Annotated in this window: 51 protein-coding genes, 2 tRNA genes and 7 pseudogenes (1 of these 60 only partly in view); 44 read left to right on the forward strand and 16 right to left on the reverse strand. The window is 59.8% G+C overall.

What is annotated here, in order from left to right; genetic code table 11:
• The first annotated feature begins 56 nt into the window (after nt 1-56).
• A tRNA-Met gene (locus tag AC0TNJ_RS04520) sits at nt 57-133 on the forward strand.
• A gap of 535 nt (nt 134-668) precedes the next feature.
• Here AC0TNJ_RS04520 and AC0TNJ_RS04525 read toward each other — a convergent pair.
• The 3 genes and pseudogenes from AC0TNJ_RS04525 to AC0TNJ_RS04535 form a co-directional block, all read right to left on the reverse strand.
• Nucleotides 669-1,784, reverse strand: a pseudogene (locus AC0TNJ_RS04525) (recombinase family protein).
• Between the two features lie 38 nt (nt 1,785-1,822).
• Nucleotides 1,823-2,023: a type II toxin-antitoxin system prevent-host-death family antitoxin gene (locus tag AC0TNJ_RS04530; RefSeq protein ID WP_473770387.1), complete on the reverse strand. Its 201-nt coding sequence runs from the start codon at nt 2,021-2,023 to the stop codon at nt 1,823-1,825.
• Between the two features lie 70 nt (nt 2,024-2,093).
• Nucleotides 2,094-2,288, reverse strand: coding sequence for a hypothetical protein (locus AC0TNJ_RS04535; protein ID WP_473770388.1), 195 nt, complete (start codon nt 2,286-2,288; stop codon nt 2,094-2,096).
• A 344-nt stretch (nt 2,289-2,632) separates the two neighbouring features.
• Between AC0TNJ_RS04535 and AC0TNJ_RS04540 the strand changes: the two genes are divergently transcribed.
• From AC0TNJ_RS04540 to AC0TNJ_RS04645, 22 genes and pseudogenes are all read left to right on the forward strand, one after another.
• Nucleotides 2,633-3,574, forward strand: a complete 942-nt coding sequence (locus tag AC0TNJ_RS04540; RefSeq protein ID WP_473770389.1) for a DUF2971 domain-containing protein — start codon at nt 2,633-2,635, stop codon at nt 3,572-3,574.
• Between the two features lie 120 nt (nt 3,575-3,694).
• Nucleotides 3,695-6,666, forward strand: a pseudogene (locus AC0TNJ_RS04545) (TrlF family AAA-like ATPase).
• 73 nt (nt 6,667-6,739) lie between these two features.
• Nucleotides 6,740-6,955 (forward strand): annotated as a pseudogene (locus AC0TNJ_RS04550) (DUF433 domain-containing protein); the annotation flags it as partial.
• Nucleotides 6,930-7,814, forward strand: coding sequence for a phage exclusion protein Lit family protein (locus AC0TNJ_RS04555; protein WP_473770390.1), 885 nt, complete (start codon nt 6,930-6,932; stop codon nt 7,812-7,814). The pseudogene AC0TNJ_RS04550 and the gene AC0TNJ_RS04555, both read left to right, overlap by 26 nt.
• Before the next feature lie 200 nt (nt 7,815-8,014).
• Nucleotides 8,015-8,977, forward strand: coding sequence for an ArdC family protein (locus tag AC0TNJ_RS04560; protein ID WP_473770391.1), 963 nt, complete (start codon nt 8,015-8,017; stop codon nt 8,975-8,977).
• Complete coding sequence (locus tag AC0TNJ_RS04565; RefSeq protein WP_473770392.1) at nt 8,974-9,369, forward strand: DUF2958 domain-containing protein; 396 nt, start codon at nt 8,974-8,976, stop codon at nt 9,367-9,369. The genes AC0TNJ_RS04560 and AC0TNJ_RS04565 overlap by 4 nt, the downstream gene beginning before the upstream one ends.
• A gap of 124 nt (nt 9,370-9,493) precedes the next feature.
• Nucleotides 9,494-11,632: a ParB/RepB/Spo0J family partition protein gene (locus tag AC0TNJ_RS04570; protein WP_473770393.1), complete on the forward strand. Its 2,139-nt coding sequence runs from the start codon at nt 9,494-9,496 to the stop codon at nt 11,630-11,632.
• Between the two features lie 98 nt (nt 11,633-11,730).
• Nucleotides 11,731-12,069 (forward strand): hypothetical protein, encoded by a 339-nt coding sequence (locus AC0TNJ_RS04575; protein WP_473770394.1) that lies wholly within the window; start codon nt 11,731-11,733, stop codon nt 12,067-12,069.
• On the forward strand, nt 12,063-12,359 hold the full coding sequence (locus AC0TNJ_RS04580; RefSeq protein ID WP_473770395.1) for a hypothetical protein: 297 nt from the start codon (nt 12,063-12,065) through the stop codon (nt 12,357-12,359). Before AC0TNJ_RS04575 ends, AC0TNJ_RS04580 begins: the two co-directional genes overlap by 7 nt.
• Before the next feature lie 402 nt (nt 12,360-12,761).
• Complete coding sequence (locus tag AC0TNJ_RS04585) at nt 12,762-12,926, forward strand: hypothetical protein (protein ID WP_010335706.1); 165 nt, start codon at nt 12,762-12,764, stop codon at nt 12,924-12,926.
• A gap of 200 nt (nt 12,927-13,126) precedes the next feature.
• Nucleotides 13,127-13,675 carry a hypothetical protein gene (locus tag AC0TNJ_RS04590; RefSeq protein WP_473770396.1) on the forward strand — a complete coding sequence of 183 codons (549 nt, stop codon included), beginning with the start codon at nt 13,127-13,129 and terminating at the stop codon, nt 13,673-13,675.
• 64 nt (nt 13,676-13,739) lie between these two features.
• Nucleotides 13,740-14,156 (forward strand): annotated as a pseudogene (locus AC0TNJ_RS04595) (hypothetical protein).
• A pseudogene (locus AC0TNJ_RS04600) lies at nt 14,149-14,792 on the forward strand (antitoxin of toxin-antitoxin stability system). The pseudogenes AC0TNJ_RS04595 and AC0TNJ_RS04600 overlap by 8 nt, the downstream one beginning before the upstream one ends.
• Nucleotides 14,793-14,950: 158 nt before the next feature.
• Nucleotides 14,951-15,418: pseudogene (locus AC0TNJ_RS04605) on the forward strand (methylase); the annotation flags it as partial.
• A gap of 102 nt (nt 15,419-15,520) precedes the next feature.
• Complete coding sequence (locus AC0TNJ_RS04610; protein ID WP_473770397.1) at nt 15,521-16,066, forward strand: S26 family signal peptidase; 546 nt, start codon at nt 15,521-15,523, stop codon at nt 16,064-16,066.
• Between the two features lie 35 nt (nt 16,067-16,101).
• Nucleotides 16,102-16,437, forward strand: a complete 336-nt coding sequence (locus tag AC0TNJ_RS04615) for a DUF736 domain-containing protein (RefSeq protein WP_473770398.1) — start codon at nt 16,102-16,104, stop codon at nt 16,435-16,437.
• A 4-nt stretch (nt 16,438-16,441) separates the two neighbouring features.
• Nucleotides 16,442-17,152, forward strand: coding sequence for a lytic transglycosylase domain-containing protein (locus AC0TNJ_RS04620; protein WP_473770399.1), 711 nt, complete (start codon nt 16,442-16,444; stop codon nt 17,150-17,152).
• Between the two features lie 460 nt (nt 17,153-17,612).
• Nucleotides 17,613-18,104: pseudogene (locus AC0TNJ_RS04625) on the forward strand (relaxase/mobilization nuclease domain-containing protein); the annotation flags it as partial.
• Nucleotides 18,078-19,505, forward strand: coding sequence for a DUF3363 domain-containing protein (locus AC0TNJ_RS04630; protein WP_473770461.1), 1,428 nt, complete (start codon nt 18,078-18,080; stop codon nt 19,503-19,505). The pseudogene AC0TNJ_RS04625 and the gene AC0TNJ_RS04630, both read left to right, overlap by 27 nt.
• Before the next feature lie 58 nt (nt 19,506-19,563).
• Nucleotides 19,564-20,370 carry an AraC family transcriptional regulator gene (locus AC0TNJ_RS04635; RefSeq protein ID WP_473770400.1) on the forward strand — a complete coding sequence of 269 codons (807 nt, stop codon included), beginning with the start codon at nt 19,564-19,566 and terminating at the stop codon, nt 20,368-20,370.
• Between the two features lie 76 nt (nt 20,371-20,446).
• A complete protein-coding gene (locus AC0TNJ_RS04640; RefSeq protein WP_473770462.1) occupies nt 20,447-21,118 on the forward strand; it encodes a B3/B4 domain-containing protein in 672 nt (223 codons plus the stop codon).
• Complete coding sequence (locus AC0TNJ_RS04645) at nt 21,115-21,726, forward strand: LysE family translocator (protein WP_473770401.1); 612 nt, start codon at nt 21,115-21,117, stop codon at nt 21,724-21,726. Before AC0TNJ_RS04640 ends, AC0TNJ_RS04645 begins: the two co-directional genes overlap by 4 nt.
• Here the strand turns inward: AC0TNJ_RS04645 and AC0TNJ_RS04650 are convergent.
• Nucleotides 21,713-22,528, reverse strand: a complete 816-nt coding sequence (locus AC0TNJ_RS04650; RefSeq protein WP_473770402.1) for a helix-turn-helix transcriptional regulator — start codon at nt 22,526-22,528, stop codon at nt 21,713-21,715. The two genes, AC0TNJ_RS04645 and AC0TNJ_RS04650, sit on opposite strands and share 14 nt — an antisense overlap.
• An 87-nt stretch (nt 22,529-22,615) precedes the next feature.
• Between AC0TNJ_RS04650 and AC0TNJ_RS04655 the strand changes: the two genes are divergently transcribed.
• Nucleotides 22,616-24,193, forward strand: a complete 1,578-nt coding sequence (locus tag AC0TNJ_RS04655) for an MFS transporter (protein ID WP_473770403.1) — start codon at nt 22,616-22,618, stop codon at nt 24,191-24,193.
• A gap of 10 nt (nt 24,194-24,203) precedes the next feature.
• Here AC0TNJ_RS04655 and AC0TNJ_RS04660 read toward each other — a convergent pair whose 3' ends face one another.
• Nucleotides 24,204-25,118, reverse strand: a complete 915-nt coding sequence (locus AC0TNJ_RS04660) for a LysR family transcriptional regulator (protein WP_473770404.1) — start codon at nt 25,116-25,118, stop codon at nt 24,204-24,206.
• Between the two features lie 114 nt (nt 25,119-25,232).
• Here AC0TNJ_RS04660 and AC0TNJ_RS04665 point away from each other — a divergent pair, with 114 nt between their 5' ends.
• Both AC0TNJ_RS04665 and AC0TNJ_RS04670 read left to right on the forward strand, forming a co-directional pair.
• Complete coding sequence (locus AC0TNJ_RS04665) at nt 25,233-26,732, forward strand: MFS transporter (RefSeq protein ID WP_473770405.1); 1,500 nt, start codon at nt 25,233-25,235, stop codon at nt 26,730-26,732.
• A 48-nt stretch (nt 26,733-26,780) separates the two neighbouring features.
• Nucleotides 26,781-26,999, forward strand: a complete 219-nt coding sequence (locus AC0TNJ_RS04670) for a helix-turn-helix domain-containing protein (protein ID WP_473770406.1) — start codon at nt 26,781-26,783, stop codon at nt 26,997-26,999.
• 550 nt (nt 27,000-27,549) lie between these two features.
• On the opposite strand, the gene AC0TNJ_RS04675 is transcribed toward AC0TNJ_RS04670, so the two are convergent.
• From AC0TNJ_RS04675 to trpB, 3 genes are read right to left on the reverse strand one after another with little or no spacing between them, the layout of a single operon-like run.
• A complete protein-coding gene (locus AC0TNJ_RS04675; RefSeq protein ID WP_473770407.1) occupies nt 27,550-28,611 on the reverse strand; it encodes a pyridoxal phosphate-dependent aminotransferase in 1,062 nt (353 codons plus the stop codon).
• 10 nt (nt 28,612-28,621) lie between these two features.
• On the reverse strand, nt 28,622-29,779 hold the full coding sequence (locus AC0TNJ_RS04680) for a DegT/DnrJ/EryC1/StrS family aminotransferase (RefSeq protein ID WP_473770408.1): 1,158 nt from the start codon (nt 29,777-29,779) through the stop codon (nt 28,622-28,624).
• Between the two features lie 3 nt (nt 29,780-29,782).
• Nucleotides 29,783-31,033 carry a tryptophan synthase subunit beta gene (trpB, locus tag AC0TNJ_RS04685; protein ID WP_473770409.1) on the reverse strand — a complete coding sequence of 417 codons (1,251 nt, stop codon included), beginning with the start codon at nt 31,031-31,033 and terminating at the stop codon, nt 29,783-29,785.
• 316 nt (nt 31,034-31,349) lie between these two features.
• Between trpB and AC0TNJ_RS04690 the strand changes: the two genes are divergently transcribed.
• From AC0TNJ_RS04690 to AC0TNJ_RS04705, 4 genes are all read left to right on the forward strand, one after another.
• Nucleotides 31,350-31,423 (forward strand) — tRNA-Cys (locus AC0TNJ_RS04690).
• Between the two features lie 235 nt (nt 31,424-31,658).
• Nucleotides 31,659-33,101 carry a MocR-like pyridoxine biosynthesis transcription factor PdxR gene (gene pdxR, locus AC0TNJ_RS04695; protein ID WP_473770410.1) on the forward strand — a complete coding sequence of 481 codons (1,443 nt, stop codon included), beginning with the start codon at nt 31,659-31,661 and terminating at the stop codon, nt 33,099-33,101.
• Nucleotides 33,102-33,279: 178 nt separating this feature from the next.
• Nucleotides 33,280-34,548, forward strand: coding sequence for an acetylornithine transaminase (locus tag AC0TNJ_RS04700; protein ID WP_473770411.1), 1,269 nt, complete (start codon nt 33,280-33,282; stop codon nt 34,546-34,548).
• A complete protein-coding gene (locus AC0TNJ_RS04705; RefSeq protein WP_473770412.1) occupies nt 34,545-35,243 on the forward strand; it encodes a phosphatidylserine decarboxylase in 699 nt (232 codons plus the stop codon). The genes AC0TNJ_RS04700 and AC0TNJ_RS04705 overlap by 4 nt, the downstream gene beginning before the upstream one ends.
• A gap of 27 nt (nt 35,244-35,270) precedes the next feature.
• Here the strand turns inward: AC0TNJ_RS04705 and AC0TNJ_RS04710 are convergent, their stop codons facing one another.
• The 5 genes from AC0TNJ_RS04710 to glyA form a co-directional block, all read right to left on the reverse strand.
• Entirely contained in the window at nt 35,271-35,972 is a 702-nt protein-coding gene (locus AC0TNJ_RS04710; RefSeq protein WP_473770413.1) for a glutamine amidotransferase, read from the reverse strand.
• A 27-nt stretch (nt 35,973-35,999) separates the two neighbouring features.
• Nucleotides 36,000-36,236 carry a thioredoxin gene (locus AC0TNJ_RS04715; RefSeq protein WP_473770414.1) on the reverse strand — a complete coding sequence of 79 codons (237 nt, stop codon included), beginning with the start codon at nt 36,234-36,236 and terminating at the stop codon, nt 36,000-36,002.
• A gap of 113 nt (nt 36,237-36,349) precedes the next feature.
• A complete protein-coding gene (locus tag AC0TNJ_RS04720) occupies nt 36,350-37,549 on the reverse strand; it encodes an MFS transporter (protein WP_473770415.1) in 1,200 nt (399 codons plus the stop codon).
• The gene (locus tag AC0TNJ_RS04725; RefSeq protein ID WP_473770416.1) at nt 37,546-38,361 is read right to left on the reverse strand and encodes a YggS family pyridoxal phosphate-dependent enzyme; all 816 of its coding nucleotides are present in this window, start codon (nt 38,359-38,361) and stop codon (nt 37,546-37,548) included. Before AC0TNJ_RS04725 ends, AC0TNJ_RS04720 begins: the two co-directional genes overlap by 4 nt.
• Nucleotides 38,362-38,378: 17 nt before the next feature.
• Nucleotides 38,379-39,683 carry a serine hydroxymethyltransferase gene (gene glyA, locus AC0TNJ_RS04730; RefSeq protein ID WP_473770417.1) on the reverse strand — a complete coding sequence of 435 codons (1,305 nt, stop codon included), beginning with the start codon at nt 39,681-39,683 and terminating at the stop codon, nt 38,379-38,381.
• Between the two features lie 305 nt (nt 39,684-39,988).
• Between glyA and AC0TNJ_RS04735 the strand changes: the two genes are divergently transcribed.
• Complete coding sequence (locus tag AC0TNJ_RS04735; RefSeq protein WP_473770418.1) at nt 39,989-40,441, forward strand: GNAT family N-acetyltransferase; 453 nt, start codon at nt 39,989-39,991, stop codon at nt 40,439-40,441.
• A gap of 52 nt (nt 40,442-40,493) precedes the next feature.
• Here AC0TNJ_RS04735 and pdxR (AC0TNJ_RS04740) read toward each other — a convergent pair whose 3' ends face one another.
• Nucleotides 40,494-42,005, reverse strand: coding sequence for a MocR-like pyridoxine biosynthesis transcription factor PdxR (pdxR, locus tag AC0TNJ_RS04740; protein ID WP_473770419.1), 1,512 nt, complete (start codon nt 42,003-42,005; stop codon nt 40,494-40,496).
• Nucleotides 42,006-42,117: 112 nt separating this feature from the next.
• Here pdxR (AC0TNJ_RS04740) and AC0TNJ_RS04745 point away from each other — a divergent pair, with 112 nt between their 5' ends.
• From AC0TNJ_RS04745 to AC0TNJ_RS04765, 5 genes are read left to right on the forward strand one after another with little or no spacing between them, the layout of a single operon-like run.
• Nucleotides 42,118-43,350 (forward strand): benzoate/H(+) symporter BenE family transporter, encoded by a 1,233-nt coding sequence (locus AC0TNJ_RS04745; RefSeq protein ID WP_473770420.1) that lies wholly within the window; start codon nt 42,118-42,120, stop codon nt 43,348-43,350.
• The gene (gene pdxY, locus AC0TNJ_RS04750) at nt 43,347-44,213 is read left to right on the forward strand and encodes a pyridoxal kinase (protein ID WP_473770421.1); all 867 of its coding nucleotides are present in this window, start codon (nt 43,347-43,349) and stop codon (nt 44,211-44,213) included. The genes AC0TNJ_RS04745 and pdxY overlap by 4 nt, the downstream gene beginning before the upstream one ends.
• Nucleotides 44,210-45,469 (forward strand): 5-aminolevulinate synthase, encoded by a 1,260-nt coding sequence (gene hemA / locus AC0TNJ_RS04755; protein ID WP_473770422.1) that lies wholly within the window; start codon nt 44,210-44,212, stop codon nt 45,467-45,469. Before pdxY ends, hemA begins: the two co-directional genes overlap by 4 nt.
• A 10-nt stretch (nt 45,470-45,479) precedes the next feature.
• Nucleotides 45,480-45,806, forward strand: coding sequence for a hypothetical protein (locus AC0TNJ_RS04760; protein WP_473770423.1), 327 nt, complete (start codon nt 45,480-45,482; stop codon nt 45,804-45,806).
• A 48-nt stretch (nt 45,807-45,854) separates the two neighbouring features.
• A complete protein-coding gene (locus AC0TNJ_RS04765; RefSeq protein WP_473770463.1) occupies nt 45,855-46,841 on the forward strand; it encodes a LysR family transcriptional regulator in 987 nt (328 codons plus the stop codon).
• A gap of 52 nt (nt 46,842-46,893) precedes the next feature.
• Here the strand turns inward: AC0TNJ_RS04765 and AC0TNJ_RS04770 are convergent, their stop codons facing one another.
• Entirely contained in the window at nt 46,894-47,748 is an 855-nt protein-coding gene (locus AC0TNJ_RS04770; RefSeq protein WP_473770424.1) for a LysR family transcriptional regulator, read from the reverse strand.
• A gap of 106 nt (nt 47,749-47,854) precedes the next feature.
• On the opposite strand from AC0TNJ_RS04770, the gene AC0TNJ_RS04775 reads away from it, so the two are divergent.
• The 3 genes from AC0TNJ_RS04775 to AC0TNJ_RS04785 all read left to right on the forward strand — a co-directional run bounded on the left by AC0TNJ_RS04775 (nt 47,855) and on the right by AC0TNJ_RS04785 (nt 51,421).
• The gene (locus tag AC0TNJ_RS04775) at nt 47,855-48,811 is read left to right on the forward strand and encodes a DMT family transporter (protein WP_473770425.1); all 957 of its coding nucleotides are present in this window, start codon (nt 47,855-47,857) and stop codon (nt 48,809-48,811) included.
• 164 nt (nt 48,812-48,975) lie between these two features.
• Nucleotides 48,976-50,961, forward strand: coding sequence for a conjugal transfer protein TraG (locus tag AC0TNJ_RS04780; protein WP_473770426.1), 1,986 nt, complete (start codon nt 48,976-48,978; stop codon nt 50,959-50,961).
• 10 nt (nt 50,962-50,971) lie between these two features.
• A complete protein-coding gene (locus AC0TNJ_RS04785; RefSeq protein ID WP_473770427.1) occupies nt 50,972-51,421 on the forward strand; it encodes a CopG family transcriptional regulator in 450 nt (149 codons plus the stop codon).
• Between the two features lie 16 nt (nt 51,422-51,437).
• Here AC0TNJ_RS04785 and AC0TNJ_RS04790 read toward each other — a convergent pair whose 3' ends face one another.
• Complete coding sequence (locus AC0TNJ_RS04790) at nt 51,438-52,055, reverse strand: LysE family translocator (RefSeq protein ID WP_473770428.1); 618 nt, start codon at nt 52,053-52,055, stop codon at nt 51,438-51,440.
• A gap of 92 nt (nt 52,056-52,147) precedes the next feature.
• Between AC0TNJ_RS04790 and AC0TNJ_RS04795 the strand changes: the two genes are divergently transcribed.
• From AC0TNJ_RS04795 to trbE, 5 genes are all read left to right on the forward strand, one after another.
• On the forward strand, nt 52,148-53,035 hold the full coding sequence (locus tag AC0TNJ_RS04795) for a LysR family transcriptional regulator (protein WP_473770429.1): 888 nt from the start codon (nt 52,148-52,150) through the stop codon (nt 53,033-53,035).
• A gap of 155 nt (nt 53,036-53,190) precedes the next feature.
• On the forward strand, nt 53,191-54,174 hold the full coding sequence (gene trbB, locus AC0TNJ_RS04800) for a P-type conjugative transfer ATPase TrbB (protein ID WP_473770430.1): 984 nt from the start codon (nt 53,191-53,193) through the stop codon (nt 54,172-54,174).
• Complete coding sequence (locus tag AC0TNJ_RS04805) at nt 54,171-54,503, forward strand: TrbC/VirB2 family type IV secretion system protein (RefSeq protein WP_473770431.1); 333 nt, start codon at nt 54,171-54,173, stop codon at nt 54,501-54,503. The genes trbB and AC0TNJ_RS04805 overlap by 4 nt, the downstream gene beginning before the upstream one ends.
• On the forward strand, nt 54,503-54,784 hold the full coding sequence (locus tag AC0TNJ_RS04810) for a VirB3 family type IV secretion system protein (RefSeq protein ID WP_473770432.1): 282 nt from the start codon (nt 54,503-54,505) through the stop codon (nt 54,782-54,784). The genes AC0TNJ_RS04805 and AC0TNJ_RS04810 overlap by 1 nt, the downstream gene beginning before the upstream one ends.
• 10 nt (nt 54,785-54,794) lie before the next feature.
• On the forward strand, nt 54,795-56,571 hold the 5' portion of the coding sequence (gene trbE, locus AC0TNJ_RS04815) for a conjugal transfer protein TrbE (RefSeq protein WP_473770433.1). 680 nt of this gene lie beyond the right edge of the window; 1,777 of the gene's 2,457 nt are visible here — the first part of the coding sequence; it begins with the start codon at nt 54,795-54,797; the stop codon falls past the right edge of the window.

The raw sequence follows: 56,571 nt of genomic DNA on the forward strand, positions 1-56,571 counted from the left end.
CCTCATCAGGCTACGCCTGACTTCGCTCCCGGGCCAATAAGGTTCGCAACTAATAGCGCGGGGTGGAGCAGCCCGGTAGCTCGTCAGGCTCATAACCTGAAGGCCGCAGGTTCAAATCCTGCCCCCGCAACCAACGATCCAAAACCCCGTTGCCCACGCAGCGGGGTTTTGGCGTTTTGCCAATCTTTCCAATGGCTTGATGCTCAGTCCATTCGAGGATTGTTGCTAGTTCTCCGTGCAGTGTTGCGAAAACTTCGCCCCGTTCTGGCCCCGGCGTCAGCACGATCCTGTAGATTAGCAGTCGTAAAGCCTCCGCCGCTTCCTGCCGCTCTCCCTTGCGGTTGAGCGCCTTCGTCAGGGCCGAAACCTTCTTCGCATAGATCGCCGAGGCGCTCGGCAGAATGTCTGGTGTGTCCTCTGGCGCGTCGGCCAGCAGGCGGTTCAGTTCGGTCTTGCGTGCCTCAAGCGTGTTCATCTCTGCCTTCATGCTCTCATGGAACATGCCAGCCTTGATTGCCTCCATGATGCCGCGGATCTATTATCGATCTTTACCAGTTCCGCTTTCCAGGTATCACCGCTGGACCGGCGTTCCCGGTTCAGCCGGTTGGTCTCCTCCGCATAGGCACGCATCGCCTCCTCAACGATCTCCGGCGCCATCATCCGGTCCTTCAGGCCGGAGAGCACGCGGGCTTCCAGATCCTCGCGCGGGATCGTGCGGCTGTTTGAACAGGCGCCCTTGCTGATGTGGTTCGAGCAAGCGAACCGATCCGCGCCGCGAAGCGAGTAGGGCCTCCGCAGCAGCCGCAGAACACCAGGCCGGACAGAAGGGACTTCGGCCGACGTGTGCCGTTCAGGCGGTTCTTTTTGTGGTGCTTGCGCACGGCTTCGGTGACGTTGGCAAACTTCTCGGCGATCTCGTCCTGCCGGAGACGGACCGAATGCCAAAGTTCGTCATCGACAATACGCAGCTCCGGGACATCCTTGATGATCCATTCCGATTCCGGGTTCAGGCGTGAGACGCGCTTTCCGGTCGATGGATCTTTGATGTAGCGAAGCCGGTTCCAGATCAGACGACCGATATAGAGTTCATTGTTCACCAACCCCGTGCCGCGCTTCACATGGCCCCGGATGGTGGTGTCGCTCTAGAGCTTGCCAGCCGGACCGGGGATACCTTCCTCGTTCAAGGTGCGGGCGATTGTGCGTGGGCCGACGCCGGCGGCGAACTCGCGGAATATGCGCCGGACAACATTCGCCTCGGCTTCGTTGATCTCCCGGTCCCCGCGAATGGGATCGCCGCGCGCGTCGAGCTGCTTGATGACATTATAGCCAAAGCACAGGCCGCCGCCTGACTTGCCGTCCTCGACGCGGCCACGGATGCCGCGATGGGTTTTGGCGGCAAGGTCTTTTAGGAACAGCGCGTTCATCGTGCCCTTGAGGCCGACATGAAGCTGGCTGATCTCGCCCTCGGACAGCGTGACAATCGGAACGCCGGCGAATTTGAGGCGCTTATAGAAGGTAGCGACGTCAGCCTGGTCTCGACTGATGCGGTCGAGCGCTTCTGCCAGCACGATGTCGAACTGGCCTGCCTGCGCGTCCTGCAGGAGCGACTGAATGCCGGGGCGCAGGATCATACTCGCGCCGGAGATGCCCGCATCCTTGTAGGTTCCGACGATCTTCCACTGTTCGCGCTTCGCCTGCTCGCGGCAGATGCGCAACTGGTCCTCGATCGACGCCTCGCGCTGATTGTCGGAAGAATATCTGGCATAAAGCGCAACGCGGGTCATATCGCCAGTCCTTTCAAGCTCCGTGTCAAGGGGAGAGGTTAATTCGGTTCAGGGTCGGAGGCGGCTTCGACGGCTTTGCTGCTGCGCTGCGCCGCTGACAGTAGTTCGTCATATTGGGCGGCCGACATCAGCACAAACTCGCGACGGCCATGTCGCGTGATCTCTACCGGCTCACGGTGAGACTCGTTCAGATACTGTCCGAACTTGCGCTGAAATTCGAGGGAGGTTGTGGTTGGCATCGCAGACTCCAGGAGAATAGGCTGCTGATATAGTACGTATTACACGTATAAATGCAAAGGAATTTGCAAGTCAGCTACGCAGGTGGCGTTGTGCTTTGCGCTCCGCTGCCAGTTTACGATCGAACTGTTCGCGGGCAATCTGGCGACCGATCAGGCGAGCCAGCGACATCAAGGCCGCGTCTTTGCGCGCAGGATCATTCCGGTTCGTTTCCGGTCCGGTCGAGGCTGTAACCTCAATATTGATCCTGTTCCGTTTGACCGCCATTGTCTCCAATATCCCATGCCCGGAAAGGGGCTCGGAGGATGGAAGCGCGAAATGTCACGTCTGAAAAGGCTTCCGGCACCGCTGTGCGGTGAATAGGATACCGTAGCGTAGGAAAGGGAGGGGGCGTCGCGGGAGGGGCGTGGTCCTGTCGCCTTTCGAACTGCGACGGCGTGAAGCTTCCTATCGCCCAGTCCAAAGTTGCTCAGGTAAATATTCTTTGGCGGCGGCCCGAGCCGCAGTTAGGTAAACGCATACTTGCGGAATTCGATCAGAAATATTTATAAAGATTAGATAGTGCTATAAATTTCTATGGCGAAAATAAAAAACTAAGGAGCTGGCTTGATATGGCTGATGGTAACAATCTGCCGCGAATACTGTATAAATATCGCGGTTTCAGCTATCGCCTGCTGGATATGCTGGTCGCGGACGAGCTGTATTATTCAGACCCCGGTGACTTCAACGACCCCCTCGACTGCCGCCCAACTCTCGATGCTAACCTCCCCAACGATCAGCTTGAGCAGGTTCTAAGCCGTCTGCGCGAGCAGCGTATCCTCGCCGAGATGCAGGCTGCGGCGAAATCCCTCAAATATCGTGGCCCCAAAACCATCGATCATATCGCGCGGCATAGCCAGAAGGATGCCGCTCGGCTGCTTGACGAAATCCGCTATCACGCAACCGATCCCAGCTACGAGATCGCCGATCCCCTGAAATCGCTGCTGCGTCAGTATCTCGAAGAAGAACTGCTTCGCCGCTATGACCGTGGCATCGTTTCGTTCGGATCCCGGGCCACATGCCCGTTGATGTGGAGCCACTATGGCGATCAGCATAACGGGATTTGTGCTGGCTACTCCGTTCCGGCCGGAGCGGAAGCCGACCTCAACAAGATCCGCTATGGAGGCAGTCGCAAGGTGCTGGCCAGCGATGTGGCTATGATGGAGAACGACAGCGCCGCACGACAGCGCGTCGACGAAGCCGTCCTACTCCGCAAGGCTGCGAGTTGGCGTTATGAGCGGGAATGGCGTCTGATCGGTAAACGCGGAGCACAGGATTCACCGCTGGAACTCGAAGAAGTCGTCTTTGGCATTCGCTGCAAATCAAGCGTCAAATTTACAGTCGTTCAGGCTCTGGCAAACCGGGACCGCCCCGTGCGCTTTTTCGAGATGCGCGAAGTACCCGGCACGTTTCACCTCCGGAAATACACGCTCGACACAGACGAACTTGGTGCCTCGCTTCCCCGGCGATCGCTCGCAATTTTTGAGGCTTTTGAAAATCTCGATGAAGAATAACAACAAATCTGATGGGAAGATTTTTTACAAAACAACTTGCGGATGTTAAACATCTCTTGAATCACACGAATTCGGACAGAGCATAGACCATCTATTTCTGCCGACACACGCGGAGGGGCAATGATCGGCAGAGGTTCGCAGTGGCGGCGTTGGGAGCCACACATCCATGCACCGGGGACAATCCTGAACAATCAGTTCGGCGGTGGCGATCCCTGGGAGACCTATCTAACATCTCTGGAAAGCTGCACGCCCGCAATCGGTGCCATAGCTGTCACCGACTACTATGTTACTGACACGTATGAGGAGGTGTTGCGACGCAAGCAGGCGGGGCGCTTGCCCAACGTCCAGCTCATCTTTCCAAATGTCGAACTGCGGCTCGACATCGCCGCCAAGACCGGCTTCGTCAATGTGCACCTGCTAGTCAGTCCGGAAGATTCTGATCATTTGGCCGAACTGCATCGCATTCTCCAACGATTGCAGTTCCAGGCGCATGGCGACACCTATAACTGTACTCGCAACGACCTGATTGCGCTTGGCAAGCGCGCCGACACCACCATCATCGACGATGGTGCGGCTCTGCGCCACGGTGCCACGCAGTTCAAGGTCAACTTCGTTCAATTGCGCCAGGTGCTACGAGACAGCGACTGGGCGAAGGCCAACATTTTGGTCGCAGTGGCTGGCGCAGCGGGAGATGGAACGTCGGGGTTACGGCAGGCGGCCGATGCGACGATGCGCCAGGAGATCGAGCGGTTCGCTCACATCATCTTCTCAAGCAGCCCCGCACAGCGCGAATTCTGGTTCGGCAAGAGGGGCGTCAGTGTTGAGAAACTACGCGAGGACTATGACGGTTGTAAGCCAGTCTGCATGGCAGCGACGCACATGACCAAAAAACCGTCGGGCAGCCGGTGGAAGAGCGCTTCTCTTGGATCAAGGGCGGTCTCGAGTTCGATGCACTGCGTCAAGCCTGCATCGATCCCGAAGGTCGCGCTTACGTCGGAACGGAACCGCCGCGAACCGCTATGCCCTCGCAAGTCATTTCGCACATCTCCATCGCCGATGCAGATTGGGCTGCGACTCCCGAAATCCCTCTCAACCCCGGCCTGGTAGCGATCATCGGGGCTCGCGGTTCCGGAAAAACAGCCCTCGCTGATATGATTGCTGCTGGATGTGATGCCATCACGCCATCTGGATGGAGCGCCAGCGAGAATGCTAGTCCCTCCTTCCTTGTCCGCGCCCACAAGCTGGTCGGCGATGCGACGGCCACGTTGACCTGGGGTGGTGGCGCCGCCGTCACGCGCGCGCTCGATGGTCGGGACGCTAACAATCATCTATCCTTTCCGCGCGCCCGATATCTGTCGCAGCAATTCGTGGAAGAGCTCTGCTCTTCCGGCGGCTTCTCTGACGGTCTGATCGCCGAGATCGAACGAGTGATTTTCGAATCCCACTCCGACGATCAGCGGGACGGTGCGATCGACTTCGCCGAGTTGCGCAGCCATAGCACAAGTCGCTTCCAGCATGCCCGTGAGCGAGAAGCCGAAGCTATCGCCGACATTTCCGATCGCATCGCTACGGAACTGGAAAAGGAAAGTTCTGTCGCGACTCTGACTGCACAGGTGACCCAGAAAACCGGCTTGATTAAAAGCTACAATGAAGATCTCGCCAAACTCGTCGTCAAAGGCACAGAAGCTCAGGCACAACGGCACACGCAACTCAGTCAGGCGGTGCAGGCCGTACGCGGTAAGATCCAGGGATTCGGCAATCAGAGGCGGACCTTCCTCGCCCTACAAGATGAGGTGAAAAGTACCCGAGCTACCAAGGCGCCCGAATTGTTGCGGCAGGCCAGGGAACGCCATCAGCAGGGCCATATGAACGATCAACAGTGGGACGAATTCCTGCTGGTGTATCAAGGCGATGTCGACAAGAGTCTGGCGGGCTATATCACATGGGCCGATCAGCAGATTGCTGCTCTCAATGGTCCGCCCCTGCCACCGGGCATTCCCACGCCACCCATAGCCGACAGCGCCGATCTTGCCACGCTTACACTCAACGTCCTTCAAGCCGAGATGACGCGGCTCGAAGCCTTGGTCAGCGCAGACAAACTGGTGCGGGATCAATATTCTGCGCTTTCACTCCGCATTGGTCAGGAAAACACCGCTCTCCAGAACCTGCAAGCCCGTCTCACCGATGCGCAGGGTGCCGCGACCCGCAAGAAAGACCTGCAAACCGAACGTGATGCGGCTTATGGCCGTGTGTTCGAAGCCATCATCAATGAACAGACGGCGCTCGCCAGTCTCTACGCGCCGCTTATGAGCCGTCTGGCAGCCTCATCAGGAACCTTGCAAAAACTCGGCTTTTCCGTGCGCCGTATAGTTGATGTCGAAGCCTGGGGAACGACTGCGGAAGAGAAACTTCTCGACCGCAGAAAGGCCGGTCCCTTCAATGGCCGTGGATCGCTGATTCAGTTGGCCAATACTGCGCTCAAGCCGGCTTGGGAGCATGGGACGGCTGCGGACGTGCAAGCCGCGATGGCCGCGTTCATCTCAACGTACCTGCGAGACTTGATCGGACACGCGCCCATTGCTCAAACGCAGCAGGCTGAGTTTCGTGCCTGGCTCAAGGAGTTTGCCCACTGGCTGTTTGCGACTGACCATATCTCGGTACGCTATGAGATTGTCTATGACGGCATCGATATCCGTAAACTCTCGCCTGGGACGAGGGGGATTGTGCTTTTACTTCTGTACCTCGCTCTGGACGACGCAGACGACCGGCCACTTATCATCGACCAGCCAGAGGAAAACCTCGATCCTAAGTCTGTCTTCGATGAACTCGTCTCACTGTTCATTGCCGCCAAATCCAAACGGCAGGTCATCATGGTCACCCACAACGCGAACCTTGTTATCAACACCGACGCGGATCAGATCATTGTCGCAGAGGTTGGCCCGCATCAGATCGGCGGCTTGCCGCCCATCACTTACAAGGCAGGCGGCCTGGAAAACGCAGATATCCGCAAATCGGTGTGCGATATTCTTGAAGGCGGTGAAGAAGCATTTCGCGAGCGTGCGCGGCGTCTGCGCGTCAGACTGGAAAGATGAAATGCGTCGATCGATTTGACGGTTTTCAGGCACTACAGAAAAACGGCTTTGTGGAGGGAAAACCTTCCTCCCGGCTGGCGCCGAGGTCGCCGGCCATTCGCCGGAGCGCATCCTCTCAGCCTGGCCGAACCTCGATGCCGAAAAGGTCAGGCTCGCCACGATCTACGCAGAGGCCTGCCCGTTGCGCGGCCGTCCTCGCACATTTCCTGATCTTACAACGATGATGGCCCGCAATGGCGGTAACAATGAAGGATGGACATCCCATGACCAACGCGGTTCGACAGGATGAAATCGTACAGCAAGCAATCCGAAACCTATTCATCGGTTCCGTGCCGGAACGGGCGGACGAGCTTTCTTCAATCTGGGAAGACCTCGACCTAGTGTTTCGGCTCCTTCCTGATGACCACGAAGATGGTCGGCTTATCATGGACGCCGGTAGCTATCGCTACATCCGGTTCAATCACCGCGTCGTGCGGTCCTTCTGGATCGGCGCTTTCGCCGCCTGGGAGGGCCACAGGGCCGTTGCGGAGAGCGAGGACTTCCCTACGGTGGATCTGGCCCGGTTTCAGGAACTAATCGCGGCATTTGACGCTGCCCTTCAGAACGATCAGTCGGACGAAGCCCCTTTGCCGGATGGCGTTCCCGAACCCGGGACACTGCCGGACAAGAACGAAGATCCTCAAGGACGGGCAGCCTCAGAACTGTCTATCATTGCGGTGGCCTGGGCCTTGCTGCATGAGGTCCGGCACATCCGGCACCAGCGGGAAGGCACGAGTGCGAGTGTCCATGGCGACACACAGGAGGCGCGACATCGGGAGGAATTCTCCTGCGATGAATTTGCGACCCTGTTCATTCTGGAGCATGCACGGCGCTATTCCGATGAAAGCGGCGATGATCCTGTCCTTGTCCGCCGCAAGCGGGAGATGGCGATTTATTTCGCCCTGTTCTCGCTGACCCTTCTTGCGAAAGACAGTTGGGCAGCGTCCGACACGCACCCTTCGGTTCAGGATCGTATCAACGCGGTGTGCTGCCTGATGGGAAATGATCGTGACGAATTGGCCGAGGCTATTGCTCATACCGCCTTTGCGACGTTGCGGACATTGTGGCCGTCGGCGCCCATGATCGTGGTGGGTGAGCGTTCTGCTTAAATCGCTTTGTGCAGCAGGTTGCTGCACTCTGTCATGGCGGGGAAAGCCTTCCCCCCGGTCAGCACTGGCGTTGCCGACGCACCCCCTTCTGCGGGGAGACCCCGCAACGCCCCCTTCAGAGTGAGAGTGTGGACGGCATTTCCGTGACGGGTTGAGGGCTGGAAGAGAGGCTTCCGGCGCCCGTCGCGGAGATCATCCCGATGGCCAGACAGGATCGTAGCCCCGCTGACGGTGGCGCGCGCAGCAACCTTTACGACGACATCACCAACAAAATCATCGCCGAGCTGGAGCAAGGACGTCTGCCCTGGGTCCAGCCCTGGGGTGCGTCGCCGGATACCGCCCCGCTGGGCCTGCCGAGAAATGCTTCAACCGGGCGGACCTATTCCGGTATCAATATTCTCATCCTCTGGGGCGCTGTCATCCAGCACGGCTTCCCGGGTCAGGCGTGGCTGACTTTCCGCCAGGCGCTTTCGCTTGGCGGAAATGTCAGGAAGGGCGAACGCGGCAGCACCGTCGTTTATGCCGACCGTTTCACCCCTGAGGACGAAAAGCGCCGTGCCCGCGAGACGGGTGAGGATGCGCATGCCATTCCGTTCCTGAAGCGGTTCACGGTCTTTAACGCCGCGCAATGCGATGGCCTGCCCGATGAGATCACGGCAGTCGCGCCGCCACCGCCGCCGGGCCTAATCGAACCTCGGGTCGAGGCGCTGATCCGAGCCACCGGCATCGACTTCCGTATCGGTGGTAATCGCGCCTTCTATATGCCGTCGCTCGACTATGTGCAGGTGCCGCCTCCGCAAGCCTATTTCGAGCCGATCAACTGGCACCGGACGGCCCTGCACGAGCTGGGTCACGCCAGCGGCCATCACAGCCGTCTCGACCGCGATCTGACCGGCTCGTTCGGCTCGAAGAAATACGCCTTCGAGGAAATGATTGCCGAGCAGACCTCGGCCTTCAGCTGCGCCGCGCTCGGGATCGTGCCGACCGTTCGCCATGCCGATTACATCGGGTCGTGGCTGGAGGTCATGCGCGAGGATTCCCGCGCCATTGTCCGCGCAGCCTCGCAGGCCAGCAAGGCGGCGGACTGGCTGCTATCGCATCTGCCGGCCGAGGGCGCCCGGGAGCCGGATGCTGGCGTAACCGTCCGAAGGGCTGCGGCATGATCCTCCTGACCGGCACACAGCGCGACCGCCTGCTGGCCAATGGTCGTCAGCGCGATCAGGATCACATCCCGGTCGTGAAATTCTTCAACCCTCTCGGTGAAGGCGTTTGGCTCGCCACCGAACTGGATGAGGATGGCGACATCATGTTCGGTCTGGCCGATCTCGGTTATCCCGAACTGGGGTTGTGGAGCCTTGGCGAGATGCAGTCAGTCCGGCTGCCCTTCGGCATGGGCATCGAGTGCGATCTGCTGTTCAACGGGGATTTCCCGATCTCGGTCTGGGCCGAGGCCGCCCGTGAGACCGGCAGCATCCGCGCCGCCGAGCGTCTGCTCTACCGCGTCGGCGCGGGTTTTTCCTTTACATCCGCCGATACAGAAAACCGGAGTGCCTGATTTCCGGGTTTCAGGTCCTGCGGCTGGCGTCGCTCTCTTCAGAGGAAGAGGGCGGCGCTTCGCTTCGTGACGGGCTGATAGCCGGAGAGAGAGGCTCACCGGCGTCCGTCATGGAGTCACTAACATGGCCACTGCCGTTCAGAAGATCACCCTTTCGTCTTCGCGCGACATTCCCTTCAACAAGCTGGTTCTCAGCCAGTCCAACGTCCGGCGCGTCAAGGCCGGGATCTCGGTCGAGGAACTGGCCGAGTCTATCGCCCGTCGCGGCCTCATACAGTCCCTGCATGTCCGCCCGGTCGTGGATGCCGAGGGCAGGGAAACCGGCATGTTCGAGGTGCCCGCCGGCGGTCGCCGTTTCCGAGCGCTGGAGCTGCTGGTCAAGCAGAAGCGCCTCGCCAAGGTCGCGCCGGTCCCGTGCGTTGTGTCGGAGGCCAGCGCCGATGTGCTGATCGACGAGGTATCGCTCGCCGAGAATATCGAGCGCGCACCGTTGCATCCGCTCGACCAGTTCCGCGCCTTCCAGGCCATGCGCGAGAAGGGCATGACCGAGGAGGCCATCGCCGCCGCCTTCTTTGTGGATGCCAAGGTAGTGAAGCAGCGCTTGCGTCTGGTTTCCGTCTCACCGGCATTGCTTGACGTCTATGCCGAGGACGGCATGACGCTGGAACAGCTCATGGCCTTCAGCGTCAGTTCTGACCATGCCCGTCAGGAGCAGGTCTGGGAAGCGATCAAGGATGGCTGGCAGAAGGAACCCTACCACATCCGCCGCCTGCTGACCGAAACCACGGTCCGCGCCGCCGACAAGCGGGCAGTGTTTGTCGGCATTGCCGCCTATGAGGAGGCTGGGGGCTGCGTCTTGCGCGATCTCTTCCAGCAGGACGATGGCGGCTGGCTGCAAGATCCGGTGCTGCTCGACCGGCTGGTGGGCGAAAAGCTGAAGGCCGAGGCCGAAGCTATAGCCGCCGAGGGCTGGAAATGGGTCGAGGTCGCCATCACCTTTCCCTATGGTCACGATCATGGCCTTCGCCAGATTGTCGGCACCAAGGTCGATCTGAGCGACGAGGAACGCGCCACCCGCGAGGCTCTGCGCGACGAATATGATCGGCTTGAAGCCGAATATGGTGAGGCGGACGAACTGCCTGACGAGATCGACGCCCGCCTCGGGGAGATCGAACAGGCGCTGGAAACCTTCGAGCACCGTCCGATGACCTTCGACCCGGACCAGATCAGCATGGCAGGCGTCTTCGTCAGCATCGACGCCGATGGCGCATTGCTGGTCGAGCGCGGCTATGTTCGCGCCGAGGATGAAACGCCTGCGGAACCGGAAGCAGAGATCGTTGACCCGGAAACCGGCGAGGTGCTCCAGCCGGCGGAATCGGCGGTGAACAGCATGCGCGCGGTTATCACGCTTGGCGGCAAATCGACCGAACCGGAGGAAGAAGACGAGGCCGACACCATCAAGCCGCTGCCCGATCGCCTGGTCAGCGAGTTGACAGCGCATCGCACGCTGGCGCTGCGGGATGCGGTGGCGGTGAACCCGCATGTCGCCATGACGGCACTGCTCCACCGGCTGGTCATGGATTGCTTCATACCGCATTCCAGCAAGGGATGCCTCGAAGCACAGGTCCGGGAGGTCCATCTGCCCGCACAGGCCGAGGATCTGCGCGATAGCGCGTCGGCCAAGGCCATCGCAGACCGGCACGAGTGCTGGGGCGATCATGTCCCGGCAGACGATGCCGCCCTCTGGGATTGGCTGACCGATCTGGACGATGGGTCGCGCATGGATCTGCTCGCCCATTGCGTCAGCTTCGGTGTCAACGCGCTCTATGAAAAGCCCAACCCCTATAGCGGCACGGGCGTCAGTCAGCGCGGGCTGGACATCCGCCTGTCGCAGGCTGACCGGCTGGCCCGTTCAACTGGCCTCGACATGGTGGCCGTGGGCTGGCAGCCGACGGTTGGCAATTATCTCGGCCGCGTGACCAAGCCGCGTATCCTCGAAGCCGTGCGCGAAGGGGCCGGTGATCGGGCCGCCGAGCTGATCGGACACCTCAAGAAGGGCGACATGGCCAAGGAAGCCGAACGCCTGCTGACCGAGACCGGCTGGCTGCCTGAGCCGCTGCGCATGCTGGACGATGGTATCGAAGTCGATCCGACATCGGGCGCTGCGGCGGAAGTCGACGATCTGCCCGATTTCCTTTCCGGCGATGGTGAGGACGACCCGGCTGACGACGAGGAAGAACAGCATATGGTCGCTGCTGAATAGCACTCATTCCGGGCGGCTTCGGTCGCCCCGTCCTCTTTGCACTTCCACGGCAAGGCCCGGCACTCCGCCGGGCCATTTTTGTTTAAGGAGACAAAATCATGCAGCACAACGCCAAGGCTCCGAACCACCAGGGCAGCCGAAAGTCGGTTCATGTCGCCATCTATGATCATCCGCACGGTACGGATGTCCGTGTATTTCTCGCCAGAGATCGGGCTTTGAACTGGCGTACAGGCATTGCCAAGGAATGGTGGAGCAATGCCTATGACGACGATCCCCCGCCGGATGGGGAGATCGGAGAGAAGTATTTCGACCGAATGCTGGAGAGCGGAGAGGAATTTTTCTCGATACAGCTCTGTGACGTCGAAGTCGGCGACCACGCTCCCACCGATCCGAGCGTTCTCGCTCCGCGCAGTGCCAGCGGAGGTGCATCATGCTGACCACCAATGAGATATTTACCCAAGATCGGGAAAACCATCCAACGGCGCGGACACTGCCCTGGGAGGAAACCCGCGACGGCATCACCGTTGTCGTGGAACCTAAACCCCATTGGGCCGAAGACATGCGCGTTTTCCGCCTCGATGCACGCGAGCATTGCCGCTACGCCGAATGGACCGCCCATGGCGGCCGTGCGCGCTTCTATGGTCATATCGACACTTCGGGCGACGATCTGATGATGAAAGCGCGTGCGATGATTGCCCGCGAAATTGCCGATGGGCTTTGGAGTTGAAAACCCGACCGCAGGGTGTCGGGCCGTGAGGATGGGGGCTGCACCAGACGGGTCCAATCCGCCGTCCGCATCAGGACAAGCGGCGTGGGTGCCGTCTCCGGCCTGAAGGGAACACGATCCTGATGCCAACATGGTGGCAAGGCTGGCGCGGCAGAGCATCTGCGACAGGTATCCGGCATCCAGTCAGATGCGAAAAACCACCACCGCTTCCATTCGCAAACCTTGGTCCGATCCGTCTCTTTGACATTCAACCCCAAAGGGGTCGGCTTACGCGCGCGTGCCGCCCTCGGGGATTCGGAAAAAGTCCGAACGCCCTCGGGTGATTGCAGATCCGGTCAGACACTTCGGGCGCCTGTCGCGCGGGGGATGGTCCCCCGCCTCCAAAGACAGGAGCCGGAACCCATGTCCTATGCAGATGCCACCGCCTTCGCCGCCAGCCTCGCCACCACGCTGATGGTTTCGATCGTTGTGTTCCAGGCCGGAGACGGCACCCACGCCGCTTGCCCGGCCGCCGAGTTCGACGGCGACGACGACATGGTGAAGCTGGAGCTGGACCCGTGGGAGTAAGGCGCGAAAGCGCCTCATCCCCGATGGCCCGAGCGCGGAGACCCGCATTTCGGGCCTTCAGTGCCTCACGATGGTCCCCCATCGTCGGCAGCGGAACCGGGAACAAGCCCGGTCAGAGAGGAAGAGTGCGGGCCGTTCGGCTGTGACGGGTTGAGGGCTGGAGAGAGAGGCTCACCGGCGCCCGTCATGGAGTGCTTCCGATGACCTTTGCCCGTTCCGAAACCTTCCGTTCCATCGGTCAGATTTTGGCTGTCGATGTTCTGCCCGCGCTTTATCGGGCGCAAAAGCTGCCGCTGCGCATCTCATGCCTTGGCGTCGCCAGCTATGACGCCAGTGACGTGGCGAACAGCTTTGACCGCGTGATCCCGCTTGGCGAATGCCCGTCACCGGAAGAAGCCATACAGGCCGCGGCCTTGCGCCTGTCGCGCGGCGATATTTGCACGGGACCAGACAGCTTCCCGTCTTTTCAGCCGCGCATCATGCTCATTCAGGACCGTGATCAGCGCCTGGTCCTCGCCGGTGAAATCCGCGCCGGTATTATCCTCTGGCAGCAGCCGGTCGCCTCCGATGCCGAGGCACGCAGGGTCGTGACCGAGGCCAGCCGCCTGCGCGGTATGGCATTCTGCGCAGCGGCATCAACCGAGGCCCGCGCGCTGCGTTACCGTGCCGCTGCACTGGAAGCCCGGTTGGTCGATCCCTTCTGGCGCGATGCCGCGGCTGATCTGCTCCGCCTGCCACAGGCCGCGTGACCGTTGCCCATCCCCGTGATTCCGCCCGGTGCCATGCCGGGCTTTCTTGTTTCAGGAGGCTGATATGGCCGATTACCACACCCACTTTTCCTGCCTGCTCAATGTCGGGACGCATGAGAATGCCGTCCGTGCCGTCGATCTCCATAAAGCCTTGTCGGACGGAAGCAGTGCCGAACATGAACCCACAAACAGCTTCCTGCTCTCGATCCAACCTGAGCATGACGGTACGCAGCTCTAGATACGTGACGATGATACCGGCGACCCCGAGCATGTCATCCGGTTCGTCATACACTGCGCGGCGACCCTCGGCCTGACCGGATTATGGGGACTGCAATGGGCAAACAGTTGCTCTCGACCCCTCCTGGATGGCTTCGGCGGCGGCGCGCATGTCCTCGATCTCGCCACCGGCGAGACGGTGGACTGGATCGACACCGATGGCTGGCTTTCCTCGGTTCTCGAAGGGAGAGATCCCAATGCCTGAGATCATCGAAACCACCGTCTATCGCTTGGGCGAATTGTCCGATGCGGCGAAGGATAAGGCCCGCGCCTGGTATCGTGAGGGCGGCTTAGACTATGACTGGTACGATGCTGTCTATGAAGATTTCCAGCGCATTGCGGAAATCCTCGGGCTGAACCTCAAGACCCGCACCATCCGCTTGATGGGAGGCGGCACGCGGCAAGACCCCTGCTCTGGTTCCGGGGCTTCTGGTCACAAGGTGACGGTGCTTGCTTTGAATCCTGGTACTCCTACCACAAACATGCGCCGCGCCTGATCCGGGAATACGCCCCGCAGGACACCGAACTGCACCGCATCGCCGATGCCCTTCAGGCGATCCAGCGCCGTAACTTCCATCAGCTTCGCGCAGAGGCCAGCCATCGCGGCTATTATTATCACGAATACTGCATGGCGGTCTCGGTCGAGCGACACAGCCCCACCGGGCAGGACATGACCGAGGATGCCGAGGAGACGATCATCGAGGCGCTGCGCGATCTGGCCCGCTGGCTCTACCGCCAGCTTGAGCGCGAATATGATTATCTGTCCTCGGACCAAGCGGTCGATGAAACCATCGCCGCCAACGAATACACGTTCACCGAAGCCGGTCGCCGCTTCGGTTGATCCCGAGAAGACACTGCCAAGCGCCCCACCGTCCGGTCGGGGCGCTTTTTTCATGATGCGCTTCGAGAGTCAGAGATGGGCCGGAAGGGGTTAAGTCCGGGTGGTCGAGAGAGAGCGCTGTCCGGGCTTGTCCTTCCCGCTCTCCTGAGGTTTCCGACATGAACATGGTGTTTCCCGTGGCCGATCCGGTCACGCCGCTGGCAGCTGCGCCCGCCATCCTGGCTGCGGCCAATCATCTGCTCCCCCATCTCGAACGCGGCCAGCGCGTCGATGCTGCCACCTTGCGCGGTGCGATGGAAACGGCCTTCGGCGCATCCGACACCACCGGCGTCTGGGACTGGAAGCTGGCCTATGAGGCGTGCGAAGTCGCTACCGTCTTTTTCTTACGCAAATACGGAAAGGCGCTTTTCCGTAAAGCCGCGTCTCCGGCTGCACGGCTTTCCGTGCTGGCAAAGATCGCAGGACTGTTGCCCACGCAGACCCGGCGTTCCGAGGAAAGCCAGAACTTCCAGCAGTTTTCGACGCCGATTCCCCTCGGTCTTGCCGCTCTGACGGCTGCTGCGATCACACCTGATGACAGGGTTCTGGAACCATCGGCGGGCACCGGCCTTCTGGCGGTCCTCGCGTAGACCATCGGCGGTTCGCTGATCCTCAACGAACTGGCCGATACCCGCGCCTTACACCCCGGAGCGCCATGCCGCGTGGGTCAGCCGTCGGAGGATCGCACCATGAACCGCCGTCATAACCTCGCCGTGTCCATGCTGGCCGTCGGTACGCTGGTCGGCACGGCTGTTGCCGATCTGCCAACCCGGCTGATCTGGAATGCAACCGCCAGCGCGCCCATTGGCTTCTACACAGTTGCTCACGCCGATGCGCTCGAACTTACCGAACTGGTCGCCATTATGCCGTCTGAGCCGCTAGAGCGGTTCATGGTCGAGCGTGGCTATATCGGACGTGGCGTACCGCTGCTGAAGCGCGTCCTCGGCCTGCCAGGACAGCGCGTCTGCCGCAACGGTGCAACCATTACCGTCGATAATGTCGAGATCGGGGACGCACTGGAGCGCGACCGCATAGGTCGCGATCTGCCGGTCTGGCAGGGCTGCCGCATCATTGGCGACGGTGAACTCTTCCTCATGAATTGGGACATCCGGGACAGCCTCGACGGCCGTTACTTCGGACCTGTTCCCGCCAATTCGGTCATCGGCCGGGCGCTCCCGCTCTGGACCGATGAGGAAGGTGATGGCCGCTACGAGTGGCGGGCGGCCACGCATTGATCTCACGCCCAACCCACAAACATAGGAGACATACCATGCCACAGATCGGATTGTTCACGCGGGATGAAAGTGGCTTTTCAGGGCGCGTTCACACGTTGACGCTTTACCGCGAACTAAGCATCCTGCCCGCGGAGCATTCAGACGCCGAAAATGCGCCGGACTACCGTGTCCATCACGGTGCTGATGACGGCCCCGAGGTCGGCGCTGCATGGAAACGCACCGGCGAAAAGGCTGGCGAATATCTCTCCGTGCTGCTCGACGATCCCGCCTTGCCGCAGCCGATTCGCGCCAATCTGTTCCGCGATGACGACACAGGCTCGTCATGGTCACTACACTGGAGCCGCCCGCGGCCCCTTGAAGATCGGGATTGAGATCATGCGATCCCGCGCCCTTCTTCACTTCACGGCCCTGCTGTCGCTCGGCTGTGCGACAGCACAGTCAGCGGCACAGTCGCCGCCGCCCACAACGCGCGCAGCAACTCATCCTTATGCGGCCTTCATTACGGAAGGAGCCCAACGCTTCGGTATTCCCGAGCATTGGATTGTTGCCGTGATGCGCGTCGAGAGCGCGGGCGATGTGCGCGCCCTCTCATCGGCGGGTGCAATGGGACTGATGCAGGTCATGCCCGATACCTGGGCGGGCCTGCGAAGCCGCCATGACCTCGGGCGCGATCCTTACGATCCGCGCGACAACATCCTCGCAGGTACAGCGTATCTGCGCGAGATGTGGGACCGCTATGGTGATGTCGCGGCCATGCTTGCCGCCTACAATGCCGGTCCCGGTCGCTATGACGAGCATCTGGCGACAGGCCGCACTTTGCCCGCAGAAACACGTGCCTATGTCGCCATGCTCGCACCTGTTTTCGGCAGTGCGACTGCGCCTGATGTGCCGACGATCGTGCCGCCTCCACCGCCGGATTGGCGCGAAGCTCCGCTCTTCGTTGCGCAATCCAGCGGCAATTCGGCGGCAGCCAATCAGTCTTCGAACGACGTCCGCGCAACCGTTTCTATGCGCGTTTCCGTCGATCAGGAGCCGCAGGACGGCGGCATATTCGTAGCCAGCGCGAGCAATGGAGATGCGCCATGAGCATGGCGTCTCGACATTGCTTCGGTCCGCTTCCGGTGTGCAGTCAGACAAGGGGTCGCCTGGCTGTATTCCCGGCAGGAAGGGCAAAAAGGGCGGAGAAGGCGGAGGGCAAGATTAAAGAAGACGGCACCATATCGGGCCGCTTCTGGAAATTATTGTTGTCTGCACACTGGTTAGGTGGCCAGTTCCGGCACCATGGTTTTGAGGGGCCGCGTGCCGCGATTTCGCGCAAAGCCTTGACTTTGCAGGGTTTCGAGCGGCACCATAGGCCCATATCAGCCTGTTTTCGACGGTTTTGGCTGGAGCCGCCCCTATGAGCGCCGACGACGAAAACCGCTTCCGACCGAAGCCCGGCCGCATCCGATCCGACACGCCCAAGGCCGGCAAGACCAAGAGCTTTTTCACGCAGGTCAGGAAGATCACCCGGCAGCATCAGGCAGCAGCCTCCCGCGATCCTTCCATGCCGTCATCGCCGGGCCGTTCCCGTGCCGTGGTCGCCAGCGGAAAGGGCGTGAAGCGTGGCCGGGGCGCGAGCTTCGTGCGCGCCCGTAACATCTCCGGCCATTGGCATCATCTACAGCCGAGCAGTCGCCGCGTGATCGTCAAGCAGCGCAGCGTCAGGGCCGCATGGAAAGGCGGCCGCGCCCGCGCGCATCTGCGCTATGTCCAGCGCGACGGCACGTCACGCGACGGCGAGCGCGGCCGGCTCTATTCGGCGACCGAGGACCGCGCCGATGGCGATGCCTTCCTTGATCGCGGCAAGGACGACCGCCACCAATTCAGGTTCATCGTCTCGCCCGAGGATGGCGCGGAGCTATCGGACCTCACGGCCTACACCCGCGATTTCATGAAACAGGTGGAAGCCGACCTCGGCACGAAACTCGATTGGGTTGCTGTGAACCACTACAACACCGGCCATCCCCATGTGCATGTCATCGTCAACGGCCGCGACGATACGGGCGGGGATCTGGTCATCAACGGCGATTACCTTTCCGCCGGCCTGCGCGAGCGCGCCAGCGAGCTTGCCAGTCTGGAACTCGGCCCCGTCACCGAGATCGAGCAGACCCGCAAGCTGTCCGCCGAAATCGACCAGGACCGCTTCACCCGGATCGACCGCGCCATAGCCGAGGAAGCCGATGCCCGTTTCCTCGACTTGCGCCATGAACCGGCAGAGCCGAGGTGGCAGTTCGAGCGGACGCTACGCCTGCGCCGTCTCGGCAAGCTGGAGAAGATGGGACTGGCGACCGAGCACGCGCCCGCCGTTTGGGAATTGAGTAAGGACATGGAGCCAGCCCTGCGCGAGCTAGGCGAGCGTGGCGACATTATCCGCACCATGCAGAAGGCGCTCGGCCCGCAGGGCGGCGAGCGCGATCCCATGACCTTCCAAATCCATGATGGAGCGCCCGAGACGCCCATCGTCGGCCGCGTCGTGGACAAGCACCTGTCCGACGAGTTGGGGGAGAACCTGACAATCGTGGTGGACGGGATCGACGGCCGCACCCACCACATCGCCGGCATCGCGCCCGAGCGGCTGGAGGACGCCCGCATCGGCAGCGTCGTCCAGATCGGCCCGGCCGAGGTGGCGGCCCGCCCATCCGACCGCAGCATCACGGCCATCGCCGAAGACGGTATCTATCGGCCGAGCCGTCATCTGGAGCAGGCGAAATTCGAGGGCCGCGTTCCGGGCGGCGACTATGAGGGCTATGTCGATGCCCATGTCCGGCGGCTGGAGGCATTGCGCAGAGCCGGGATCGTCGAGCGGATCGACGCCGACCAATGGAGTATCCCCGACAACTTCGAGAGCCGGGCCGCCGAATACGACGCCGGCCGCGACCGGCAGGCCAGCGTTCGCGTCCTTTCCCCGGTCGATCTGGACAGGCAGATCGGATCGGACGGCGCGACCTGGCTGGACCGGCGGCTGATCCACGGCGAAGTCGCCGACCTTGCCCCCGCTGGCTTCGGCCAGCAGGTGCGTGAGGCGATGGACCAGCGCCGCGAGTATCACATCGAACAGGACGATGCCACCCGAGCACGGAACGGCCGCATCTTCTACAGGCGCAACCTTTTCGCCACCTTGCGCGAGCGCGAGATTTCCCGAGTCGGCTCGGAGATGGCCGAGGGCAAGGGGCTGCCTTTCCGCGCCGCCACAGACGGCGAGAACGTCAGCGGCAAGTTCACCGGCACCGTGCAGCTATCCAGCGGCAAGTTCGCCGTAGTGGAAAACAGTCATGAGTTCACGCTTGTTCCGTGGAGGCCGGTTATCGAACGCCAGCTCGGCCGCGAGGTCGCGGGCGTCGTGCAGGGCGGATCGGTGTCGTGGCAGTTGGGACGGCAAAGGGGACTCGCTATCTAGAGACCAGTCACAGAGTGTCACATGCCTAGAGTTGCCGTTGTGATGTAGTATCAGCGCAATGGCAAAGGGATGGTTCAATATAATTCGTTGCGGGATGAGCGGCGTGGACGCGGTATCGGCCGACACCTCGCATGCGTTTGGCCGCCACACCCACGACCAGTTCGGCATTGGTGTCATTCTGCGCGGCGCGCAGAAGTCCATGAGTGGACGCGGCATCGTGGAGGCGGAAGCCGGTGATGTGATTACAGTCAAGCCCGGCGAGGTGCATGACGGCTTGCCGTTGAGCGAGAACGGCCGGTCTTGGCGGATGCTTTATTTCGATCCGGGGGCATTGGCTGATACGTTTCTCACTTTTACAGACAGCGGCACCGATAAAGCCGAGCTTGCGCATCCGGCGATACGCGATGCGACTACCGCCAAGTATTTTCTGTCGCTCTTTCGCGCGATGACTGATCCGTACGGCGGCCATAGCGAGATCGAGGGCGGGGAAACTTTGCTGCTGCTGCTTGCGCGGCTTGTCGAACGCCGAAACCGGGAACAGGCCGGAGCGCCCATGGCAATCGAACAGGCCCGCGCGCGCATCGACGACGATCCCGCCGCGCCGCTGTCGCTTGGCGAGCTGGCAGCCATTGGCGGCGTCAGCCAGTTCCAGCTTCTGCGGGGCTTCTCGAAGATGACTGGCCTCACGCCGCACGCCTATCTTGTCCAGCGCAGGCTGCAGAAGGCGCGCAAGATGATTGCGGGTGGCACGTCCCTCGCCGATGCGGCGCAGGCTGCCGGCTTCGCGGACCAGAGCCACATGACGCGGCTTTTCGTCCGCACTTACGGCATGTCTCCCGGCGTCTATGCGGCCGCGATGAACTGACCTGCAATTTCCTTCAAGACGGCGCGTGGCGACTCCCGGCATATGGTCCGAAAACATCCGAGCCAAGAGTATGCCTATACAGTTTCGCTACGCCCCCGAGATCCAATCCCGCTTTCCGCAACTTCGCTCCCGCACGCTCCTTGTCGATGGGGTCAACGCGACGGCCGATCCATCAGCCGAGATCGCCCGACTAAACGCAATCGCTGACCAGCGGCTTGCCGCTGCCAGCGAGGGGGAGTTCCCCGAGATACAGGCTTGGCGGCGCGCCTTCTCCGCGATGGGATTTAAGCCCACGCAATACCGTTGCGCGTCGGAGGCTCTGCTGCGACGCTACCGCAAGGAAGGGGCACTTCCCGCGCTTCATCCGCTGATCGACCTGTGCAATGCCGCCTCTCTCACCTTCGCCATTCCGGTCGCGGTGTTCGATACGAGCAGGATCACCGACATGATGACTGTGCGGCTCGCCCGCGGCAATGAGACCTACGAAACCTTCGGCGGCGAGATCGAGCATCCCGAACCCGGCGAAGTCATCTTCGCCGATGATGATGGCCGCGCCCATGCGCGCCGCTGGACCAACCGGCAAAGCGGCTGGTCCGCCGTTCGCCCGGAAACCACGCAAGCCCTGATCGTGATCGAAGCCCTGCATGAGACAGCCGACACCGATGTTGCGGCCGTCATGGCATCGCTCGCCGGCGCGCTGGCCGCGATCTGGCCCGCCGCTGCGGCGACAGGAGTGGAACCCCAATGACGCTGGAATTTCTCTTGACCTCTCTGGTCATTGTCGCGTCGCCGGGAACCGGCGCGATCTACACGGTGGCAGCGGGTCTTTCGGGCGGTGAGCGTGCAAGCCTCGTTGCCGCCTTCAGCTGCACGCTCGGCATCGTGCCGCATATGCTGGCCGTGATCAGCGGGCTTGCCGCCCTGCTGCACACGAGCGCGCTGGCTTTCCAGATTCTCAAATATCTCGGTGTCGCCTATCTGCTCTACATGGCATGGGCGATGTTCCGTGATCGCGGAATGCTGAGTCTGAACGATGAGACAAGCGGCAAGAGCGTCCGGCAGGTGATCGTCTCGGCGATCCTCATCAACCTGTTGAACCCCAAGCTCTCGATCTTCTTCTTTGCCTTCCTGCCGCAATTCGTCCGGCCCGACGATGCAGCACCCGTGACCACGATGCTGGAATTGAGCCTCGTGTTCATGGCGCTGACCTTCGTGATCTTCGCTGCTTATGGAGCCTTCGCTGCTGCTGTCCGACGGCATGTCATCTCTAGCTCCCCCGTGCAGGTCTGGATGCGGCGCGGCTTCGCGGCAGCTTTCGCCGGCCTCGCGGCGCAGCTCGCGTTCACCCAGCGATGAGGCGGCGATCCGATGATCCGAAATAGACGATCATCTTTAGATGGCGATGCTCGTCCACGATCAGCATCTCGTGGTCGAAGTTGTATCGAACGTCAGCATGGTCAAGAAGAGCCTCGATTCCCCGGCTGTAGCTCTCCATCTCGGGTTGCTCGAACCAGCGACGAAAGTCAGGCGACACCATTTTAAGTTCGTCAACTAACGCGAGCATGGCGGGATCATCCGGGGCGGTGGTCAGGTCGGCACGAAACTGCGCGAGCAATTTCGGAGCATCTTCTCGCCACGCTGGCAGGCGACGACGCATATCGGGATCCGCGAAAACTATCCGCATGACGTTACGATCCGTTTGCTCCTGACCGGAAAAGCCGAACAGGTCATCGGCCGCGGCATTCCACGCGATCACGTCCCATCGAAGGTTCAGCACATAGGCTGGACGAACCGTCAGATCATCAAGCATCTGCTGGATCAGCGGCTTCACGGACGGCCACTGATAGGCCTCCGGGGGCGGAGGACGACGGTGCGCCAAAAGGAACAAGCGGCTGCATTCCGAGTCGTCCAGGCGGAGCGCCTTCGCTACCTTGAGCAGAAAGCTCTCCGAGACCTGAATGTCGCGGCCTTGCTCGAACCACGTATACCAAGTGAGCCCGACGCCAGCGAGCCCTGCCACTTCCTCACGGCGTAGCCCCGACGTGCGGCGACCACCGGTGATCGGAAGCCCTACTTCGGCGGGCGTGAGCTTTGCCCTGTGTCGGGTGAGGAATTCGGAAAGATCGCTTCGCGTGCGTGCAAGGGTTCGGGTGGACAAGGCGTTACTTTCGGTAATAGGATAATTTCTAATATTGTAACAGTTTTTATTCTGACTCAATCATCCGTCTCTGGCAAGGAGACGATGATGAGTTCACAGCACGAGACCAAAGTACCCAAAACCCCGGCACTAACGGATGATCCTTCATCGCTTGTCTCCAAAGCCGGCCCGCGTGAGTGGATGGGACTGGCGCTGCTCTCCTTGCCCACCGTTTTGCTCGGCCTGGATCTGACGCTTCTGCACCTCACATTGCCGGCTCTCGCGGCGGATTTGCAGCCCACCAGCACCCAGGCGCTTTGGATCATGGACGCCTATGGCTTCATGATCGCCGGCTTCCTCATCACTATGGGCACACTCGGCGACCGCATTGGTCGGCGTAAGCTACTGATGATAGGCGCGACCGCCTTCGCCATCGCTTCCGTATTCGCTGCCTTCTCAACGAGTGCGATCATGCTGATCGCTGCCCGCGCTATGCTCGGCATATCGGCAGCGACGCTCATGCCTTCGACACTCGCGCTCATCAGCAATATCTTCAAAGACCCGCAACAGCGCGCACTCGGTTTCGGCATATGGGCTACCATGTTCGGTGTCGGCTATGCGCTGGGGCCTGTCGTGGGCGGCTTCCTGCTGGAATTGTTCTGGTGGGGCGCGGCGTTTCTCATCGCGGTGCCTATAGTCGGACTGCTGCTTATCCTGTCTCCCATCCTCCTGCCGGAATACCGCGCCCCGAACAGTGAGCGGCTGGACCTACCGAGCGTCGCACTATCCCTCGCGTTGATGTTGCCGGTCATCTACGGCATCAAGCAAATCGCCAAGCATGGCATCGCGGTGGATGCATTCATCGCCATCATCGTAGGACTGGTCTTCGCTGTTCTCTTTGTCAGGCGGCAGCGGCGGCTGGTCGATCCGCTGCTCGACTTATCGCTGTTCGCCAACAAGGCCTTCTCGGTGGCCCTGATCGTCTTGCTTGTGGGTCTGATCGCCGTTGGTGGAGCCATGCTGCTTGTCGCGCAGTATCTCCAGCTTGTTGCGGGCTATTCCCCGTTCGGCGCCGGTCTTTGGATGGGCCTTGCTGCGTTGGTAATGATCGCGGGTGGTGTCACCGCGCCTCTGATCGCCCGCCACATCCGGCCCGGTTACGTTGTCGCCGCTTCGCTCGTTCTATCAGCGCTCGGCTATATTCTTCTGGGGATCATCGGCAGTGATACGTCGTCCGGTGTGGCTTTGGCGGTGGCAGGACTAGCACTCGCCTATCTCGGCAACGGCACAATCGCGGCGCTGGGCACTGACCTCGTTGTCGGTTCCGCCCCACCTGAAAAAGCGGGTTCGGCCTCCGCCATGACTGAAACCGTTCAGGATCTTGGCATCTCGCTCGGCATCGCCGTGCTTGGTAGCATCAGCTCCGCCGTCTATCGTCATATGATTGCCCTTAGCGCACCCGAAGGCCTGAGCGAGGCAACACACAATGCTCTCAGCGATAGCCTGTGGGCGGCGCTGGCCGTGCAGTCGGAACTACCGGCAGGGCTGATCGAGCAAGCGCAGGCGGCATTTATTAAGGGCTTCAACGATGCATCCGCCGTTAGTGCCGTAAGCGTCGTCGTTCTCGCGTTCCTCTCAGCCGTGGCATTGCGTCATGTCGGCAAGCTCGGGCAGCCTGATGATTAACTACGCGATCTCAAAAGGCTTTGTCCCAATCCGGCAACGGCGACCAGCTTTCTGCAATCAGGTCGATGAAACGACGCACCTTAGGCGACAAGTGGCGCGGCGACGGATAGACGACCCGGATTGGCTCGCCCTCTATCGCGTGGCCTCTCAGGAGGGGGATGAGCCGACCAGCACGCAGATCGTCACCAATGAGGAAGGTCGCAAGCTGGCCGATGCCATAACCAGCCAGGACACCGTCGCGCAGGGCCTCCGCATTGCCGGCGCAGAAACGGCCATGGACTGGAAACAAACGCAGCACACCATCAACGGTGAACCGCCACTCTGCCGGACGACCGCCATGAATGTAGGCAAGGCAGCTGTGGCCCGCTAGATCATCGAGGCTCGCGGGCGTTCCATGAGCTTCGAGATAGGCAGGCGTCGCGCAGGTGACGAGCCGCTGTGGAGCAAGCGCCCTTGTCATCAGGCGGCTATCATCCGCCCCGCCGATCCGAATGGCAAGATCGATGCCTTCCTCGATCAGATCGACATAGCGGTCGTTGAAGCTAACATTGACCACCAGTTCCGGCCATTCCGCCATGAAACGGTGCAGGACTGGCAGAACATGCAGTCGACCGAAAGAAACCGGCACATCGAGCCGAAGCCGCCCGCGTGGTTCTTCCTTACGGGTCGCCATCACCGCTTCGACTTCATCGAGATCGGCGAGGATCCTCTGGCATCGGTCGTAGAAGGCCGCGCCTTCGTCCGACAGGCTGACGCTGCGCGTCGTGCGATGCAGAAGGCGCAAGCCCAAGCGTTCTTCCAGCCGCACGATGCGCTTGCCCACGGCCGAACGCGACAGGCCAAGCTGTTCGGCCGCCACCGTGAAGCTGCGCGCATCCGCCGTGCGGATGAAAGCTATGATGTCACCCATACGATCAAGGTTCATGATTTCATTTATTGCACACTTATTTTCCCCAATGAAGGGAGATATCGTCACTTAATATACAGAAATTTCCCTAATAGGCTCTGTCGGATCGAGCTCGAATCCGAAAGAGATCTAATGACCACCTTCCTTCATAACCGCCGATACTGGCTGCTTCTGGCCGTTTGTATCGCAAGCTTCCTCGAACCGCTCGCAACGACGGTCGTCACTGTTTCCCTGCCGCAAATCCAGCGCGCGACCGGAGCGAGCTTCGCAGAGCTGCAATGGGTGCTGAACGCCTATGTGCTGACCTTTGCCGCACTGGTACTGACCGGTGGCGCGCTGGCGGACCGCTTCGGGCGCAAACGCATCTTCAATGTCGGCCTCTGGATGTTCATCGCCGCATCGCTGGTGTGCGGTATCGCGAATGACCCGTTGTTATTGATCGTCGGGCGCGCCGTCGCCGGCACCGGATCGGCGTTTATGTTGAGCGCGGGCCTCGCGTTGCTCGTGCAGGTTTTCCACGGCAAGGAGCGCGTGCGGGCTTTCGCGATTTGGGGCGTGGTAGTCGGCGCGGGTTCGGCGCTCGGCCCACTCGCCGGTGGCCTGCTCACCGACAATCTCGGCTGGCGCTGGATTTTCTTCGTCAACCTGCCGGTCTGCCTGCCGCTGCTCTGGCTCAGCCATTGGAGTGCGGGGGAATCGCGTGATCCACAGTCGGGCGCAATCGACTGGATCGGCCTCGGCAGCTTCACGGGCATGTTCCTGCTGCTGATGTATGCCTTGATCGAAGGCAACAACCTCGGCTGGACCAGCCCCGCCCTTATCGCGCTTCTCATCGTGTCCGCGGCTCTGCTCGCGATCTTCATCCGCGTGCAGCTTCGTCGGTCGCGCCCGATGTTCGACCTGTCGCTATTCGCCAATCCGACCTTCACGGGCGCGTCCATCGTCGCTATCGCAATCGCGGCCGCCTTCTTTACACTACTGGTCTATCTGCCGATCTACATTCAGGGCGTGCTCGGCTATAGCCCGTCTCAGACCGGATTGGCGTTGGTGGTCATGGCGGTGCCGCTGCTCGTCATGGGCCCGGTCAGCGCCCGACTGGCGGTTGTCATCTCGCCGAGGCTGTTTCTGTCCTTCGGCCTGCTCGTCATTGCAGGGGGCGGCTTTACGCTAAGCCTCGTCGATCAATACGGCGTTACGGCCCTCTATGTGGGGATGATCGCCACCGGCATCGGCGCGGGCCTCATCAATGGCGAGCTGTCGAATGTCGCGATCAGCGTGGTTGCGCCGGAACGCAGCGGCATGGCGTCGGGTATTAACAACACTATGCGCCAGCTCGGTTTTGGCATTGGCATCGCTGGGCTGGGCGCGATCTTCAGCGCCAACCTCACGCACGGTCTCTCACAATATGACCGCACCTTTGTCGAGCGTGTGGCTTCTGGCGACGTAGTGGCAGCGGCTTCTGATATTGGCAGCGACCCGGCGGGTGCGGTCGATACGGCCATGGCAACACTCGCCTCGGCAATCTCTGATCTGTCACTCTGGGCGGCAGCGTTAGCGGCAGCAGCGGCCGTGCTCGCTTTCTTGCTCATCCGCCCCGCGACTGTCGCGAAGGTAACGCGCGAGGCCGGGTAGTACATGCGACGGCGGAAATCAGCACCGATCATCGATCGCTAATGAGGGATGCCGACCAAGTTAGGCTCGCGCATCCTCTTGGCGTCCCTGATCCAGACGTTCGCCGTTGCCGAATATCTGAACTTCCGCCATGCCGCTAATGCGCTGGGCGTGGCGCAATCCAGCGTCAGCGCCCGCGTAAAGGCGCTGGAAGAGGACCTTGGCATCCTCCTATTCGAGCGTCACGTACGCGGCGTCCGGCTAACAGAGGCCGGACAGCTACCGTGATGCAAGGAGCAGAGTGACGATATGGGCAGCGATCTCTCCCAGCACACTTCCCATACCCGCATCCGGCCAAACCGGCTGACCTTCGGTTTTATCGCGCAGCTTGAAGCTATCCCTTTAGCCCCGTCCCGACATTGGCGGATTACACAGCTATGGCGCGTAAATCCGGTGCACTCGACTTTCCCGTCATCTGGCTCGTGATTTCCTGTTCTTCGATCTGATTTTCGGGAACATCGCACAAGTGACGAACCCGAAGTTTAATGGCGGTTGGCTGGCCGGACAAGCCTGCAAATTCGCTATCAGCCCGCCGGCATCGACCTACTCGCGGGAGGGCGCTTTCTTCTTGGCCCTTCCACCACGACCACCCAGGTGAATACTTTGCTTTCAGCCTTCCGTTCGAGAACCCGACAGCGCGGTGGCATCTCAGCGATTTCGCTGGCGTCGTGCAGGTCGGATCGGCATCGTCGCAGTTGAGGCAACAACGAGGAACCTGATCGCAGAGAGCGGTCAAATCACTGCTCGGCTAAAATTACCGGTGATATGGCGTAATTTACTACCGGTTAATAATGCTGTCCGTAGCGCCAAGAAATGTATCGCACTCGTCTGGAGTGCCGATAGAAATTCGCAGTCGGTTTTGTGTCCGGGGTTCTGGGAAATGCCGAACCAGTATGCCCAAGACACGCAAGCCGGAAGCCATTTTTTCGGCGGGGATGTTCGGATGGGAGGCGAACAGGAAATTCGTGACAGAGGGCAAGACGTCGAACCCTAGTCCCACCATTGCGGCGGCGGTCCTGTCACGCTCGCTCATTACGCGCTTTCGCGTGAAATCGAACCACTCCTGATCGGACCAGGCCGCGACAGCGCCGGCAAGCGCAAGCCGGTCCAATGGGTAAGAATTGAAGCTGTCCTTGATCCGGCGCAGCGCCTCGATCAAATGCGGCTGACCCACCGCGAAACCGACTCGCAGCCCGGCAAGGCTGCGCGATTTCGAAAATGTCTGCACGACAAGAAGATTGTCATAGCGGGGAACCAGCGTGACCGCGCTATTCATGCCAAAATCGACATAGGCCTCATCGATCACCACCACGGCATCCGGATTTCGGCGCACGATCTGCTCGACCGCATCCAGAGGCATGGCGATACCGGTCGGAGCGTTGGGATTGGCGATCACGATGCCGCTCCTGGAATCATCATAGTCGCCCGGATCGATGCGGAATCCATCGTCCACCGGTACCGGCCTGAAGGGAATCTCGTAGAGACGGCAATAGGTCGAATAGAAGATGTAGGTCACATCGGGAAACAGCACCGGCCCTTTATCGCGGAAGAAGGCGTTGAAGGTGTGGGCCAATATTTCGTCCGAACCATTGCCCACGAAGATGCTGTCGGCTGACAACCCGAGGGTCTGCGCAATGGCGCCGCTCAGGCTTGCCGCGGTCGGGTCAGGATAAAGCCTTAGATCATCACCAACGGCATCCCGAATTGCGGCGAGCGCCCGCGGGGACGGCCCATAGGGATTTTCGTTGGTGTTGAGTTTGATGTATTTGCGCCCTTTGGGCTGTTCCCCAGGAATGTAAGGAACCAGGGTCGCGACGAAGGGGCTCCAGAATCTGCTCATTGTTTGGCCTTCAGCGGAACTCACGGACCGCGCCGATGATCTGGTCTTGGATACCGGCATCGAGATAAGGCCCCATCGGCAGGCTGATGACGCTACGGGCCTTCGCTTCCGATACCGGCAAGCCCCCCGGACCAGACCGGTACGCGGCATATGCCGGTTGCCGGTGCAGCGGAACCGGGTAGTAGATCGCGGTCGGGATGCTGAGCGATTTCAGATGTGCCGCCAGGGCATCACGGTCCGAGTGCTCGATCGTGTATTGCGCCCATACCGAACGCCCGCCCTCGATCACCTTGTGCAGTTTCACGGCCGCACCGACGAGGCCACGGTCGTAGCGGTCAGCGACGTGGTTTCTCAGTTCGATTTCCTTGTCGAAAATCTTAAGCTTTTCCAGGAGGACTGCTGCCTGGATCGTATCCAGTCGGCCAGTTATGCCCAGTCGGAGGTTCAGGTATTTGGGATCATAAGCAAATCCGGAGTTCTCGACATCTCTAGCTGTCGCCTGACCGTGCACGCGAAGCGATGTCAGGTGGTCATGCAGTTCCTCATCCTTCACCAGAATAGCCCCACCGTCGCCATAACAGCCCAGCGGTTTTGCGGGGAAGAAGCTGAGCGTCGTGGCATCTGCCCAATAGATAGGGTGACGCTCATGCAAGGTGCACCCGAAGGCCTGAGCGGAATCGGCCACCAGCTTCAAATCATAGGTATCGGCAATCGACCTGAGGATCGGATAGTTCGCCGATTGCCCAAACAGGTCGACGGCAATGATCGCTTTGGGTTTGGAAGATGCATCGCGCTTGAGATCCTCAATTGTTTTCACCAAATGGCCGGGATCGATCGTCAGGGTATCGGGCAGGATATCCACGAAAACCGGAGACGCACCGGTAAGGGCGACGGTCTCGGCTGTCGAAGCGAACGTGAATGAGGGACACAATACCGCATCGCCGGGCCCGATGCCCCAGGCCCTCATCAGGAGCGTCAATGCGTCGGTGCCGTTGGAGCAGGACAAGGCGAAGCCTGCCTGCCCGAATTTGGCGAGTTCCGCTTCGAAAGCAAAGACTGCCGGCCCCATGATGAACTGGCCACTTTCCGTGACGGACAGAATGGCCGCGTCAATGGCGGGGCCGATTTCCCGGCGCTGTGAAACGATGTCTATAAATGGTGTAAGCACTGGTCAGTCCTGTTCTTGATCAGACGATGAATGTTGGCCGTTTAGTTCCGGTTGTTCTTGCTCGAATACGCATGAGAGATCCTTGTCACCGCGCCCGGATATATTGACGACGACAATCTGGTCTTTCGGCCGGCCACCAGCGACATCGGCAAGACGGGCCAGCGCATGTGCGGATTCGAGGGCCGGTATGATGCCTTCTATCCGCGAGCACAGATGGAACGCTTCGATCGCTTCCTTGTCCGTCGCCGAGAGGAAGCTGACGCGCCCGACATCATGCAGCCAGGCGTGTTCGGGGCCGACACCTGGATAATCGAGGCCCGCCGAAATCGAATGCGCCTCCTCGATCTGGCCGTCCTCATCCATGAGGAGATAGGTCCGGTTTCCGTGAAGGACCCCGGCTCTACCTCCGGTAATGGCGGCCGCATGGGCGAGGTCGAGACCAAGCCCGGCCGCTTCCACACCATAAATATCCACGTCAGGGTCATCGAGAAACGGATGGAAAAGGCCAATCGCGTTGGAGCCGCCGCCGATGCATGCCAGTAACGCATCGGGAAGACGGCCTTCCGCTTCCATCATTTGTTGCCGAGTCTCAACTCCAATGACGGTCTGGAAATCCCGAACCATCATCGGATAAGGGTGAGGACCAGCTACTGTGCCGATGCAATAGAACGTGTCATTCACATTCGTCACCCAATCGCGCAGCGCCTCATTCATGGCATCCTTGAGCGTGGCGGAACCGGAATGAACCGGCCGGATTTGCGCGCCGAGTATCCGCATCCTGGCAACATTCGCCTGCTGTCGCTCAACGTCGACGGCGCCCATGTAGACGATGCAGTCGAGGCCGAAGCGTGCGCATAGGGTGGCCGTTGCAACGCCGTGCATACCGGCGCCAGTTTCAGCAATGATGCGGCGTTTCCCCATTCGCATAGCGAGTAAAATTTGACCCAGGACATTGTTGACCTTGTGTGCACCCGTGTGATTGAGGTCCTCGCGCTTGAAATAGACCTTGGCACCTCCAAAGTGATCACTGAGGCCTTTGGCGAAGTAGAGAGGCGACGGACGCCCGACAAATGTTTTGAGATAACCCATCATTTCTGTAGCGAATGTTGGGTCGCGCCGAGCTTCCTCGTAAGCGTCCGCCAATGCCAGAATAAGCGGCATCAGCGTTTCGGAAACAAACTGGCCTCCGTATTTGCCGAATTTACCGTCTTCGTCAGGGCCATTGCGAAGCGAATTGATAAGCAGTTCGTTCATTGGCCATGTACCCGTTTCGCCGATAAAAGTATGGCCGACAGCTTGGAGCTATTGTTCAGTGAAATAAGACCCGCGTACGACGCACGCGGTCAGCATATTCGGTCGCTGTCATGAGTAATTGCTAATCAGTCTTCCAAGGAGGACCGGATTGGGCAAACTCGATGGGCCGGATTCTTTCTTTGCAGAAGTCCGAGTCACGAGTGGGAGCCACCACATCATCGCAATCGAAGATGTGGGAGCATGACACCGGCCTAGCAATATTTGTCAACCCGGCTGATAACAAGAGCCGGTTGGGTTGTTAGGAGATAGCTGGTGAGGCCGGATGGCGGAGTGGTGACGCGCCGGATTGCAAATCCGTTTAGCCTGGTTCAAATCCAGGTCCGGCCTCCAATATCCGACAGCATGGGCGCAAAGCATGCTGTCGGCTGCGCACGACGCGGAGCGAGCTCTCGAAATTACCGGGGACTGTCGACGTGCGATCCTGCAATCGGCGATGTAGTCGCGCTCGGTGAGGCGCTGATAGATCTCGACCGAATGTTACGTGAATACCAAGTTGAGCTCACCATACGCCGGTCGTATGCTGGACTATCGAATAATTCTGAAATGGGCAAAGAAGACATGCCGAATGGGTAAAGGAACCACGCTCGCGATCGAAGTCAAACCGCAACCGCGCGAACCTGTGTTCCTTGCCTTGGCGAGGACTATCATTCAGGAGATCGAGCGTGGCCGACTGAAGGCTGGTAGTCCACTGCCGGGAACACGGGCGCTCTCGCGAACACTGAAGCTCAACCGCAATACGGTCGACGCTGCCTATCACGAACTTGCAATGCAAGGGTGGTTGGTGACGGAGCCATCGCGCGGCACCTTTGTTGCGTCAGATCTACCCGATGTGACCATGCATCCAAAAGCAGTGCGATCAAATGGTCCGGTCGGTGTGGTCGGCCGAGTGACAGAGCCCGCACTTCTACGCTTGTCCGACGGCTCTCCCGATGTGCGCCTGGTTCCAACCACAGCCTTTTCACAAGCGTTCCGCCGCGCTTTAGCCAGCAATTCCTTCAATTTAGGCGGCACTTATGGCGATCCGCGTGGCATCGGCAAGTTGCGCGATGCATTGTCATCTTACCTAGGAAGCGAACGCGGCCTGACAGCGGCAGCCACCGAAATCCTTCTGACGCGCGGCAGTCAGATGGCGCTCTTTCTGGCAGCGTCGGCGCTGGCCGATTCCGGTTCCGTCATCGCCGTGGAGCGGCCCGGCTATCCTCTCGCGTGGTCGGCGTTTCGCGCGGCAGGCGCCGATGTTGTCGGTGTTCCCGTCGATGCCGGCGGCATCGATGTCGATGCATTGGAGAAACTCGCGCGAAGCAATGGCCGCTTGCGCGCCGTCTATGTCACTCCCCACCACCAATACCCGACAACGGTGACGATGGGCGTTGCCCGGCGGCTGCGCCTGCTTGACGTCGCGCGGCGGTTTGGCCTCATCATCATCGAAGACGACTACGACAACGAATACCGTTTCGATGGTAGGCCGATCCTGCCACTTGCAGGGCGGGCGGAAATTGATCTGCCAATCATATATATTGGCTCCTTGTCCAAGCTGATGGCTCCAGGTATCCGCCTTGGTTATGCAGTTGCGCCTCCCCAAATCCTGCTGCGGATGGCGGACCGGCGCGAGGCCCTGGACCGCCAGGGCGATCTGCCGCTGGAATACGCGCTTGCGGATCTTATTGAAGATGGAACTCTCAAGCGCCATGCCCGCAAGGCGCGAAGGATCTATCTTGCGCGACGCGATTTTATGGCACGGTTGCTTAATGAGCGGCTAGCCGACAAGGCACAATTCGCACTGCCGGCCGGCGGTCTGGCAATCTGGCTGCGCCTGAAAAATGGCATCAGCGCCGAGACATGGGCCGCCAACGCCGCGAAACTCGGTCTATCAGTCATGCCGGGCATTCACTTCGATTTGGAGACGGTGAAGCCTGCCGAAGCATTCCGACTGGGCTTCGCCAGCCTCAACGAAGATGAAATCACGCGCGCCATTGACATATTCGTTCGCTCGATACCCTCCGGCTAATTGGGCCGGTTCCGACAGTGCTCAAGCCATAACCGGCCCAGGTCTTTTCTCCAATCCGCCTCTGATTGACGATCCGTTTTCAGACTAACTCTCTACATTTTGCAGGAGGGTGTCGTGATAATCGGCAATGTTTTATTTCGCGAAGCAAGGATAGGAAGCGGAACGTCGGAATACGGTCATGTCTGATCCGCTCTTGCAGGTGTTCAAGCGGACCGATCTGTCGTTCGAGTTCGGAAAGGGATCGTGGCTCTTCACGCCGGATGGCGATCGGTATCTGGACTTCGCATCCGGCATTGCCGTTAACTCACTCGGACACGGTCATCCGCATCTCGTCAAAGCCGTGAAAGCCCAGCTGGGTAAACTCTGGCACACCTCGAATCTGGTGCGTATTCCCGGGGGCGAGAGATTGGCCAAGCGCCTGACCGATGCGTCCTTCGCCGATGTCGTCTTCTTTGCCAATTCCGGCGGCGAGGCAAATGAGGCAGCCGTCAAAATGGCGCGTCGCTTTCATTCAGCAGCCGGTGCGCCCGAACGTTATCGCATCGTCACCTTCGCCGGAGCATTCCACGGACGCTCGCTCGCGATGATCTCGGCAACCGGCTACGAGCCTTATCTCAACGGTTTCGGTCCTGCCATCGACGGATTCGATCAGGTCCCACTCGATGACTGGCTGACGCTTGAGAGGGTTATAACCGCGCAAACCGCGGCTATCATGCTTGAACCCATTCAGGGCGAAGGCGGTTTGCGCACAGTGGCTCCTGAAACATTGCAACGCTTGCGCGCCATCTGCGACACGCATGGGCTTTTGCTTATTCTCGATGAAATTCAGTCCGGCGTCGGGCGGACCGGCAAGTTCTTCGCCCATGAATGGAGCGGCATTCAACCTGACATCGTAACAGTCGCCAAGGGCATCGGCGGCGGCTTTCCCATGGGCGCGTGCCTTGCGACGACCAAGGCAGCCAGCGGCATGACGGCTGGCGCGCATGGTACCACCTTTGGGGGCAATCCACTCGCCATGAGCGCTGGCAACGCCGTTCTCGATATAGTGCTCGACGACGCCTTTCTGAAACGTGTGTTTACAATGGGCAAGATGCTCGACGACGGGTTAAACCGCATTTTCGTAAACTACAAGGATATTGTTGCGGATGTGCGCGGCATGGGCTTGCTTCGTGGGCTTCAAATGCGCAGTGAGCCGAGCGAATTCGTTGCCTTGCTGCGATCGCAGCACCTTCTGGCAGTTCCCGCTCGTGACAATGTCGTGCGGTTCGCGCCCCCGCTGACGGTGCTGCCCAGCGAAATTTCTCAGGCCATGCACAGGATCAAAATGGCCGCCGACCTGTATCGCGACACAAAACGCGAGGGCGCGGGCAAGCAGCCGACGGGCAAAGACCAGGCGATGTCCAAGGAGGTCTCTCCTCTATTTTTGGATGCGGAGCCGCTAGCATGAGTATTCTGTCATCGATCAAGCACGGCATCGTGCCGATTCACAAGGCGGGCTATCCGTATATCGCTATCGGTATCTTCGCGACCATAGCGCTCGGTTTCGTGTCGGCTTCGCTGTTCTGGCTGGGCGTGATCGTGACGGTTTGGATCTGCTATTTCTTCCGCAACCCGCTTCGCACGACACCGGTTGAGAATGGCGTAGTGGTATCGCCGGCAGAGGGACGTATCAGCATGATTGCAGAAGTTGTGCCACCGCGCGAATTGGCACTCCCTGCCACGCCGATGGTGCGGGTTTCGGTTTTCATGAGCATTTTCGATTGTCACGTGAACCGCGCGCCCGTAACTGGGCGGATACGGCAAATCGCATATACGCCCGGTCGTTTTTTCAACGCCGATCTCGACAAGGCGAGCGAACAAAATGAGCGTAACGCTCTTGCTATCGAGACGCCATTTGGCTCCGTGGCCGTTGTGCAGATTGCAGGGTTGATCGCTCGACGCATAGAACATTGGGTTGCTGAAGGCGATGACGTTGAAGTTGGAGATCGCTTCGGCCTAATCCGTTTCGGCTCTCGCCTCGACGTCTATCTTCCCCTCGGTACATCGCTTTGCGTCGCTGTCGGTCAAACCGCTACCGTTGGAGAAACGATCCTCGCGAGACTGGACGGTGAAACCGCCGACCGATCGTATAAGACAAGTTAGGAAATAGTTCGAGATGGGGGCGGGCTATCACTCCGTCCCCTGAAGCCATTCGGTGAACATTTTTCGACCGGCTTCGCGCAAGTACGGTCCTTGCCTCACGGCATCGTCCCTAAGAGCACAAGGATCGATACAAGCGGCTGCCAGTTCCGCGGCATGTCCGATCAGCCAGCGTTCGATCCCTGCGCAGGCATTCACCTCTGGATGGAACTGCAGACCAAGAATGTTCGGCCCGATCGCAAAGCCTTGCGTTGCGCACAATGCGGTTGATGCAAGGCAGGATGCCCTATCCGGAATTTCGAAAGCATCTCCGTGCCAATGGAGCACGGAAACGCCTTCCAGATGCCGAAGCGGCCCAACTCGTCCGGCCTCTGTCAGGACAAGAGAAGAAAAACCGATCTCCTTGTGTCCCATCGGTACGACCTTCGCTCCCAGTGCTGCAGCGATCATCTGGGCACCCAAACAAATGCCCAGTATCGGACGCCCGGACGCCAAGCGTTTTTTAACGAGCTGGCGTTCTTCTTCCAGGAATGGGTAGGTATCGGCCTCGTAGACGCCAACCGGCCCTCCCAGAACGACCAAAAGATCTGGTGCTACGGGATCGAGCGTCCATAACTCGCTCATACCCAGATCATAATAGTGAATACGATAGCCGGAAGCCGTCAGAACAGCTTCGAATGTGCCGAGATCTTCGAAGTGAACGTGGCGAATGACGGCTGCGGTTCTCAGCATGCCCTGGGATCCGGGTGCGGCCAAAAGTTAGCCCACCGCCGACAGGTCAGCGCCATGATTGATGTGATATACGGCGCTGCCGATCACTAGGGCGGGAACAGACTTGATACCGGCCGCACGCGCTTCGGCAATCCTGTCCTTGGCGGTGCCGAGATGGACTATCTCAACATCATAACGGCTACGGTCTAGCGCATCGACAAACCGCTCCTCCGCGTCGACGCAAACCGGGCAGCCAGCGTGGTAAAATACAGCCTTCTCAACCATGATAAATGCTCCTCTGATCATTGAAGCGGTTTCGATGAAACCCGCACATCAAAGGAGTATTAACCGGGCAGTCACTTCGGGAGATCCGGTTGGCAAACACGAAATGGGCCGGTTTAACCGATCGGCCGCAGCCTCCGTTTCATGCCGGCTTCCTGAATTAGTACGATGAGTGTCGTCATCATCATGAAACCTGCTGCTGCCCACAGGACCGCGCTGGCAGCTCCGTTGTCGAGAAAATCACCGAAGAGGATTGGGCCGATGACGCCGCCGACATTGAAGCCTGTCGATACGATTCCAAACATGCGTCCCTCGTGACCCGGCTGTGCGGCCGCACGAACCAGCATGTCACGTGACGGCGCGATGCTCCCGGAAAGAAAACCGGCCATTGCCAGGGTCAGAATCAGAAGCACGGCTGGCAACGGCACAACGATCACCAAGATTATAAGTAAAGCGGCCACCCCAAACACGATGCCTGCAACCATCCCATGTCGCCTTGTGCGATCTGCCAGCACGCCCCCCGCCAGAACGCCGAAAGCTTCGGCAAACAGGAATGCTGTGAGCGCCGAGGTGGCGGTTGACAAATTCACATTGAACCCCTGCACCAGAGCAGAGACGGAGAACTTCTCGATGGCGCCTGTGCTTAGGCTGAGCAGCATAAAGAAGAGTATCAGCCCCATCACCGCCAATGTTGTGGCTGGTCGATGCGGAATGGGATTTGATTTGAGCTCGAGACTTCGGGCTACAACACCATCGCTGCAAAGATTGCGGCCGCTGAGGCCGATCATCACGAAAGCAGTCAGTCCGATCAGGCTGCTCACAGCAAAGGCCCACCGGATGCCGAACATGCTACTGATCGAAATCAAAATGAACGGCGCCAATGCTCCACCAAGAAATCCTGCAAAGGTGTGGACGGAAAACGCCCTGCCCATGCGTTCGACGTGGATGCCTCGCGACAGAAGCGCGTAATCACTTGGATGGTAGACGCCATTGGCGATGCCGGCGAAAACCATGGCGAGTACGAGAACCTCAAATGTGGGATAGAGGAAGACGAGTGCGAAACTCGCACTGCCTAGCGCCAGACCACACAGTAATAATCTGCGGGCGCCGAGGCGGTCCACAGCGTAGCCCATTGGAATTTGAACCAGGGCCGTGACGATATTGAAAATACCGAGCGCGATACCAAGATCGACGAAACTTACGCCCATGGCGACCGGAAGCAGCGGAAGCAGTGCCGGAAGGGTCATGATATGAAAATGGCTGACGAGATGCGCTGCGGACACCTGCGCCAGTAGCCCTCGCTGTCTGTTCATCATCGTTTCTTGATGGTGGCAGGCATATCGCTGGTTGGGGTAAGGTCCGGCCAATAGAAGCCATTGCCGGTTGGGCGCGGACCGAAGATGGCTTGACCGACCCTCACGACGTTCGCACCTTCCTCAATGGCAATCTCGAAATCTCCTGTCATGCCCATGGAAAGCTGCGTAAGGCCAGGATGGGCCGACACAGCGCGATCCCGCAGATCGCGCAGCAGGCGGAAGCAGGTGCGTACCCGCTCATGATCGGTGCTGAAGATCGCCAGTGTCATCAAACCGCGCGGCTTCAGCCGGGGATATTCGGACAGGCGATTGACGAAGGGCATGAGATCATCGGGGTGCAAGCCGTATTTGCTTTCCTCGCCCGACGTATTGACCTGAACGTACACATCCAGATCGCGCCCCACGGCATCAAGTCGACGGTTTAGTTCTTCCGCCAGCCGAAAGCTGTCCAGTGCATGGAACTCCGATGCGATCCGAACCAGATATTTCACCTTGTTCGTCTGGAGATGGCCAATGAGGCTCCAGTTGATCGGCAAATCGCTCAAGGTGGCCAGCTTGTCTCGGGCCTCCTGGAGCTTGTTTTCTCCGAAATCGGAAATCCCTGCGGCATAGGCGAGCCGCAGGACATTGGCGGGAACCGTCTTGGTGACGGGGAGAAGACGTACATCGTCCGTGGATCGCCCACAACGATGACAGGCGGCCGCAATGCGCGCCTGCACAGTTTTCAGGTTTGCCGCGAATGTCGTTGCCGGATCGTTACCAAAGCGGGCGATTTCCTCGGGCAGAAGCTCAATCTTGGAGAGTGTTTCCATGTCGGCGCCGCTTCCACTCAATAAGGCAGCGGGAAACGCGCGACGAGCTGGCGTACACGGTTATTGATGTCCTGTTGGCGGGCATCAAGCATTCCGTCACGGGCGGCGGCGAGCGTATCGAGCATGAGAGCGGCGATCTGGCGATATTCGTCGGCACCAAATCCGCGCGATGTTCCTGCAGCGCTGCCGACACGGATGCCCGACGTGACCATCGGTTTTTCAGGGTCATTGGGGATGGCATTCTTGTTGAGGGTGATGCCGACCGATTCCAGCGCCTTCTCGGCGATATTGCCGGTTACGCCGACGGGGCGCAGATCGACTACGGCCAGATGGCAATCCGTACCACCGGAGGTGATCTTCAACCCGCCATCGGCAAGCTCTTGCGCCAAAACCCGGCAGTTCTGGACCACTGCTTGCGTATAGGTTTTGAAGGATGGTTGCAGCGCCTCCCCAAAAGCTACGGCCTTTGCGGCGATGATATGCATGAGCGGACCGCCCTGCAGGCCGGGAAAGGTCGCGGAATTGATCTTTTTCGCGATCTCCGCGTCATTGGTCAGGACGAAACCGCCGCGGGGGCCGCGCAATGTCTTATGCGTGGTCGAGGTAACGACATGCGCGAAAGGAACTGGAGATGGATAGACGCCACCAGCGACCAGGCCCGCGAAATGCGCCATGTCAACCAATAGGACTGCTCCGACATCGTCGGCAATCTGACGGAAACGCGCAAAGTCCATAGTGCGAGGATAGGCCGAGCCGCCGGCAATCAGCAATTTGGGCCGGTGCAGGCGTGCGAGCGTGGCCACCTGATCCATGTCGATGCGGTGGGTTTTCGGGTCCACGCCATAACTGACGACGTCGAACCAGCGGCCGGAGATGTTGACCGGTGCTCCATGGGTAAGATGTCCGCCCGCCTTGAGGTCCAATCCCAGGATCGTGTCGCCGGGATTGAGCAGCGCGAGAAAGACCGACTGATTGGCCTGGCTGCCTGAATGCGGCTGGACGTTGGCATAGCTGCTGCCGAACAGCCTGTTTACTCGCTCGATAGCCAGATCTTCAACCACATCGACATTCACACAGCCGCCATAGTAGCGCCGGTGCGGATAACCTTCGGCATATTTGTTGGTGAGCACCGACCCCTGAGCATCAAGCACAGCCTGGCTGACGAAATTCTCCGATGCAATCAGTTCGATGGATTCGCGCTGGCGCACCTTTTCATTGGCGATCGCGGCCGCAATGACATCATCGGATACCGACAACCCCGCTGCACTCACGCCATTGATTTCGGAGTTCTGAACTGCGCGAGATGTGGCCGATATTCCCATTGATGATCTCCTTGAAGACATTGATAGCTGATGTCGCCGCGCTCAGATCGCATAGACGCTGAACTAGGCTTCTATCATGGTCATGGTCTGCTTTTTCCATCCACTTTAACGGGCGAGAGCAGACCATTGATTAGGATGATGAGGCTCATGCCTCGGTTGACCCAATGGCCTCACGTCCCTATGGTGAGGGTTCTCGGCAGAAGGAGATTTATGCGCAGAGGTCCAGTTTGAACCGCAAATGGCGGTCTCACTCAGCACCATCAGGGTGTTGAACCTCTTTGCATGACTTTTTCTGCGGAGTTCTCATGAAAAAGCAGACTATAGTGATCCGGCCCTTCGGTGGGGCAGCGGATATTCGAAAACTGTCCGGTATCTGGCTTGATGCGTCCTTGCTCGCTCACCCCTTCATCGGTGAAAAAAAGCTCGTCGAACAGAAGCAGCTGATTGAAGAAAAATATCTTCCTGCCGCCGAAACATGGGTGGCTTGCCTGGCTGATGAACCGGTCGGGTTCATCAGCCTGCTGGGCACATTTGTCGGAGCAATTTTCGTCGCCCCCGACAGCCAGGGACAGTGTATTGGTCGTCAGCTCATTGCTTATGCAATTGATAGAAAGAGTGAGCTTTCACTCGAGGTCTATACACGCAACGAGCAAGCCGTTCAGTTTTATACATCGCTTGGTTTTCAGGAAGTGTTGCGAAGACCGGCTGATGATGAAGGCCTTCCATTCGAAAATGCGCATTTTCATTTGAAAGGCTGAAGCAACGGCTGGGCAATGCGCTTATTGCCCAGCCGTTACGCACGCAAATGCTTCAATGATTTCGCATTGAACCGGACGTGCTTTTAAGTGTGGTGAGTGTGTCGGCCAGCTTCCTGACTGCGGTCTCGATTTCGGAAGGCGTGTAGGCGGCAAAGCCCATCAGGAACCCAGCCTTTGCTTTGCCGGTCGCATGAAGTGCCGATAATCCAAGAAGCTCAATGCCGACACGTCGTGCAGCATCAATGGTGACACGCTCCGGGAGATCGCTTGTCAAAACGCATGGCATCTGCAGGCCGCCGGTGGGAACGCGAGCTTCGACAAAGCCGGACAAATGCTTGTCGATCAGCCTGACGAGTACGTCGAGCCGTTCAGCATAGACGCCCCGCATCGAACGTACATGCGCTCCGAAATGCCCACCCTCCATGAAACGGGCCAGTGTCAGTTGCGCCATCGGGGCTGTATGCCCGTCAAGAAGGGTGCGCGCTGCGGTCATCGGTTTCACCAGTTGCGGCGGCAAGACCATGTAACCGATACGCAAACCAGGAAAGAGCGACTTGGTAAAGGTGCCGATATAAATAGTGCGGTCGTGTGGATCGAGGCCTTGCACGCAGGCGGTTGGCTTGCCGGCATAATGGAACTCGCTGTCGTAATCGTCCTCGATGATCCAGGTCTGATGCCGCGACGCCCATTCGATTAAAGCCAGGCGGCGATCCAGGGCCAGCGTGGCACCAGTCGGGAACTGATGGGAGGGCGTCAGAAAAACAGCCTTGGCCCTCTGTGGTTCGGCCATGATCTGCTCGATGACGAGTCCTTGCCGGTCGAGGCGGATCGGGACGCATTCGAGTCCCGCGGCATCGAACGCCTTGCGCGCGCCATAGTAGGCCGGGTCTTCAATGAAGATCGCCTCGCCAGGATCAAGCAGCATATTGGCACACAGTGACAGGGCTTGCTGCGAGCTGGTCAGCACCAATACACGGTCGGCGGTAGCGCGCGCGCCGCGTTCAAGGTTCACATAGTCAGCAATGGCGCGGCGCAATGGCTCGGTTCCCTGAGGATCGCCATGAAGCAATGCCTGCACCCCGGCCTCCTTGCGCACCTGCCGTTCCAGCCGCTCCCAGGTCTGAAGTGGAAAGGTACGGGTTTCCGGTACGCCATGCGCGAAGGGCCGTGGGATCAGCATTTCGCGTACCCCGCCGCTTCGGAACATGGCATTGCCCCGTTTGCTGAGATTAGGCGCCTGATTGCGCAAAAGCGCATCCCGCTGGGAAATGCGATGACCGGGTGTGAACTCCGTAATCTGCGCCACAAAACTGCCGCTGCCGACCCTGCGGTCGATAAAGCCCTCCGCATGCAACTGCGCATAAGCCGCCTCGACCGTGTCGCGTGATACGCCCAGCGACTTGGAAAGCGCCCGAGAGGCGGGCAGGGCTTTGCCCGGTCCTAGTGCCCCATCGACAATCAGTTGCCGGACCGCCCGTTGAATCCGTGCGTGGAGCGGCATGCCTGCATGGGCAGGGTGAGCAATCCATGCCTTCACGGATTCAAGTTGAGAGTGTTTGAACAAATGGACTGACCTTATCCAATAAAGTGGATGGGCGCATCCTGCCATTGATCATTTATTTGTCAATGCATCTTATCGGCCGCGCGCCTCCAACCTTCGGAGATCTTTCACGATTATGCCGTCTCATGCTTCAACTTCACCTATCCGTTTAAACGATCTTACCCATCCCATAGTGGCCGGGCTGATCTCCGTCATCGTGAACTATGGCGGCACCTTTATTCTGGTTTTCCAGGCCGCAAAGGTTGCAGGGCTAAGCCCGGAGCTGACCGCCTCCTGGGTCTGGTCTGTCTCGATCGGTGTCGGCCTGACCGGTCTTTACCTTAGCTGGCGTTATCGCGAACCGATCATCACCGCCTGGTCGACCCCAGCCGCTGCCTTTCTTGTCACAGCGCTTGCCACCACATCCTATGCCGAGGCGATTGGCGCCTATATAATTTCGGCCCTCGCATTCGTCATTCTCGGTGTGTCCGGCTATTTCGAGAAGGTCATCCGACTGATACCGCCGGGTATAGCTTCAGGGCTGCTGGCCGGTATTTTGTTGCAGTTCGGAATTGGAGCCTTCGGTGGCGCTACCGTCGATCCGTTACTGGTTGGATTGCTGATCGTCGCTTATGTCGTTCTAAAGCGATTGTCTGCCCGCTATGCGGTAGTGGGCATTCTAGTGCTGGGACTGGCTTTCCTGCTTATGCAGAACCGTCTCGACCTGTCGGGGCTAACGCTGGCACTGGCAACTCCGGTCTTTGTCATGCCAGAGTTCTCATGGAACGCTCTGCTGTCTGTCGCGCTGCCGCTGTTTCTCATCACACTGACCGGTCAGTACATGCCGGGAATGCTGGTTCTGCGCAATGATGGGTTCAAGACCAGTGCCAATCCAATTGTCACAGTGACGGGCCTCGGCTCGCTCATTATGGCTCCGTTCGGCTCCCATGCCTTCAACGTTGCGGCAATCACAGCGGCGATCGCGACAGGGCCGGAAGCACACGAAGATCCATCAAAGCGCTGGATCGCCGGTATTGCGGCTGGTGTTTTCTACGTTCTCATTGGCGTATTCGGCGTGACGCTCGCAGCTGTTTTCATGGCCTTCCCGGCGACATTCATCACGACCCTCGCCGGTCTGGCCCTGTTGGGCACGATTGGTGGCAGCCTGGCTGGCGCTATGGCGGACCCTACACACCGCGAAGCGTCTCTGATCACCTTTCTGGCGTCGGCTGCAAACATCAGCCTCCTTGGTATCGGTGGAGCGTTCTGGGGACTGGTGATCGGGCTGGTTGCGTATATCGTTTTGAATGGCCGTCTTCCACGCCGAGAACAGGCTGACCTGAGTGTAAGCGAAGGAGCAGCAAAATGACTGCTCATATCGACGGAATGACCACTTCCGTAATCTCGATACAGAGCCAAGTCGTGCACGGACATGTCGGCAACAGTGCCGCTGTATTGCCCATGCAGGTCCATGGGCTGAATGTTGCAGCGATCCCGACGACTTTACTGTCAAACAATCCGCATTTCGAGACCATGCGTGGGCGTGTTCTCGAATCCGAACTGGTTGGCGATCTGTTGCGCGGCGTTGAGGAACGCGGATTGATCCAGACCAGTCGCTATATCATTTCCGGTTATCTGGGGTCACGGGCCAATGGCGATGTGGTTGCAGACTTCGTAGAACGAGCGCGCCAGATTAATCCGGATATTATCTATATCTGCGATCCGGTCATGGGTGATGTCAACCTTGGTGTTTTTGTCGCCAATCAGGTTGTTGAGTGTTTGCTTGAACGGCTTGTTCCGATGGCCGACATCCTGACGCCCAACCAATTCGAACTGAGCTTGATAGCTGAGGGTGCACCAACTTGCTGGACCGCATTTCAAGCAGCGGCGGCGCGAGCTCAGTCTTTCCGCGGTGCTCAACTGGTCGTGACCGGCTGTATATTCAGTGACACCCCCGCCGGTTCGCTTGAAAATGTCGTGTGCGAGCACCACAGCCGGACGCGGCTATTATCACAACGACTGCCGACGGCCCCCGTTGGAACAGGGGATCTCTTTACAGGTCTCCTGGCCGCTAAACTTGCGGAAGGGGACACACTTGAAAAGGCAGCGCGGGGTGCGGCCGCAACCGTATTGACTATCCTTAGTCGCACCATCGCAGCCGGCGAACAAGATATGCAGCTTGCCAGCGTCATTGACGTGCTGACCCCAAACAATCCGGAGAAACTGCAATGACCAAATTCAACTACCAGGACTTTTTTGCGCGTGAATTAGCGCAACTGCACCATGAGGGGCGCTATCGCGTGTTCGCTGATCTCGAACGAGTGGCGCAGAGCAATATCTATGCTTTCGATCATCGAACCAGCAGACGCGTCACGATCTGGTGCTCCAACGATTATCTGTCGATGGGCGTTCACGATGATGTAATCGCCGCCGCGCGTGGCGCATTGGAGCAATATGGCGCGGGTGCCGGCGGCACACGCAATATCTCCGGCACCAGCCATGAACATGTTCTGCTGGAACAGGAGCTTGCCGATCTGCACCGCAAGCAATCGGCTTTGCTGCTCACCTCGGGATATATCGCCAACGATGCCGCCCTTTCAACGCTCGGCCGCCTGCTGCCGGGGTGCGTGATTTTTTCCGACGCCTTGAATCATGCGTCAATGATTGAGGGCATCCGTCGTTCCGGCGCGGAAAAGCGAATCTTCGCCCACAATGACTGGCGTGATCTGGAACGTCAGCTTGCTGCCGTCTGCAAATACCGGCCGAAGCTGATCTGCTTCGAGAGTTGTTATTCCATGGATGGCGATTTCGCGCCGATGGAAGCAATTTGTGATCTCGCCGCCCAGTATAACGCCTTCACCTATGTCGATGAGGTCCATGCCGTCGGCCTGTACGGAGCGCGCGGCGCTGGTGTCGCCGAGCGGGACGGGCTTCTCGATCGGATCGACATGTTCCAGGGGACACTTAGCAAGGGGTTTGGCGCGATTGGCGGTTATATCGCCGGAAGCCACAAGGCCGTTGACTTCGTTCGTAGTTACGCCGCTGGTTTCATTTTCTCGACTGCGCTGCCGCCATCGGTAGTCGCCGGCATTCGCGCGGCCCTGCGGCATCTAAAGGAAGATGGTCAGGCCCGGACGACGCTTGCGCAGCGTGCGGCATCGCTCAAGACAAAGATGCTGACGCACGGTATTCCGGTTCTTCCAAGCCCAAGTCACATTCTGCCGGTGATGATCGGTGATGCCGGTCTGGCGAAAGCGATTACCGATCGGCTTATGGTGGAAGACGGCATCTACATTCAGCCCGTCAATTATCCGACCGTGCCACGCGGAACTGAGCGCCTCCGCATTACGCCCACACCGCTGCATACAGACGAAGATGAAAACGCCTTGATTGCGGCGCTGATCTCGGCACGCGAGGCCTTCCCACGCTGGCGTGAGCTTGCCGGAAGCGCACGTCCCCGTGCCCACATAATGGAGGGTGCGGAATGAACGCAGCGGCATGACGTCGGGTATTAAAAACACTATGCGCCAGCTCGGTTTTGGCATTGGCATCGCTGGGCTGGGCGCAATCTTAAGTGCCAACCTCACGCGCGGTCTCTCACAATATGACCGAGCCTTTGTCGAGCGTGTGACCTCTGGCGACGTAACGGCGGCCGCTTTCGAGATTGGCAGCGACCCGGCGGGTGCGGTCGATACGGCCATGGCAACACTCGCTTCGGCAATCTCTGATCTGTCACTCTGGGCGTTAGCGGCGGCAGCGGCCGTGCTCGCTTTCTTGCTCATCCGCCCCGCGACTGTCGCGAAGGTAACGCGCGAGGCCGGGTAGTACATGCGAAGGCGGAATTCAGCACCGATCATCGATCGCCAATGGGTGATGCCGACGCAGCTAGGATCGCGTATCCCCTTGGCGTCCCTGATCCAGACGCTCGCCGTTGCCGAATATCTGAACTTCCGCCATGCCGCTAATGCGCTTGGCGTGGCGCAATCCAGCGTCAGCGCCCGCGTAAAGGCGCTGGAAGAGGACCTTGGTATCCTCCTGTTCGAGCGTCACGCACGCGGCGTCCGGTTGACCGAGGCCGGACGCCACTTCGTCGAGCGGATAGCGGTCGGCGTCGATCAACTTGACCATGCGGTGAAGACTGCCGGTATGGCAGCGGCGGGGGAATGCGGGCGGTTGCGCATAGGTATCCACGCCCTGATCCCTGGCAGCTTTCTTGCCGAGTTGATCGGGCAGTATCGGGAAAACTATCCCGGTATTGAGGTTGAGATCGCCGAGGGCATGGCCCGCGATGCGGTCAAGCAGCTGCGCGCCGACCGCCTCGACGTGGCGTTCGTAGCGGGTGCGCCCGAGCTGCCTGACTGCCATACCCGGCCGATCTGGACAGAAATGTTGATGGCCGTGTTACCAGAGGGGCATTACCTCGCGCGGCAGTCTGCAATTACTTGGTCCGATCTGGTCGATGAGGCTTTCCTTGTCCGGCACGGGGGCACTGGTCCGCAGGTTCACGACCATATCATGTTGCGCTTTGCCGGGCGCTGGCCTGCACCGTCGATCCAGCGTCTCGATGTAGGGCGCGGCACGTTGTTATCGATGGTTGGACAGGGGTTTGGCATCACCATCGCCGGAGCAGCTTCGGCACTATTACCGACAGCCGGAACCGTTTTCCTACCCTTTGCCGATGAGCCAGAGCCGGTTGCCTTTACCGCCGTCTGGTCCCCGTTCAATCGCAGCACCGCGCTCCGCAACCTACTGTCGCTCGCCAACGACATGGGCGGCTTGCCCGCATTGACTGAACCTGCAGTTAGCAGCCGGTCATCAAGCGTCAGCCGGTCCGCGAGGCATGTCCGTGCGCAAGATTGATCGGGCTATTGCTTGCTCTGCGATGCCCCCGAACCCTACTTTCTCGCATGTACTAAGGCTTAAGTGCGTCAAAATATCTGATAAGGGCTTTACTGAGACACGTATCAGCCTCGCGCTCCTGGTGCGCTCGATAAATAGCCGAACAAGTTGGCAATGCAGGAAGACCATACGACGTCGGCACTATGGACAGTGTATCGGGTAGTCTGGCGTCGGCGGCAACCGCGATTGCGAGCCCGCTTTCCATGGCCGCCATGATCGCCGCACTGTTTTCACTGGCCACGATGATCCGCCAGGCCCGCCCCGACCGTTTCAAAGAAGAGAGCGCCAATTCCTGGTAAGGGCAACCATCGCCATGAAGGGCTACCGGAAGGGGCTCCTGTGACAACGCTTGTGAGTTGCGCCCGACAGCCCACACCGGTCTTATTTGCGTCAAGATGATCCCATCGTCCGTTGGCTTTTCTTCGACGCTGAGCACCGTGTCCAACCGTTCCTTCTCAAACATGGCTAGCAGAGAGGCGCTTGGCGCCGCCTCCACGTGAAGCTCAATGCCTGGATGCTCCATTGCAAACAGCGGTAGCCCCTGCTTGATGAAGGTCCCAGCATATTCTTCAGGAATGCCGAGCCGGATCTTCCCCGTTACCGGGGCACCGCGAAGCGTCGCAACGATCCTGTCATGCTCGGCCAGCAAAGCAGCGGTTTCCTTGAGCAGCTCACGTCCCCGCACTGAGAGCACCACGCCCTGATTGTCGCGTTCGAACAGGCGAGCCTCTGCAATCTCCTCGAGCCGCTGCACATGAACGCTCACCGCTGAAGTGCTTTTGCCGAGATACGCGGCCGCGTCCTTGAACCTGCCGAGACGGGCAATGGTGTGAAAAGTTCGCAGAAGATCAATATCGAGAGTGTGCATATAATCCATTTTTTAGGGATTAATGGTTGAAGTAATATCGTTTGATTAAATCATCGTCTCCATTGCAATGTCAAGCCATTGACGCAACAGGAGCGAATGGTCGGCCTTGAAGAAACTGCAGATAACCGGACTGAATTCCGTGATCGGACTTTTATTATTGGAAGGTGCTCTGGTTGTTTGCTGGAGTTCTGGCTTTGTCGGCGTACGGTTTGCCATAGATCACGCTCCCGTTTTCCTCATTCTCCTCTGGCGTAGTCTAGTTTCCGGGTTGCTGTTGCTACCTTTCGCGTTGGCTCTTGGACCGAGACTGCGATCGAAAGAGGTTGTTGCACAGGCAATTATCGGCGCTTTGGCGATGTCCGGCTATCTGGCTGGCTTCGCCATTGCCATCGATCAGGGGGTCTCCACCGGTCTCGTTGCTCTGATCGCCGACATGCTGCCCTTGGCGGTCGCCATGCTGTCGATACCGATCCTGGGCGACATCGTTACGCGCGGTCAGTGGTTCGGCTTCATTATCGGATTTTCCGGTGTGGCGATTGCGTCAACCTCCGCGTTTCAAGTCGGGAATGCGCCCGTATGGGCTTTTTGCATGCCGATACTCGGCATGCTCTCACTCGCGCTGGCTACGCTGCTTCAGAAACGCACGATCAAGCTTACGATGCCGATCCACCAAAGCTTGTGCATCCAGTGTCTGTCAGCGGCCGCGATCTTCGCGGTCTTCGCCTGGTGCGAAGGCAGCGTTCTTCCGGTGGCTGAACCCGGCTTTGCGATTGGTGTCATGTGGCTTGTGGTGCTCGCGACCTTTGGCGGTTACGGCCTCTATTACATATGCCTGCGTAAATCATCGGCCGCGCGAGTGAGCAGCGTTCTGTATCTTAGCCCTCCGGTCACCATGCTTTGGGCCTGGATCATGTTCAACGAACCCATGTCCTGGATGATGGTTATCGGTCTGCTCGTCTCACTGACAGGCATAATCATTGCCGCGAGAGCTCAGAGATCCGAAACAGTGGAAAATGTCCGATCTTGCGCGGGGAATCAGACAACTGAAAATCTCACCACGTGATGACATTGTAAGGCCAATTCGATTGGCGGTTATTTCATATTCACATCCATCCTATTTGCCGCCGATAGTATCCGGCCACCCTCCGGCGTCCTCTTTCCTGTTGCTTATCGCGATTTTGCCTACTTTCTGATCGGCTTCGTCTCTTTTGCCGATTGGAGTCTGTATTGCGCGGAGGTCGAATCCTTTGGGGTCAAATCGCCATGGTCTTCACCATCGTTCTGGTGATGACGTGGGCGGCGACGCAGTGGGTGGCATTCCGTCTCGGCTTCCAGCCACGGCTGGGCAATCCGTGGTTCGAGTTGCTGGTGCTCCCGATCTATTATCCGCCGGCTTTCTTCTGGTGGTGGTTTTCATTCGACGCTTACGCGCCCGCGATCTTCTTGGAGGGCGGTATCATCGCCGTATCGGGCGGTTTCCTCGCTATCGCTGCCGCCATCCTCATGTCGATTGTCCGTGCACGAGAGGCGCGCAACGTCGCCACCTACGGCTCGGCGCGATGGGCCGAAGACAAGGAAATCCGCAGGGCCGGATTGCTCGGTCCCGATGGCGTCGTACTCGGCCGGTATGCGCAGGACTACCTGCGCCATGACGGTCCCGAGCATGTTCTATGCTTCGCCCCGACCCGTAGTGGCAAGGGCGTCGGGTTGGTGGTGCCGACACTGCTGACATGGCCGGGAAGTTGCATCGTTCATGACATAAAAGGAGAAAACTGGACGCTGACAGCCGGCTTCCGGGCGCAGCACGGCCGCGTCCTGCTGTTCGATCCAACCAACACCAGATCGTCGGCCTACAATCCGCTATTGGAAGTCCGACAAGGGGAATGGGAGGTCAGGGATGTTCAGAATATCGCGGATATTCTGGTCGACCCCGAAGGGAGTTTGGACAAGCGCAACCATTGGGAAAAGACTTCTCATTCGCTGCTGGTCGGCGCGATCCTGCATGTTCTTTATGCGGAAAAAGACAAGACACTAGCGGGCGTCGCCAACTTCCTGTCTGATCCTCGCCGCCCGGTCGAAGCGACCTTGCGCGCCATGATGGACACGCCGCATCTTGGGCCGAGCGGTGTTCATCCCGTCATCGCGTCGTCGGCACGTGAGCTGTTGAACAAATCCGAGAACGAACGGTCGGGCGTATTGAGCACCGCCATGTCGTTTCTCGGCCTCTACCGCGATCCCGTGGTGGCGCGGGTGACAGCACGATGTGATTGGCGCATTGCCGATCTGGTCAGTAGCCGCCAGCCCGTTACGCTCTATCTGGTCGTGCCGCCGTCCGACATAAACCGCACCAAGCCGCTCATTCGCCTGATCCTCAACCAGATCGGGAGGCGACTGACCGAGGAATTGACCACCTCCGACAAGCGCCATCGGCTGTTGCTGATGCTCGACGAGTTTCCGGCATTGGGCAGGTTAGATTTCTTCGAGTCCGCCTTGGCCTTCATGGCGGGCTACGGTCTCAAAGGCTTTCTGATCGCGCAGAGTCTCAACCAGATCGAGCGCGCCTATGGGCCGAACAACGCGATCCTCGACAACTGCCATGTCCGCGTCAGCTTCGCCACAAATGACGAACGGACGGCCAAGCGGGTGAGTGACGCGCTCGGCACCGCGACCGAGCTGCGCGATTCCACCAATTATGCGGGCCATCGTCTCGCGCCATGGCTGGGGCATCTCATGGTGTCCAGGCAGGAGACGGCCCGGCCGCTGCTCACGCCCGGCGAAATCATGCAGCTTCCGCCCACAGACGAAATCGTCATGGTCGCGGGCACGCCGCCGATCCGCGCCACCAAGGCCCGCTATTACGAGGACGTGCGGTTTCAGGAACGCATCCAGACACCGCCCGATCTGGCCGCCGCTCCGCTGGCGACCAGCCCATCCGCGGATGACTGGTCCGGCCGCATGGTTGGGGCGGAAAGCCGTTCCGCGACGAGCGGAAATGAGGCCGAGGGCGATCCGGCCAATGCGGGCATCCGCCGAGAACCCCAATTGGCCGAACATGAGGAAATCGTCGCTCCGCCGCCATCTCCCGAACAGGAGTTCGAGATCCTGGACGACGAGCCGGACGTCGACGCCGCCAAGGCCCGCGCGATGCGCCAGCGCATGAAGATGGTGGCGCGGCAGGTCTCCATGAACCCCGATGACGGAATCGACCTTTGAGGACACATCAATGGCTACCAGAACCCACCTGAATCTCTATTTCGACCCCGCGCTTATTCCGCAGATCGAGGCATTGGCGTCGCGCCGCTCACAGGCGTTGCGCCGCAATGTCTCGAAATCGGCTATCGTGGAGGCGGCCGTCCTGTCCTATCTGTCTGGCGATTCCGCCGACCAGCTTGAAGCAGCCATGTCGCGCCGCCTGGACAAGCTCGGCCGCCAGATAGACGCGCTCGATATAGATCTTGCAGTTCTCGGCGAAACGGTCGCTCAATTCATCCATTTCTGGCTGACGGCCACCCCGCCGTTACCCGACAATGCAAAGCAGTCCGCACGCATCAAGGGGAATGAGAGGTTTGAGGGCTTCATGCAGCACCTCGGCCGCAGATTGGCGAGCGGAGACAGGTTTCTAAAAGAGCTGTCACGCGACATCGAGCCGGATAGCGAGGCAGGGCCAGGTTAACGGCTGATCCGTACAATCAGGAACCTATACTCGCCGCCGTCAATGCTACCCCGAAGCCGACAAGCAACACGCCGAAAACTCGGTCGATCCAATGACGCACACCGAAAATCTGTTTCTGGATACGGGGAGCGCCGAAGAACAGGCTGACGATGGCAAACCACACCACATGTGACAGTGAGATGAACAGTCCATAGGCGATCCGCGTTGCCAGTGGCGTATCCGCCTGAACAACCTGCATGAACAGGCTGACGATGAAAATCGTCGTCTTCGGGTTCAGTGCGTTCGTCAGGAAACCAACCCGAAAGGCCCCCAGATCAGACAAGGCCGTTTCGTTCGCTACAACAGGCCCTTCAGCTTTAGGGCTGAAGAGCATCTTTGCGCCCAGCCAGACCAGATAGGCCGCACCGATCAGCTTGAGGATGTTGAAGAGGGTTGGTGATTCCCGGATTAACATCCCAATGCCAAACAGCGTGTAACTGACATGAACCAGAACGCCGATGCCAATGCCGAGCGCGGTCAAGATGCCCGCACGCCGGGAGAGTGAGAGCGAGTTGCGCGACACCATGACGAAGTCCGGCCCCGGACTGATAACGGCGAAGATGGTGATAGTGATGACAGCGAACCATTCGGCCATGGACGCATCCTTTCGTTTTCACCTTGGGTAACGCGGCTACGGCTTTAACAAAAACGATGACTTCTGACGGAATGTGTGAGAATAAGTAACACATGAGGCAGTACATCACATCACTTCCGGCGCTCGCTTGCTTTCGGGTTGCTGCTGAGCTTGAAAGTTTCAGTAGGGCGGCGGATCGCCTGAACCTTACACATGGCGCTGTCAGTCGTGCGGTTCGGTTGCTTGAGGAGGACCTTGGTACGCCCCTGTTCGAGCGCCGTAATCGTGCGGTTTTTCTGACCGATGCCGGGCGTAGGCTGGCGCAGGTGGTGGCGCGGGGGCTTGGGGAGATCGAAGAAGAAGCGCAGCGCATCAAGGCCGAACACACCAACGCGCCGGTAACCGTCTCATGTGAACCCACCCTAATGATGCGTTGGCTCATTCCGAGAATGCCGCAATTTCATGCGGCGCACCCAGCAGCCGATGTCCGCCTGCTGGCTGGTGGCGGGCAGGTAGCACTCGGATCAGGCATCGACCTCGCCATCCGCCGCAATGACTTCACCTGGCCAGAAACCTACATTGCGCAACACCTTTTCGATGAACGGATTGGCCCAGTCTGCCGCCCTGACAAGGTTGCGACGTTTTTCGATTCCGGGCGGATGAACGCCGCTGCGATCCTGTTGCATACGCGCACGCGCCCATCGGCCTGGACGACATGGGCTGAAATCACCGGCGGGTCTCGTCCGTCCAACCCCGGACAGGATTTCGAGCATTTCTATTTCAGCCTGCAAGCCGCCGTTGCGGGTCTCGGCGTCGCGATGGGGCCGTGGCATCTCGTGCAGGACGATGTTGGCGCCGGTTTGTTGGCCGCGCCCCAGGGTTTCCATTTGGATGGCAGCGCCTATTGCCTGCTTTCGGCGGGAGAGCCGGAAAGCGCCTCGGCAGCCGCCGTATTTAGGGATTGGCTGGCCGATCTGGTGTCCCAAGAAGCGCGGGGATAGCCGCTGTCACTTCTTCAATCCATCCTATTTACCGCCGATGGCCGCCGATCACCGCTGTCACTTAGATAGTTGTTGAATCAGCCCAATTTCAGGCTTTCTTAATCGACCCCGATGCGGGGACCGTCTGTCGCGCCCCGCGAGAAATCGGGGCCGACGTGACTGCACATCATCAAAAACCGGAGGCGATTGCGCGCGGCGCGCGGATGCTGCGCACGGCGCTCGGCGCGTCCATCGCCCAGTTTCTCGAAGACCCTGCCGTCATCGAGGTGATGCTTAACCCAGATGGCCGCATCTGGATCGACCGGTTGTCCGAAGGTCTAGCCGATACTGGCGAGATATTGTCCGCCGCCGATGGCGAGCGCATCGTCCGTCTCGTCGCCCACCATGTTGGCGCGGAAGTTCACGCCCGATCCCCGCGCGTCTCGGCCGAACTACCCGAGACGGGCGAGCGATTTGAAGGGCTATTGCCGCCTGTGGTCGCAGCACCAACCTTCGCCATCCGCAAACCAGCCGTCGCGGTGTTCACGCTCGACGACTATGTGGAAGCCGGGATCATGTCCGCCGACCAGGCCGTGACGCTGCGCGAAGCCATCGCAGCGCGCGCCAATATTCTTGTCGCAGGCGGCACCAGCACCGGCAAAACCACTTTGACCAACGCGCTCTTAGCCGAGGTGGCGAAGACGGCTGATCGCGTCGTCATCATTGAAGATACCCGCGAGTTGCAATGCGCCGCGCCCAACCTTGTCGCCATGCGGACGAAAGACGGCGTGGCGACCCTTTCCGATCTGGTTCGCTCATCGCTGCGCCTGCGCCCCGACCGCATCCCCATCGGCGAGGTGCGCGGTCCCGAAGCCCTCGACCTTCTGAAAGCGTGGGGCACCGGTCATCCGGGTGGTATCGGCACCATCCACGCTGGCACGGGCATTGGCGCGCTGCGTCGCCTTGAACAGCTTATCCAAGAGGCTGTCGTCACCGTCCCGCGCGCGCTGATCGCCGAGACTATCGACTTTGTTGCCGTCCTATCCGGGCGCGGTTCCGCGCGCCGGCTGGCCGAGCTCGCCCGCGTCGAGGGGCTGGCGCCGGACGGCGACTACCGCATCGGCCCCGCAACCCCCACCAGCACAGGAGAGTTTTCATGATCCGCACGATTTCGCGCGGCTATTGCTTCGCCGCGACCGCCGCATCCACCTTTGCCATCAGCCTCATGCTCGCCCCTCCCGCCCATGCATCAGGTTCCTCGATGCCGTGGGAACAGCCGCTTCAGCAAATCCTTCAGTCCATCGAGGGGCCGGTCGCCAAGATCATCGCCGTCATAATCATCATTGTGACCGGCCTGACTTTAGCCTTCGGTGATACAGGTGGCGGTTTTCGCAAGCTGATCCAGATCGTGTTCGGCCTGTCGATTGCATTCGCAGCTTCCAGCTTCTTCCTATCGTTCTTCTCGTTCGGCGGCGGGGCGCTCGTCTGATGGTGGCCGGCCTTGAACAACTCGACGCGGTGCCGGGATTTTCCGTCCCAGTTCACCGGGCGCTAACCGAGCATATCCTGCTCGGCGGCGCACCACGCGCCATCGCAATCATGAACGGAACGCTGGCCGGGGCCGTGGGCCTCGGCCTTCGTCTCTGGCTGGTTGGCATCGCCATCTGGGCGGTCGGTCATTTCCTCGCGGTATGGGCAGCCAAACGCGATCCGCTCTTCGTCGAGGTCGGGCGCAGGCATCTGCGTATCCCCGGTCATCTGTCGGTGTGAGGGCGCAAGCATGATGAATCTCACCGAATATCGCCGCACCTCCGCTCGGCTTTCCAACTATCTGCCATGGGCAGCCCTGGTCGGCCCCGGCATTGTGCTGAACAAGGATGGCAGTTTCCAGAGGACTGCGAAGTTTCGTGGGCCGGATCTGGATTCTGCTGTCGCCGCTGAACTGGTTGCGGTCGCCGGTCGCATTAACAACGCCGTGCGCCGTCTGGGTTCGGGCTGGTCGATCTTCGTCGAGGCACAACGCTCCGAGGCTGCGACCTATCCCAACAGCCGTTTTCCAGATGCCGCCTCCGCACTGGTCGATGCCGAGCGCAAGGCCGGTTTCGAGGAAGCCGGGACGCATTTCGTAACCGGCTATTTCCTGACCTTCCTCTGGTTGCCGCCTGCCGAAGATGCCGCACGCACTGAGGCCTGGCTTTACGAAGGCCGCGAGCAATCCGGCGTCGATCCATGGGAGCAGCTGCGCGGCTTCGTAGATCGCACCGACCGCGTGCTGGCGCTGTTTGACGGCTTCATGCCGGAATGCCGCTGGCTCGATGACACGGGCACGCTGACCTATCTCCATTCCACCATCTCGACCAACCGGCATCGCGTGCGCGTGCCGGAGGTGCCGATGCACCTCGACATGCTGCTCGCCGACCAGCCATTGACCGGCGGGCTGGAACCGCGCCTGGGCGACCAGCATCTACGCGTCCTGACCGTCATCGGCTTCCCGACAGCGACGACGCCCGGCCTGTTCGACGAGATGAACAGGCTGCCATTCCCCTATAGGTGGAGCACACGCGCCATCCTGATGGATAAGACCGATGCGACGCGGCTACTGACCAAAATCCGCCGCCAATGGTTCGCCAAGCGCAAGTCCATCGCCGCGATCCTGAAAGAGGTGATGACCAACGAGGCGTCCGCCCTCGTGGACACCGACGCGGCGAACAAGGCCGCCGACGCCGACATGGCGTTGCAGGAACTCGGCGCAGACGTGGCGGGCATGGCCTACGTCACGGCCACCGTCACCGTATGGGATGCCGACCCGCGCATCGCCGACGAGAAGCTGCGCTTGGTCGAGAAGATCGTTCAGGGCCGCGACTTCACCGCCATGGCCGAGACGGTCAACGCAGTTGATGCATGGTTGGGGAGTCTTCCCGGCCATGCCTACGCGAACGTGCGGCAGCCACCCATCAGCACTTTGAATCTCGCCCACATGATCCCGCTTTCAGCGGTGTGGGCGGGGCCGGAACGGGACGAGCATTTCGGTGCACCCCCTTTGCTCTTTGGCAAGACCGAAGGCTCAACCCCGTTCCGGCTGAGTCTTCATGTCGGCGATGTCGGCCATACCCTTGTCGTCGGCCCGACCGGCGCGGGCAAATCCGTTTTGCTCGCGCTCATGGCCTTGCAGTTCCGCCGCTACACAGGCTCGCAGGTCTTCGCCTTCGACTTCGGCGGTTCGATCCGGGTCGCATCGCTCGCCATGGGCGGCGACTGGCACGACCTCGGCGGCGGACTGACGGAAGGAGATGAGACATCCGTCTCACTCCAGCCGCTCGCCCGGATCGACGATACCTATGACCGCGCCTGGGCAGCAGATTGGATCGCCGCCATTCTTGGCCGCGAGGGGGTGCCCATCACGCCCGAGACCAAGGAATATATCTGGACGGCGCTGACATCGCTCAGCACCGCTCCGGTTGGCGAGCGCACCATCACCGGCCTCACGGTCCTGCTGCAATCCAACGATCTGAAACAGGCGTTGCGGCCCTATTGCATCGGCGGCGCTTATGGCCGGC

The sequence above is a fragment of the Ochrobactrum sp. PL_is483 genome (genome assembly GCF_055816855.1).

What these genes read in the sequence shown, in the direction of transcription:
- AC0TNJ_RS04530 (WP_473770387.1), bottom strand. Translation starts at nt 2,023, where the DNA reads ATGCCAACCACAACCTCCCTCGAATTTCAGCGCAAGTTCGGACAGTAT.
- AC0TNJ_RS04535 (WP_473770388.1), bottom strand. Translation starts at nt 2,288, where the DNA reads ATGGCGGTCAAACGGAACAGGATCAATATTGAGGTTACAGCCTCGACC.
- AC0TNJ_RS04540 (WP_473770389.1), top strand. Translation starts at nt 2,633, where the DNA reads ATGGCTGATGGTAACAATCTGCCGCGAATACTGTATAAATATCGCGGT.
- AC0TNJ_RS04555 (WP_473770390.1), top strand. Translation starts at nt 6,930, where the DNA reads ATGACCAACGCGGTTCGACAGGATGAAATCGTACAGCAAGCAATCCGA.
- AC0TNJ_RS04560 (WP_473770391.1), top strand. Translation starts at nt 8,015, where the DNA reads ATGGCCAGACAGGATCGTAGCCCCGCTGACGGTGGCGCGCGCAGCAAC.
- AC0TNJ_RS04565 (WP_473770392.1), top strand. Translation starts at nt 8,974, where the DNA reads ATGATCCTCCTGACCGGCACACAGCGCGACCGCCTGCTGGCCAATGGT.
- AC0TNJ_RS04570 (WP_473770393.1), top strand. Translation starts at nt 9,494, where the DNA reads ATGGCCACTGCCGTTCAGAAGATCACCCTTTCGTCTTCGCGCGACATT.
- AC0TNJ_RS04575 (WP_473770394.1), top strand. Translation starts at nt 11,731, where the DNA reads ATGCAGCACAACGCCAAGGCTCCGAACCACCAGGGCAGCCGAAAGTCG.
- AC0TNJ_RS04580 (WP_473770395.1), top strand. Translation starts at nt 12,063, where the DNA reads ATGCTGACCACCAATGAGATATTTACCCAAGATCGGGAAAACCATCCA.
- AC0TNJ_RS04585 (WP_010335706.1), top strand. Translation starts at nt 12,762, where the DNA reads ATGTCCTATGCAGATGCCACCGCCTTCGCCGCCAGCCTCGCCACCACG.
- AC0TNJ_RS04590 (WP_473770396.1), top strand. Translation starts at nt 13,127, where the DNA reads ATGACCTTTGCCCGTTCCGAAACCTTCCGTTCCATCGGTCAGATTTTG.
- AC0TNJ_RS04610 (WP_473770397.1), top strand. Translation starts at nt 15,521, where the DNA reads ATGAACCGCCGTCATAACCTCGCCGTGTCCATGCTGGCCGTCGGTACG.
- AC0TNJ_RS04615 (WP_473770398.1), top strand. Translation starts at nt 16,102, where the DNA reads ATGCCACAGATCGGATTGTTCACGCGGGATGAAAGTGGCTTTTCAGGG.
- AC0TNJ_RS04620 (WP_473770399.1), top strand. Translation starts at nt 16,442, where the DNA reads ATGCGATCCCGCGCCCTTCTTCACTTCACGGCCCTGCTGTCGCTCGGC.
- AC0TNJ_RS04635 (WP_473770400.1), top strand. Translation starts at nt 19,564, where the DNA reads ATGGCAAAGGGATGGTTCAATATAATTCGTTGCGGGATGAGCGGCGTG.
- AC0TNJ_RS04645 (WP_473770401.1), top strand. Translation starts at nt 21,115, where the DNA reads ATGACGCTGGAATTTCTCTTGACCTCTCTGGTCATTGTCGCGTCGCCG.
- AC0TNJ_RS04655 (WP_473770403.1), top strand. Translation starts at nt 22,616, where the DNA reads ATGAGTTCACAGCACGAGACCAAAGTACCCAAAACCCCGGCACTAACG.
- AC0TNJ_RS04660 (WP_473770404.1), bottom strand. Translation starts at nt 25,118, where the DNA reads ATGAACCTTGATCGTATGGGTGACATCATAGCTTTCATCCGCACGGCG.
- AC0TNJ_RS04665 (WP_473770405.1), top strand. Translation starts at nt 25,233, where the DNA reads ATGACCACCTTCCTTCATAACCGCCGATACTGGCTGCTTCTGGCCGTT.
- AC0TNJ_RS04670 (WP_473770406.1), top strand. Translation starts at nt 26,781, where the DNA reads ATGCCGACCAAGTTAGGCTCGCGCATCCTCTTGGCGTCCCTGATCCAG.
- AC0TNJ_RS04675 (WP_473770407.1), bottom strand. Translation starts at nt 28,611, where the DNA reads ATGAGCAGATTCTGGAGCCCCTTCGTCGCGACCCTGGTTCCTTACATT.
- trpB (WP_473770409.1), bottom strand. Translation starts at nt 31,033, where the DNA reads ATGAACGAACTGCTTATCAATTCGCTTCGCAATGGCCCTGACGAAGAC.
- pdxR (WP_473770410.1), top strand. Translation starts at nt 31,659, where the DNA reads ATGGGTAAAGGAACCACGCTCGCGATCGAAGTCAAACCGCAACCGCGC.
- AC0TNJ_RS04700 (WP_473770411.1), top strand. Translation starts at nt 33,280, where the DNA reads ATGTCTGATCCGCTCTTGCAGGTGTTCAAGCGGACCGATCTGTCGTTC.
- AC0TNJ_RS04705 (WP_473770412.1), top strand. Translation starts at nt 34,545, where the DNA reads ATGAGTATTCTGTCATCGATCAAGCACGGCATCGTGCCGATTCACAAG.
- AC0TNJ_RS04710 (WP_473770413.1), bottom strand. Translation starts at nt 35,972, where the DNA reads ATGCTGAGAACCGCAGCCGTCATTCGCCACGTTCACTTCGAAGATCTC.
- AC0TNJ_RS04715 (WP_473770414.1), bottom strand. Translation starts at nt 36,236, where the DNA reads ATGGTTGAGAAGGCTGTATTTTACCACGCTGGCTGCCCGGTTTGCGTC.
- AC0TNJ_RS04720 (WP_473770415.1), bottom strand. Translation starts at nt 37,549, where the DNA reads ATGATGAACAGACAGCGAGGGCTACTGGCGCAGGTGTCCGCAGCGCAT.
- AC0TNJ_RS04725 (WP_473770416.1), bottom strand. Translation starts at nt 38,361, where the DNA reads ATGGAAACACTCTCCAAGATTGAGCTTCTGCCCGAGGAAATCGCCCGC.
- glyA (WP_473770417.1), bottom strand. Translation starts at nt 39,683, where the DNA reads ATGGGAATATCGGCCACATCTCGCGCAGTTCAGAACTCCGAAATCAAT.
- AC0TNJ_RS04735 (WP_473770418.1), top strand. Translation starts at nt 39,989, where the DNA reads ATGAAAAAGCAGACTATAGTGATCCGGCCCTTCGGTGGGGCAGCGGAT.
- AC0TNJ_RS04745 (WP_473770420.1), top strand. Translation starts at nt 42,118, where the DNA reads ATGCCGTCTCATGCTTCAACTTCACCTATCCGTTTAAACGATCTTACC.
- pdxY (WP_473770421.1), top strand. Translation starts at nt 43,347, where the DNA reads ATGACTGCTCATATCGACGGAATGACCACTTCCGTAATCTCGATACAG.
- hemA (WP_473770422.1), top strand. Translation starts at nt 44,210, where the DNA reads ATGACCAAATTCAACTACCAGGACTTTTTTGCGCGTGAATTAGCGCAA.
- AC0TNJ_RS04760 (WP_473770423.1), top strand. Translation starts at nt 45,480, where the DNA reads ATGACGTCGGGTATTAAAAACACTATGCGCCAGCTCGGTTTTGGCATT.
- AC0TNJ_RS04765 (WP_473770463.1), top strand. Translation starts at nt 45,855, where the DNA reads ATGCCGACGCAGCTAGGATCGCGTATCCCCTTGGCGTCCCTGATCCAG.
- AC0TNJ_RS04770 (WP_473770424.1), bottom strand. Translation starts at nt 47,748, where the DNA reads ATGCACACTCTCGATATTGATCTTCTGCGAACTTTTCACACCATTGCC.
- AC0TNJ_RS04785 (WP_473770427.1), top strand. Translation starts at nt 50,972, where the DNA reads ATGGCTACCAGAACCCACCTGAATCTCTATTTCGACCCCGCGCTTATT.
- AC0TNJ_RS04790 (WP_473770428.1), bottom strand. Translation starts at nt 52,055, where the DNA reads ATGGCCGAATGGTTCGCTGTCATCACTATCACCATCTTCGCCGTTATC.
- AC0TNJ_RS04795 (WP_473770429.1), top strand. Translation starts at nt 52,148, where the DNA reads ATGAGGCAGTACATCACATCACTTCCGGCGCTCGCTTGCTTTCGGGTT.
- AC0TNJ_RS04805 (WP_473770431.1), top strand. Translation starts at nt 54,171, where the DNA reads ATGATCCGCACGATTTCGCGCGGCTATTGCTTCGCCGCGACCGCCGCA.
- AC0TNJ_RS04810 (WP_473770432.1), top strand. Translation starts at nt 54,503, where the DNA reads ATGGTGGCCGGCCTTGAACAACTCGACGCGGTGCCGGGATTTTCCGTC.